30 protein-coding genes and 1 tRNA gene (2 of these 31 cut by a window edge) are annotated in these 57,671 nt (G+C 69.7%); 11 read left to right on the top strand and 20 right to left on the bottom strand.

Features of this window, described 5'->3' with window-relative positions; genetic code table 11:
- The 8 genes from RT2_RS13990 to RT2_RS13955 all read right to left on the bottom strand — a co-directional run.
- Positions 1 to 142, bottom strand: the 5' portion of a protein-coding gene (locus RT2_RS13990) for an NADH-quinone oxidoreductase subunit G (RefSeq protein ID WP_072845394.1). 2,261 nt of this gene lie to the left of the window's left edge; the window shows 142 of its 2,403 coding nt (coding positions 1-142); it begins with the start codon at positions 140 to 142; its stop codon lies beyond the left edge, outside the window.
- Positions 139 to 2,187, bottom strand: coding sequence for an NADH-quinone oxidoreductase subunit NuoF (gene nuoF / locus RT2_RS13985; RefSeq protein ID WP_072845393.1), 2,049 nt, complete (start codon positions 2,185 to 2,187; stop codon positions 139 to 141). The genes RT2_RS13990 and nuoF overlap by 4 nt, the downstream gene beginning before the upstream one ends.
- Positions 2,184 to 3,479: an NADH dehydrogenase (quinone) subunit D gene (gene nuoD, locus RT2_RS13980; RefSeq protein ID WP_072845392.1), complete on the bottom strand. Its 1,296-nt coding sequence runs from the start codon at positions 3,477 to 3,479 to the stop codon at positions 2,184 to 2,186. The genes nuoF and nuoD overlap by 4 nt, the downstream gene beginning before the upstream one ends.
- Positions 3,479 to 4,129, bottom strand: coding sequence for an NADH-quinone oxidoreductase subunit C (locus RT2_RS13975; RefSeq protein WP_072845391.1), 651 nt, complete (start codon positions 4,127 to 4,129; stop codon positions 3,479 to 3,481). The genes nuoD and RT2_RS13975 overlap by 1 nt, the downstream gene beginning before the upstream one ends.
- Positions 4,126 to 4,680 (bottom strand): NuoB/complex I 20 kDa subunit family protein, encoded by a 555-nt coding sequence (locus tag RT2_RS13970; protein WP_072845390.1) that lies wholly within the window; start codon positions 4,678 to 4,680, stop codon positions 4,126 to 4,128. The genes RT2_RS13975 and RT2_RS13970 overlap by 4 nt, the downstream gene beginning before the upstream one ends.
- A gap of 54 nt (positions 4,681 to 4,734) precedes the next feature.
- Positions 4,735 to 5,115 carry an NADH-quinone oxidoreductase subunit A gene (locus tag RT2_RS13965; RefSeq protein WP_072845389.1) on the bottom strand — a complete coding sequence of 127 codons (381 nt, stop codon included), beginning with the start codon at positions 5,113 to 5,115 and terminating at the stop codon, positions 4,735 to 4,737.
- A 148-nt stretch (positions 5,116 to 5,263) separates the two neighbouring features.
- Complete coding sequence (locus RT2_RS13960; RefSeq protein WP_072845388.1) at positions 5,264 to 5,677, bottom strand: Rv3143 family two-component system response regulator; 414 nt, start codon at positions 5,675 to 5,677, stop codon at positions 5,264 to 5,266.
- Between the two features lie 24 nt (positions 5,678 to 5,701).
- The gene (locus RT2_RS13955; RefSeq protein WP_072845387.1) at positions 5,702 to 7,393 is read right to left on the bottom strand and encodes a peptide chain release factor 3; all 1,692 of its coding nucleotides are present in this window, start codon (positions 7,391 to 7,393) and stop codon (positions 5,702 to 5,704) included.
- A 220-nt stretch (positions 7,394 to 7,613) separates the two neighbouring features.
- Here RT2_RS13955 and RT2_RS13950 point away from each other — a divergent pair, with 220 nt between their 5' ends.
- Positions 7,614 to 9,248, top strand: coding sequence for a fatty acyl-AMP ligase (locus RT2_RS13950; protein ID WP_072845386.1), 1,635 nt, complete (start codon positions 7,614 to 7,616; stop codon positions 9,246 to 9,248).
- A 38-nt stretch (positions 9,249 to 9,286) separates the two neighbouring features.
- On the opposite strand, the gene pth is transcribed toward RT2_RS13950, so the two are convergent.
- The 3 genes from pth to RT2_RS13935 form a co-directional block, all read right to left on the bottom strand.
- Entirely contained in the window at positions 9,287 to 9,877 is a 591-nt protein-coding gene (gene pth, locus RT2_RS13945) for an aminoacyl-tRNA hydrolase (RefSeq protein WP_072845385.1), read from the bottom strand.
- A gap of 121 nt (positions 9,878 to 9,998) precedes the next feature.
- Entirely contained in the window at positions 9,999 to 10,589 is a 591-nt protein-coding gene (locus RT2_RS13940) for a 50S ribosomal protein L25/general stress protein Ctc (protein ID WP_072845384.1), read from the bottom strand.
- A 227-nt stretch (positions 10,590 to 10,816) separates the two neighbouring features.
- Positions 10,817 to 11,986, bottom strand: a complete 1,170-nt coding sequence (locus tag RT2_RS13935) for an aminotransferase class V-fold PLP-dependent enzyme (RefSeq protein WP_072845383.1) — start codon at positions 11,984 to 11,986, stop codon at positions 10,817 to 10,819.
- A 149-nt stretch (positions 11,987 to 12,135) separates the two neighbouring features.
- Here RT2_RS13935 and egtA point away from each other — a divergent pair, with 149 nt between their 5' ends.
- Genes egtA through egtD form a run of 4 tightly spaced genes read left to right on the top strand, consistent with a single transcriptional unit; the run spans position 12,136 to position 16,433 of the window.
- Entirely contained in the window at positions 12,136 to 13,398 is a 1,263-nt protein-coding gene (gene egtA / locus RT2_RS13930) for an ergothioneine biosynthesis glutamate--cysteine ligase EgtA (protein ID WP_072845382.1), read from the top strand.
- The gene (gene egtB / locus RT2_RS13925; RefSeq protein WP_072845381.1) at positions 13,395 to 14,702 is read left to right on the top strand and encodes an ergothioneine biosynthesis protein EgtB; all 1,308 of its coding nucleotides are present in this window, start codon (positions 13,395 to 13,397) and stop codon (positions 14,700 to 14,702) included. Before egtA ends, egtB begins: the two co-directional genes overlap by 4 nt.
- A 4-nt stretch (positions 14,703 to 14,706) precedes the next feature.
- Positions 14,707 to 15,462, top strand: coding sequence for an ergothioneine biosynthesis protein EgtC (gene egtC, locus RT2_RS13920; RefSeq protein ID WP_072845380.1), 756 nt, complete (start codon positions 14,707 to 14,709; stop codon positions 15,460 to 15,462).
- Entirely contained in the window at positions 15,459 to 16,433 is a 975-nt protein-coding gene (gene egtD / locus RT2_RS13915) for an L-histidine N(alpha)-methyltransferase (RefSeq protein WP_072845379.1), read from the top strand. The genes egtC and egtD overlap by 4 nt, the downstream gene beginning before the upstream one ends.
- 69 nt (positions 16,434 to 16,502) lie before the next feature.
- Here the strand turns inward: egtD and RT2_RS26445 are convergent, their stop codons facing one another.
- The 3 genes from RT2_RS26445 to RT2_RS26440 form a co-directional block, all read right to left on the bottom strand.
- Positions 16,503 to 16,637, bottom strand: coding sequence for a hypothetical protein (locus RT2_RS26445; protein ID WP_255312537.1), 135 nt, complete (start codon positions 16,635 to 16,637; stop codon positions 16,503 to 16,505).
- A 565-nt stretch (positions 16,638 to 17,202) separates the two neighbouring features.
- On the bottom strand, positions 17,203 to 18,957 hold the full coding sequence (locus RT2_RS13910) for a cutinase family protein (protein WP_072845378.1): 1,755 nt from the start codon (positions 18,955 to 18,957) through the stop codon (positions 17,203 to 17,205).
- 213 nt (positions 18,958 to 19,170) lie between these two features.
- Positions 19,171 to 19,296, bottom strand: coding sequence for a hypothetical protein (locus tag RT2_RS26440; RefSeq protein WP_255312536.1), 126 nt, complete (start codon positions 19,294 to 19,296; stop codon positions 19,171 to 19,173).
- Positions 19,297 to 19,338: 42 nt separating this feature from the next.
- On the opposite strand from RT2_RS26440, the gene RT2_RS13905 reads away from it, so the two are divergent.
- From RT2_RS13905 to RT2_RS13895, 3 genes are all read left to right on the top strand, one after another.
- Positions 19,339 to 19,662 carry a hypothetical protein gene (locus tag RT2_RS13905; protein ID WP_072845377.1) on the top strand — a complete coding sequence of 108 codons (324 nt, stop codon included), beginning with the start codon at positions 19,339 to 19,341 and terminating at the stop codon, positions 19,660 to 19,662.
- A 723-nt stretch (positions 19,663 to 20,385) separates the two neighbouring features.
- The gene (locus RT2_RS13900) at positions 20,386 to 47,115 is read left to right on the top strand and encodes a non-ribosomal peptide synthase/polyketide synthase (protein ID WP_072845376.1); all 26,730 of its coding nucleotides are present in this window, start codon (positions 20,386 to 20,388) and stop codon (positions 47,113 to 47,115) included.
- A gap of 104 nt (positions 47,116 to 47,219) precedes the next feature.
- Positions 47,220 to 48,248: an alpha/beta hydrolase gene (locus RT2_RS13895; RefSeq protein WP_072845427.1), complete on the top strand. Its 1,029-nt coding sequence runs from the start codon at positions 47,220 to 47,222 to the stop codon at positions 48,246 to 48,248.
- Between the two features lie 28 nt (positions 48,249 to 48,276).
- Here RT2_RS13895 and RT2_RS13890 read toward each other — a convergent pair whose 3' ends face one another.
- From RT2_RS13890 to RT2_RS13865, 6 genes are all read right to left on the bottom strand, one after another.
- The gene (locus RT2_RS13890) at positions 48,277 to 48,786 is read right to left on the bottom strand and encodes a GNAT family N-acetyltransferase (protein WP_072845375.1); all 510 of its coding nucleotides are present in this window, start codon (positions 48,784 to 48,786) and stop codon (positions 48,277 to 48,279) included.
- A gap of 31 nt (positions 48,787 to 48,817) precedes the next feature.
- Positions 48,818 to 49,492: a hypothetical protein gene (locus tag RT2_RS13885; RefSeq protein WP_072845374.1), complete on the bottom strand. Its 675-nt coding sequence runs from the start codon at positions 49,490 to 49,492 to the stop codon at positions 48,818 to 48,820.
- Between the two features lie 165 nt (positions 49,493 to 49,657).
- On the bottom strand, positions 49,658 to 50,293 hold the full coding sequence (locus RT2_RS13880; protein ID WP_072845426.1) for a DUF2461 domain-containing protein: 636 nt from the start codon (positions 50,291 to 50,293) through the stop codon (positions 49,658 to 49,660).
- Between the two features lie 74 nt (positions 50,294 to 50,367).
- On the bottom strand, positions 50,368 to 51,348 hold the full coding sequence (locus tag RT2_RS13875) for a ribose-phosphate diphosphokinase (protein WP_072845373.1): 981 nt from the start codon (positions 51,346 to 51,348) through the stop codon (positions 50,368 to 50,370).
- Entirely contained in the window at positions 51,345 to 52,823 is a 1,479-nt protein-coding gene (glmU, locus tag RT2_RS13870; RefSeq protein WP_072845372.1) for a bifunctional UDP-N-acetylglucosamine diphosphorylase/glucosamine-1-phosphate N-acetyltransferase GlmU, read from the bottom strand. Before glmU ends, RT2_RS13875 begins: the two co-directional genes overlap by 4 nt.
- A gap of 31 nt (positions 52,824 to 52,854) precedes the next feature.
- Positions 52,855 to 52,925: transfer RNA gene (locus RT2_RS13865), tRNA-Gln, on the bottom strand.
- A gap of 132 nt (positions 52,926 to 53,057) precedes the next feature.
- On the opposite strand from RT2_RS13865, the gene RT2_RS13860 reads away from it, so the two are divergent.
- The 3 genes from RT2_RS13860 to mfd all read left to right on the top strand — a co-directional run.
- On the top strand, positions 53,058 to 53,696 hold the full coding sequence (locus RT2_RS13860) for a TetR/AcrR family transcriptional regulator (RefSeq protein ID WP_174556713.1): 639 nt from the start codon (positions 53,058 to 53,060) through the stop codon (positions 53,694 to 53,696).
- 166 nt (positions 53,697 to 53,862) lie between these two features.
- Complete coding sequence (locus RT2_RS13855) at positions 53,863 to 54,498, top strand: ScbR family autoregulator-binding transcription factor (protein WP_072845370.1); 636 nt, start codon at positions 53,863 to 53,865, stop codon at positions 54,496 to 54,498.
- Positions 54,499 to 54,702: 204 nt separating this feature from the next.
- Positions 54,703 to 57,671 carry the 5' portion of a transcription-repair coupling factor gene (mfd, locus tag RT2_RS13850; RefSeq protein ID WP_371851168.1) on the top strand. The gene runs 601 nt beyond the window's last position, so only the first 2,969 of its 3,570 coding nucleotides appear in the window; the start codon lies at positions 54,703 to 54,705; the stop codon falls past the right edge of the window.

Below are 57,671 nucleotides of genomic sequence, written 5' to 3'. Positions count from 1 at the left end.
GTATCTGCACGCCCAGCAGTTCGGCGGCCCGGATCACCAGGGTGCCCTTGGGGACGGCGATCTCGGTGCCGTCTACGGTGACGGTCACCAGGTCCGACGGCAGCGGCAGGCCGGTCGTGTCGTCTGGCGCATGCACGGTCATCGCTCACCTCCCCCGGGTCGACGAGGCCGCAGAATCGATGCGGCCGGGTCGAACGGGCAACCCGACTCGAAGTGGGCCAGGTACTCGTCGCGGAAGAGTGCGATCGAGGACGTGATCGGGCTGGTCGCGCCGTCGCCGAGCGCGCAGAACGCGCGGCCGAGGATGTTGTCGGAGATGTCGAGCAGCGTCTCCAGGTCCTCCTCGGTGCCGTCGCCCGCCTCGAGCCGTTGCAGGATCTGCACCAGCCAGTAGGTGCCCTCCCGGCAGGGCGTGCACTTGCCGCAGGACTCGTGGGCGTAGAACTCCGCCCAGCGCAGGACCGTGCGCACCACGCAGGTGGTCTCGTCGAAGATCTGCAGTGCCTTGGTGCCCAGCATCGACCCGGCCGCCGCCACGCCCTCGTAGTCGAGCGGGACGTCCAGGTGCGCGTCGGTGAAGATCGGCGTGGACGAGCCGCCCGGCGTCCAGAACTTCAGGCGGTGCCCGGCCCGGACCCCGCCCGCGTAGCCGAGCAGTTCGCGCAGCGTGATGCCCAGCGGCGCCTCGTACTGTCCCGGGCGGGTGACGTGGCCGGAGAGGGAGTAGAGGGTGAATCCCGGTGACTTCTCGCTGCCCATCGAGCGGAACCACTCGACACCGCCCAGCACGATCGACGGCACGCTCGCGATGGACTCGACGTTGTTGACGACGGTCGGGCAGGCGTAGAGACCCTCCACCGCCGGGAACGGCGGTCGCAGCCGGGGCTGGCCGCGTCGGCCCTCCAGCGAGTCGAGCAGCGCGGTCTCCTCGCCGCAGATGTACGCCCCGGCACCGGCGTGCACCACCAACTCGAGGTCGTACCCGCTGCCCAGGATGTCCGTGCCGAGGTATCCGGCGTCGTACGCCTCGGCGACCGCGGCCTGCAGTCGGCGCAGGACCGGGACCACCTCGCCGCGCAGGTAGATGAAGGCGTGGCCGGCCCCGATCGCGTACGCCGCGATGATCGCGCCCTCGACGAGGGCGTGCGGGGTGGCCATGATCAGCGGCATGTCCTTGCAGGTGCCCGGCTCGGACTCGTCGGCGTTTACGACCAGGTAGTGGGGCTTGTCGCCCTTGTCGCCGCTTTGCGGGATGAACGACCACTTGGTGCCGGTCGGGAACCCGGCGCCGCCGCGGCCTCGCAACCCGGAGTCCTGGACCGTCGTGACGACCTCCGCCGGCTGCATGCGCAGCGCCCGGGCCAGCGCCTGGTAGCCGTCGTGGCCGCGGTAGGTGTCGAGGGTCCACGACTGCGGGTCGTCCCAGTACCCGCTCAGGACGGGCGTCAACGGCGTGGCCCCGGCGGGCCGCTCCTCGCCGAGCTCGCGCGTCACGCGCAGGCCCGCGACGGTGGCGTCGCCGCCGCTGCCCGCGGCCTCCGAGGCCCCGGGCCGCTCGTCGGGGAAGCCGGCAAGGATGCGGGCGGTCTGCCGGAAGGTGCACAGCGGCGCACCGCGGCTCGGGGTCACCTGGTCGCCGGCCCGCAGACCGTCGACGACGGCCCGGGCGGAGTCCGGCGTCTGGTTGTCGAAGAACTCCCAGTTGACCATCACCACCGGGGCGTAGTCACACGCCGCGTTGCACTCGATGTGCTCGAGCGTGATCTTCCCGTCCGCGGTGGTGTCCCCGTTCGGCCCACCGAGCTCCAGGTGATCCTCGAGCGCGGACAGGATCTCGTCGCCACCCATGATCGCGCAGAGCGCGTTGGTGCAGACCCCGACGTGGTAGTCGCCGGTCGGGTTGCGGCGGTACATCGAGTAGAAGGTGGCGACCGCGGACACGGCGGCGCCGCTGAGCCCGAGTTGCGCCGCGCAGAAGCCGATCCCGGCCGGGGTGATGTACCCGTCCTCGGCCTGCACCAGGTGCAGTAGCGGGATCAGTGCGGACCGCGGGCCGGGGTACCGGCCGATGAGCTCCTTCGCGTCGACCTCGAGCCGGGCCAGGACGTCGGGCGGGTAGGAGTCCCGCCCGACCGGCGGCGGCGGCGGGGCACCGAACTCGACGAACACCGGTTCCCGAGCGGTCATCGGTCCACCCCTCCCATGACGGGGTCGATGCTGGCGACCGACGCGATGACGTCGGAGACCATGCCCCCCTCGCACATTGCGGCGACGGCCTGCAGATTCGTGAACGACGGGTCGCGGAAGTGCACCCGGTAGGGGCGGGTGCCGCCGTCGCTGACCACGTGCACGCCCAGCTCGCCGCGGGGCGACTCGACCGCGGTGTACACCTGTCCCGCCGGCACCCGGATGCCCTCGGTGACCAGTTTGAAGTGGTGGATCAGTCCCTCCATGGAGGTGTCCATGATGGTGCGCACGTGGTCCGCCGACTGGCCCAGACCGTCGGCCCCCAGCTCCAGGTCGGCCGGCCAGGCAATCTTCTTGTCCGCCAGCATGACCGGTCCGGGCTGCAGCCGGTCGAGGCACTGCTCGACGATCTTCAGCGACTCCTTCATCTCGCCGATCCGGATCAGGTACCGGCCGTAGCAGTCGTTCCCGGTGTCGGTGACGACGTCGAACTCGTAGTTCTCGTAGCCGCAGTACGGCTGTGCCCGGCGCAGGTCGTGGGGGAGCCCGGTGGCCCGCAGCACCGGGCCGGTGACGCCGAGCGCCATGCAGCCGGTGAGGTCGAGGTAGCCGATGCCCTGGTTGCGACCCTTCCAGATCGTGTTCTCGGTGAGGAGATTCTCCATGTCCCGCAACCGGTTCGGCATGATCTGCAACAGCTCGCGAACCTTGCGGTCCGAGCCGGCGGGCATGTCCTGGGCCAGGCCGCCGGGCCGGATGTAGGCGTGGTTCATCCGCAGGCCGGTGATCGCCTCGAACACGTCGAGTACCAGTTCACGCTCGCGGAAACCGAAGATCATCGCGGTGACCGCGCCCATCTCCATGCCCGCGGTCCCGAGCGCCACCAGGTGCGAGGAGATGCGGTTGAGTTCCATCAGCATCACGCGGACGACGGTGGCCCGCTCGGGGATCGTGTCGGTGACGTCGAGCAGCTTCTCCACCGCCAGGCAGTAGGCGGTCTCGTTGAAGAACGGGGAGAGGTAGTCCATCCGGGTGACGAAGGTGACGGCCTGCGTCCAGTTGCGGTACTCGAGGTTCTTCTCGATCCCGGTGTGCAGGTAGCCGATGCCGCAGCGCGCCTCGGTGACCGTCTCGCCCTCGAGTTCCAGGACGAGGCGGAGTACACCGTGCGTCGACGGGTGCTGCGGGCCCATGTTGACGACGATGCGTTCGTTGCCGGATTCGCGTGCGGCATCGACGATCTCGTCCCAGTCCTGCCCGCCGGAGGTATAGATCACTTCACTCGCAGGCATCAGCTGTACGCCCTCCGCTCGTCGGGCGGCGGTATCGTCGCGCCCTGGTACTCGACGGGGATCCCGCCGAGCGGGTAGTCCTTGCGCTGCGGGTGACCGGTCCAGTCGTCGGGCATCTCGATCCGGGTCAACGACGGGTGGCCGTCGAACACCATCCCGAAGAAGTCGTAGGTCTCCCGCTCGTGCCAGTCGTTGGTCGGGTACACCCCGTAGAGCGACGGCAGGTGCGGGTCGGCGTCGGGCACGGACACCTCGAGACGGAGGAGCCTGCCCAGGGTGATCGACCGCAGGGGGTAGACCGCGTGCAGTTCCCGGCCCACGTCCTTCGGGTAGTGCACTCCGTTGACCCCGAGGCACAGTTCGAACCGGAGGTCGGGTTCGTCGCGCAGTCGCTGCGCGACCTCGGGCAGGAACTCGCGGCGCACGTGCAGGGTCAGCTCGTCGCGGAAGACGACGACCTGCTCGACGGCCTGGTCGAACCCGACGCCGACCTCGGCGAGGGCCGCGGCCAGCGTGTCGACGACGTCGTCGAAGTACCCGCCGTACGGGCGAGAAGTGGCGCCGGGCAGCGTGACCGGCCGGACCAGGCGCCCGTACCCGGACGTGTCGCCGGTACCGCTCACCCCGAACATGCCCCGCTGGTCGGTCATCGCAGCAACCCCTTCACCGCGAACGTGGGCGTGGACGCCAGCGCGGCCTGCTCGGCCGCCCGTACCGCCTCGTCCCGGTTGACCCCGAGCGGCATCTGCTGGATCTTCTCGTGCAGCGTGATGATCGCGTTGAGCAGCGCCTCGGGTCGCGGCGGGCACCCGGGCAGGTAGATGTCGACGGGGACGATGTGGTCGACGCCCTGCAGGATCGCGTAGTTGTTGAACATGCCACCGGACGAGGCACACACGCCCATCGCGAGGACCCACTTCGGTTCCGCCATCTGGTCGTAGACCTGCCGCAGTACCGGGGCCATCTTCTGGCTGACCCGGCCGGCGACGATCAGCAGGTCGGCCTGGCGCGGTGAGGCGCGGAAGGCCTCCATGCCGAACCGGGCGATGTCGTAGCGGCCGGCCGCGGTGGCCATCATCTCGATCGCGCAGCAGGCGAGGCCGAAGGTCGCGGGCCACAGCGAGCCCTTCCGGGCGTACCCCGCCAGCGACTCGACAGTGGTCAGCAGGAATCCGCTCGGCAGCTTTTCCTCGAGACCCATCCTCGACCTCACTTTCTTCAAATCCCCTGTCAGAGAAGATCTGTCAGAGAAGACCTAATCCCAGCTGAGCCCGCCCCGCTTCCACTCGTAGGCGTAGGCGACCGAGACGTTGAAGATGAACAGCGCCATCGCGGCGAAGCCGAAGACCCCGAGCGCGTCGAAGTGGACGGCCCACGGGTAGAGGAAGACGATCTCGATGTCGAAGATGATGAACAACATCGCCGTCAGGTAGAACTTCACCGGGATGCGCTGGCCGCCGGCCCCGCGGCCGCCGCCGTCCGGCTGCTCCGGCGTCGGGTCGATGCCGCACTCGTAGGCGTCGAGCTTGGCGCGGTTGTCGCGGCGCGGGCCGACGACGGACGCGAGGACCACCGAGACGAGTGCGAAGGCGGCGGCGATCGTGCCCAGGACGAGGATCGGCAGGTAGACGTTCATGTCCGTCGAACTCCTCTCCGCGGGAGCCTGACCACCCGATTCACGTGTGATCGTGAGCTGTGACACACACGCTACCGCCGTCGCCGCGGGCAGGTCGGCTTCGATCGTCGACGGCGCGTCGAAGCCCGGTCGCCCGGGCTGCCGGTCGCTACGCGGGCAGGCGGGTGCGCAGCAGCGCGACCGCGGTCTCGGCCAGCCGCAGCGGGTCGATCGGGTGCGCGACCGTGGCCTCGGCCCGCGACCAGTTGGCCAGCCAGGCGTCGTCGGCTCGGCCGATCAGCACCAGGATCGGCGGGCACGGGTCGATCTCGTCCTTGAGCTGCTTGGCGATCCCCATGCCGCCGGCAGGCGTCGCCTCGCCGTCCAGGATCGCGAGATCGACGCCGCCCGCGTCGAGCCGCTCGATCACCACCGGTGCGGTCGCCACCTCGACGAACTCCAGCTCCGGCAGGTCGGGGTCCGGGCGGGTGCCCAGGGCCAGCACCACCGCCTCGCGGACGGTCTTGTCGTTGCTGTACACGAGGACGCGAAGCGAGCCGGGACTACGAGCGGAGTCGGTCACGGCCCGATGCTACGACGCGAAGTGTCAGTCGGCGGTCGCGACAAGCGGTTCCAGGGTGAGCTCCGGGTGCTCCTTCTGGATGTACTGCAGCCGCCACTTGTCGCTGACCAGTGCGAGCAGCGCGCCGTCGGAGCGGGTGAACACCTCGACACCGCGCTGACGGTTGAGCTCGACCTCGGACGCGGCGTCGGTGCGGCGGGCCAGCTGGTAGGGCAGGCCCTCCATCCGGGCCTCCACCGAGAACTCGGCCTTCATCCGCGCCGCGACCACCTCGAACTGCATCGGGCCGACGGCCGCCATGACGGGCGACGCGTCGCCGCGAAGGTCGTTGCGCAGGATCTGCACGACGCCCTCGGAGTCGAGCTGTTCGACGGCGCGGCGGAACTGCTTGTACTTGCTGGCGCTCTCCGCGCGCAGCACCGAGAAGTGCTCCGGGGCGAACGAGGGGATCGGCGGGAACTCCACCTTCTTGTCCGTGTACAGGGTGTGGCCGGGCGCCAGCGCCGTCGCGTTGACCAGTCCGACGACGTCGCCGGGGAAGGCGGACTCGACGGTGGAGCGTTCGCGGCCGAACACGGTCTGCGCGTACTTGGTGGTGAACGGCTTGCCGGTCTGCGCGTGGGTGACGACCATGCCGCGCTCGAAGACGCCGGAGACGATCCGCATGAACGCGAGGCGGTCGCGGTGCGCGGTGTCCATGCCCGCCTGCACCTTGAACACGACGGCGCTGAACGGGTCGGTGACCACCCGGTCCTGGCCCTTGAGATCGGTGCGCGGTCCCGGTGCCGGGGCGAGGGTGACCAGGGTGTCGAGGATCTGCCGGACCCCGAAGTTCAGCATCGCGGACGCGAAGATCACCGGGGAGGTCTGCCCGGCCAGGAACATCTCCTGGTCGTGGTCCTGTCCGCTGGCGGAGAGCAGTTCGCTCTCCTCGACGGCGGTCTCCCACTCGTCGCCGTCGCGCGCGGCCGCCGCGTCGGCGTCGAGGATCTCCTCGGGGGCGATCTTGGCGCCGCCCGCGGTGCGGGTGAAGCGGATGTACTCCTGCGCGGCGCCGTCCTCGCCGCGCCGCAGCAGCCCGCGGAAGTCCCCGGCGATGCCGACCGGCCAGTACAGCGGCGTCGGGGTGAGCCCGATCCGGTTGCTGATCTCGTCGAGCAGTTCGAGCGGCGACTGGCCCGGCCGGTCCCACTTGTTGATGACGGTGACCACCGGGATGCCGCGGTGGCGGCACACCTGGAACAGCTTGAGGGTCTGCGGCTCGAGGCCCTTCGCGGCGTCGATCAGCATCACGGCCGCGTCGACCGCGGTGAGCACGCGGTAGGTGTCCTCGGAGAAGTCGGAGTGGCCCGGGGTGTCGACCAGGTTGATGACGTTCGGTTCGTCGGCCGGGTCGGTCTCGGGGGACTTGTAGTTGAACTGCAGCGCGGTGGAGCTGACGGAGATGCCGCGGGCCTTCTCCATCTCCATCCAGTCGGAGACCGTGGACTTGCGCCCGGCCTTCCCATGCACCGCGCCGGCCTCGGAGATCATCTTCGCGTGCAGCGCGAGGGCCTCGGTGAGCGTCGACTTGCCGGCGTCGGGATGCGAGATGACCGCGAAGGTACGTCGCCGGGTGGCCTCCCCGGCCAGGGCCTTCGCCGACTTGGCGGTCGGCGCGGCCTCGGTGGTGCCGGGGGACGAGGTGGCGGGCTCCGACACGGGCTCGGTGGTCACCGGGGGTTCCTAACTGGAGACGGTTACAGACAAGAGACGTTTGCAGACAACAGACGGTCACGGCCCGAGCGACGGGCAGCTCGATACCTGGTGAAACGCCAGTACTCCAGCGTACCTGTGCCGCCGAGGAGGACGATCGGGAGATCCAGCGAACCAGCGGAGGCCGCGTTACGTGTAACACCACGAGCCGGATTCCGCTTATACATCTGGAGGGATTGCCATGAGCAAGTTCACCGAAGTGATGTATGCGACCGCGACGACCAGCACGCGCGGACTGGTCACGGGCGAGCCCGACGTTCCGCTACGGCAGACCTGGGGCGAGATCCACCGGCAGGCCCGCCGGATGGCGGGCGGGCTGGCCGCGGCGGGGATCGGGCACGGCGACACCATCGGAGTCCTGGCGGGGATGCCGGTGGACATCGCGCCGGTCTGTCAGGCCACCTGGATGCGGGGCGCGTCCCTGACGATGCTGCACCAGCCGACGCCCCGCACCGACCTGTCCGTCTGGACCCGCGACACCGAGACGGTGATCGGGATGATCACGGCGTCGGCGGTGATCGTGGGCGCGCCGTTCGAGGCGGCGGTGCCGCTGCTGGCGGAGCGCGGCGTCCGGGTGGTCACGATCGACCACCTGCGCGCGGGACCCGACACCGACCCGGTCGAGACCGCGGAGTCCGACGTCGTGGTCCAGCAGCTGACCTCCGGATCCACCGGCTCGCCCAAGGCGGTGCGGCTCACTCACGCCAACCTGAACGCGAACGCCTGCGCCATGCTCGACCGGCTCAAGATCAGTCCCGAGCAGGACGTGATGATCAGCTGGCTGCCGCTCTTCCACGACATGGGCATGATCGGGTTTCTCACCGTCCCCATGCTGTTCGGTGCGGAGGTCGTGTCCATCACCCCGCTCGACTTCCTGCACGCCCCGATCCTGTGGGCCGAGCTGATGGGGAAGTACCGCGGCGCCGTCACCGCCGCACCGAACTTCGCCTACTCCGTGCTCGCGCACCGGCTCGCGCTGGCCGAGGACGGTGCCGTCGACCTGTCGACGATGCGCTGCCTGCTCAACGGTGCCGAGCCCGTCGACCCCGACACGCTGATCGCGTTCGCGGAGGCGGGCGCCCGTTTCGGGCTGGACCCGATGGCGCTCGCGCCGACGTACGGGATGGCGGAGGTCACCCTCGCGGTCTCGCTGGCCGAGCCCGGACTGGGGATGGTGCTGGACCTGGTGGACCCGGACCTGCTCGAGGCGGGCGGCATGGCGGTGCCGTCGCGGCGCAGCAACGCCCGCCGCCTCCCGACGCTGGGGACTTTGGTGTCCGGGCTCGAGGGGCGTGTGGTGGGGGAGGACGGGCAGGAACTGCCGCCGCGCGGCGTCGGGATCATCGAACTGCGCGGCGCGTCCGTGACGTCGGGATACCTGACGGTGGACGGTCCGCAGCCCACCCAGGACGCCGACGGCTGGATCAGCACCGGCGACGTCGGCTACTTCACCGAGGATGGCCTGGTGGTGGTGTGCGGCCGCGTCAAGGACGTGATCATCATGGGTGGGCGGAACATCTACCCCACCGACATCGAGCGGGCCGCCGGCTCGGTGCGGGGGGTACGGCCCGGCAACGCCGTCGCGATCAGGCTCGACGCCGGGCAGAAGCGGGAGGGCTTCGCGGTCGCGGTCGAGACCAACGACATCGACCAGCCGGACGAGGTCCGGCGCATCGAGCACGAGGTCACGCACGCCGTCGTCGCCGAGGTGGGGGCGCGGCCGCGGACGGTCGCGGTGCTGGGGCCGGGGTCGATCCCGAAGACGTCGTCGGGGAAGCTGCGCCGGGCCAACTCGATCGCGCTGATCGGCGGCTGACTCCCGCCCTCCGGGGTTTGTCCTCTCCGGGGTTTGCCTCAGTGCAGCCGGTTCTGCGCGGCCTCGAGCCCGACGCGCAGCAGCAGCTCGACGGCGTCCGCCGCCTCCTCGCAGTTCAGGTCCAGCTCCTTGCGCTCGACCGAGGAGAACGGCTTGAGCACGTAGTCGGCCGGGTCCATCCGGCCCGGGGGGCGGCCGATCCCGACGCGCACCCGCAGGTAGTCCTTGGTGCCGATCGCCTGCGAGATCGAGCGCAGGCCGTTGTGCCCGCCTTCGCCGCCGCCGAGTTTGAGCCGCAGCGTCCCGAAGTCCAGGTCCAGTTCGTCGTGGACCACCACGATGTCCGCGGGATCGACGGAGAAGAACCGGGCCAGCGCCGCGACGGGTTTGCCGGAGAGGTTCATGTAGGAGCGGGGCTTGGCGAGGATGACCTGACGGCCGGCGACCCGCACGGTGACGGCGTCGGCGCCGCTCTTCTTGTGCAGGCTGAAGTTGGCGCGCTCGCGGGCGGCGAGCGCCTCGACGACCAGGAAGCCGATGTTGTGCCGGGTGCGTTCGTACTGGGGTCCGGGGTTGCCCAGCCCGACGACCAGGGCGGGGCCCTGGGGCTCGCTCGACGCGGTGTTCACGCTCAACGCTTCGGTTCTCTCGGTGGTAGGGGCAGGCCGCACACGGAAAGCGGCGCGCCACCCCTGTCGGGACGGCGCGCCGCTCACGTTAGCGCTGCACTGATGGGTGCGGGCCGATGACTCAGGCCTCGGTGGCCTCGGCCTCTTCCTCGGGCTCCTCGGCCGCCTGGGCGGTGACGACGTTGACGATCAGCAGGTCGGCGTCGTCGGCGAGGGTGGAGCCGGCGGGCAGCTCGATGCTGCCGGCCAGGATCTGGGTGCCGGCCTCGGCGCCCTCGATCGAGACCTCGATCTGGTCCGGGATGTTGAGGGCGTCGGCCTCGAGCTTGATGGTGTCGACGTCGGTGACGACCAGGGCGTCGGACTTGGCGGTGCCGACCAGGACGATCGCAACCTCGACGGAGACCTTCTCGCCCTTCTGCACGATGAGCAGGTCGGTGTGCTCGATGTAGCGGCGGATCGGGTGCACGACGACCGACTTGGTCAGCGCGAGCTGCTCGGTGCCGTCGATGTCCAGCGTGAGGATCGAGTTGGTGCCGTGGGCGCGCAGGACGCGGGCGAAGTCACGGGCGTTCAGCGAGAGGTGCTGCGGCTCGGTCTGGTGGCCGTACAGGACGGCGGGGACCAGGCCGTCACGACGGGCGCGGCGGGCGGCACCCTTGCCGAACTCGGTACGGACAGCGGCTTCGAGACGGTTGACTTCGTTAGACATGGAAATACAGCTCCTACAGCTCACATCAGATTTGCATCGCTTGGATGTTGGGCTCGACGGGGGGCGGACAACGCGCACGGCCCGGAGCAGTCCTGCTCGATTGGTAGCCGTAGCCGCGTCGATCACGGTAAGCCAACAATGTTGGTTCACCCTCGCCGAGACAACTTGGACAGAGTACCGGACAGCCCCCGGCCGACGCCACCCGGCGCCGATCCGGTTCGGTTCGACTACCGCCCGTCGACCGCCTCGACGAGCCGGTCGACGTCGTCGAAAGAGTTGAAGTAGTGCGGGGACGCGCGCACCACGGCGTCCAGGCCGCGCCGGCTCATGTCCAGGTATGTCGACCCGCGTCCGCTGACGGTCACGGTGATGTCCTTGGCCGCCAACGACTCCCGGACCCGAGTGGGGTCGACGCCGGCCACGGTGAACGAGACGATGCCGGTGCGGTCGACACCGAGATCGCGGACGGTGACGCCGGGGACGGCCGCGAGTTCGGTGCGCGTGTACTCGGCCAGAGCCGAGACCGACTGCTCGATCTCGTCGATGCCGAGGTCGAGCAGGTACCGGACCGCGGCGCCGAGCCCGAGCCGGCCCGCGACCGAGCACTCCCAGAACTCGAACCGCGACGCGTCGGGCGCGAGGCGGTAGCCGGACTCCTCCGTCCACTGCGCACCGTGCAGGTCCAGCGCGGCAGGTTCCATGGTCGCGGCCAGTTCGGGGCGCACGTAGAGGAACCCGGTGCCACGCGGCCCGCGCAGCCACTTGCGGCCCGTCCCGGACAGCGCGTCGACGCCGAGTGCGACCACGTCGACGGGGACCTGGCCGACGGACTGGCAGGCGTCGAGCAGCACCAGCGCGCCGACGGCGTGGGCCAGGTCCACCACCTCGCGGACCGGGTTGAGCAGGCCGCCGTTCGTCGGCGCGTGCACCAGCGACACCAGTCGCACCCGCTCGTCGAGCATCCGGGCCAGGGCGTCGAGGTCGACCTCCCCGGTCGGGGTGGACGGCACCACCTCGACGACGGCCCCGGTGCTGCGGGCCCGCTGCAGCGCGGCGATCGCATTGCTCGCGTACTCCACCTCCGAGACCAGGATCTTCTCGCCCGCGGCCAAGGGCACCGAGTAGAAGAAGTCGGCCCAGCCGCGCGTGGCACTCTCCGTCAGGGCGAGGTCGCCGGGCTGCGCGCCGAGCAGGGCGGCGAGTGCGGTCTTGACGTCGGCGAGGTCGTCGGCGCGCTCGGCGGCGGCGCGGTAGCCACCCACCTCCGCCTCGCGTCTCAGGTGCGTGATCACGGTCTCGGTGACCACCCGGGGTGGCAGCGAGGACCCGGCGCTGTCGAGAAACGCCTGGCCGAGGCAGCCGGGGGTGTCGGCGCGGACGCGGTGCAGATCGAGCATGTGCCCTCCCGCCGGTTCGGTGCGTTCTCCCGGACGGTACCGCGCGCGGGTGCGGCGTCGTCGATCTCGGTTTAGTGTCGGAGGGGTTCTCCAGTCTCGTGAAGCGAAGTTCCTGCCGTAGAAGTGCCGCCCGACGATCGGAGCGCATCATGGCAATGGCAGTCGACACCCGCCGGTTCACCACCCGGGCCGCGGCGGAGGCGTACGTCGGTGGTGTCTGTTTCAAACTGGGGCCGCCGCGGCTGGTCGGGGCGGAACTGGAGTGGCTTACCTCCCGCAGTCGGCCGTCCAACGGCCGACCGGACCCGGGCGACGTCGCCCGCGCGCTGGGGCCGCACGCTCCCACCTCGCTCGCCGCCGACTCGCCCGCCAGGCGGCTCTCCCGGGGCAGTGCGGTGACGATGGAGCCGGGCGGTCAGATCGAACTCTCCAGCGCGCCCTTTCCCTCGGCGGCCGAACTGTGCGCCGCACTCGCCCGAGACGCCCGGTCGCTGCAGGACCTGCTCGAGGACGAGGGCATCGCCATGTACGACGGTGCCGCGGACGTCTGGCGGGACGCGGAGCGGGTGCTGGCGATGCCGCGCTATCGCGCGATGCAGGAACGATTCGACACCGTCGGGCCCTTCGGCCGGCTGATGATGTGCAACACCGCGGCCACCCAGGTGAGCGTGGATGCGGGCGCCGACGCCGCCGAGGTCGAGGACCGCTGGACGGCGCTGTACGCGATCGGTCCGGCGCTGGTCGCCGCGTTTGCCTGTTCGCCGCGGCTGCGGGGCGTGCCGGCAGGCACCTGGGCCTCGCAGCGGATGCGGGCGTGGCTCGAACTGGACCCGAAGCGGACGGCACCGCCGCCGCTGGCCGACCCGATCACCGGCTACGCGCGCTGGGCGCTGGACGCGCCGCTGTTGTGTGTGGTCGGTGGGCGCCCCGGCTGCGAGAACGACTGGTCCGTGCCGCTCGGGGCGAGTTTCGCGGACTGGATGGCCGGCGCACTGGACGAGGAGGTCGGCAGAAGGCCCGGACCCGCGGACCTCGACTATCACCTGACGACGCTCTTCCCGCCGGTGCGGGCGGCCGGTCACCTCGAGGTGCGGTACCTCGACGCACAGCCCGGCGAGCTGTGGCGGGTGCCGATCGCCGCGGTGGCGGCCCTGCTCGGCGACCGGGAGACGGCCGCGGCGGCGTCGGCGCTGGCGGCGTCCACCGCGGGCCGCTGGCGGGACGCCGCCGAGTTCGGGTTGCGTGACGGTGAACTGCGCAGTGCCGCAGCCGAACTGCTGTTCCTCGCGGCGTCCCGGTCGTCGGCGTTCGAGGCCGACCTGGCCGCCGCGGCGCGTCGATGTTGCCACGGCCGGACACCGACCCAGGATCCCGTCCACGCGGGGTTCGACGCCGGGGGTCTCGGGCGATGAGCGAGACGGAGGCGTTGCGCGCCCGGCTGGCGGCGGCACTGACCCGGGCTCGTGACCGCAGCGTCGTGCTCACCGAGTGCGTCGACGAGCAGGACCTGACGGCGCAGCACTCCCCGCTGATGAGTCCGCTGGTGTGGGACCTCGCGCACATCGGCAATCAGGAGGAGTTGTGGCTGGTCCGGGATGTCGGCGGCCGTGAGCCGGTCCGCCGGGACATCGACGAGTTGTACGACGCGTTCCGCCATCCGCGCTCGACCCGACCCGCCCTGCCGCTGCTGGACCCGGCGCAGGCGCGCGGGTACGTGGCGCAGGTGCGAGAGAAGGTGTGGGACATCCTGGACGGGGCGTCCCTGCAGGGCCGGCCGCTCGAGCGGGACGGCTTCGCCTTCGCGATGATCGCCCAGCACGAGCAACAGCACGACGAGACCATGCTCGCGACCCATCAACTGCGCAGCGGTCCGGCGGTGCTGACGGCGGCGCCGCCGCCGCGCCCGGTCGCCGAGGTGCCGACGGAGGTACTGGTGCCGGCCGGCGAGTTCACCATGGGTACGTCCACCGACCCGTGGGCCCTCGACAACGAGCGGCCCGCGCACCGGGTTGTGTTGCCCGCGTTCGCGATCGACACGGCGCCGGTGACCAACGGCCGCTACCTCGAGTTCCTCGCCGACGGCGGCTACCGCCGGCGGGAGTTGTGGAGCGAGCGGGGTTGGGCGCATCGGCAGTCCGCGTCGCTCGAGGCGCCGCAGTTCTGGGAGTGCGACGGCGCCGGCAACTGGTGGCGGCGCGCGTTCGGCACGTTGGCGCCGCTCCCGGCGGACAGCCCGGTGGTGCACGTGAGCTACTTCGAGGCGCAGGCCTACGCCCGCTGGGCCGGCCGGCGGCTGCCCACCGAGGCGGAATGGGAGAAGGCCGCGCGCTGGGACCCCCGGACCGGTCGGTCGCGCCGATTCCCCTGGGGCGACGGCGAACCCGACGAGACTCATGCCAACCTGGGCCAGCGGCACCTCGAACCCGCCGGGGTGGGGGCGTACCCGGCAGGGCGGTCAGCACTCGGAGTGGAGCAGTTGATCGGTGACGTGTGGGAGTGGACGTCGTCGGACTTCCTGCCGTACCCGGGGTTCTCGGCGTTCCCGTACCGGGAGTACTCGGAGGTGTTCTTCGGCGGTGACTACAAGGTGCTGCGCGGAGGTTCGTTCGGTACCGACCCGGTGGCCTGTCGCGGCACCTTCCGCAACTGGGACCTTCCCGTCCGGCGGCAGATATTCGCCGGGTTCCGTTGTGCCCGAGACGTTCCGGGAGAGTAGATCCGTGTGTAGACACCTCGGTTACCTCGGCCCGCCGCGCGCCGTGGGTGGTCTGCTCACCGCCGGAGCGCACAGTCTGGCCACGCAGTCCTGGGCGCCGAGGGACATGCGGGGCGGCGGCACCATCAACGCGGACGGGTTCGGCGCGGCTTGGTGGGACGGGGCGGGCGGCGTGTGCGCCTACCGGAACGCGGCACCGATCTGGTCCGATCCGGCGGTCGAGGGGGTGCTGGCGCAGGTGCGTTCGAGTGGGGTGCTGGCGGCGGTGCGTTCGGCCACGGTCGGCATGCCGCTCGAGAGGGCGGCCTGCGCGCCGTTCACCGACGACAGGTGGGCATTCAGCCTCAACGGGTGCATCGACGGCTGGCCGGACTCGATGGCGGCGCTGGCGGAATGGCTACCCGCAGTGGAGTTGCTGCGGATGCCGGTGCTGACCGATTCGGCGCTGGTGTGGACGCTGGTACGCCGGCGCCTCGCGGCCGACGGGCCGGAGGGCGCGTTGCGGTCGGTGGTCGCGGACGTGTTGGCGGCGGCGCCGGCGTCGCGACTGAACCTGCTGCTCGGCGACGGGACAACGCTGTGGGCGACGACGGTCTACCACTCACTGTCGGTGCGGGTGGACGAGACGACGGCGCTGCTGGCATCGGAACCGATCGACGACGAACCGGGCTGGCGGGTGGTGCCGGACCGGCACCTGGTGCAGGCCAGACCCGGACAGCTGAGCATCACCACAGTACCCGACTGGGAGGAACAGCCATGAGCGAACCGACGGTGGAGGTTCACCTGTCACCGGAGCAGCTGCACCTGAGCCTGCGCGAGGACGCCCGCATCGGGCTGGCCGCCACGCCGAAGTGGTTGCCGCCCAAATGGTTCTACGATGCGCGCGGCAGCGAACTGTTCGAGGAGATCACTCGTCTGCCGGAGTACTTCCCCACCCGCACCGAGCGAGAACTGTTGCGGGCCAGTGCCACCCATGTCGCGGAGGCCACGTCCGCGCAGATCCTCGTCGAGCTGGGTTCCGGATCGTCGGACAAGACGAGGTTGCTGCTCGCTGCGCTCACCGCGCACGGCACGCTGGAGCGTTACGTGCCGCAGGACGTCTCCGAGGCGGCCCTGGTGTCGGCAACCCGGCAGCTGGCCGACGAGTTCCCCGAGCTGACGGTGCACGGGATCGTCAGCGACTTCACCGACACGCTGCACAACCTGCCCCGCGGGGGTCGGCGGATGATCGCGTTCCTGGGCGGCACCCTCGGGAACCTGGTTCCGGAGGAGCGGGAGGAGTTCCTCGCCTCGATCGCCGAGGTCCTCGACGAGGGGGAGCAACTTCTGCTGGGGGTGGGGTTGGTGACCGATCCGGCGGTACTGGTGCCGGCCTACGACGACGCGGCGGGGGTCACCGCCCGGTTCAACCTCAACCTGCTGTCGGTGCTCAACGAGCAGTTGGGCGCGGACTTCGACGTGTCGAAGTTCCGGCACGTGGCGTTGTGGGACGCGGCGCACGAGTGGATCGAGATGCGTCTGGAAGCGACGACGGCGATGACGGTGCGGCTGCCGGTCCTCGGCACGAAGGTGCGCTTCGCCGAGGGGGAGCAGATGCGGACGGAGATCTCCGCGAAGTTCCGGCCCGAGGGCATCTGCAAGGAGCTGGAGCGGGCGGGGTTCGGCAGCGACCGGGTGTGGACCGATCCGCAGGAGCGTTTCGCGCTGGTGCTCGCGGACCGGGTGGGCTGAGCAGGCTGAAACGCCGAAAACCGGATCCGTCAGCCGAGGCCGCGGGATCCGGTTTTCGGAAAGGCTGAATTACGCGGCGCTGAACGAGGTCAGTGCCAGACCCAGGCCGACCACGGCGCCAACACCGACGAGGGTGCCACCGAGTGCGGCGATGACCTTCTGGACGTCGCCGGCGGTCTTCAGGTCTTCGGCAGTTGAACCCATGATGGTGCTCCTAAGTGGTGAGGGGTAGGGGTGATGCGCATCTCAGCGCGTGACTATTTGTAGCGAAGGTCACGGTTTGATGCCAGGCCTGTCTCACTCAGTGGGAAATGAATATAAGGAATAGCCTCAATTCCGTCCGTAATCAGGCTTTTGTCCGCTTATGTGTCCGGTTTGCGTGGGGATTTGTGCGCCGGACGAATTCGCTGCTCGAGGTTTGATGCCGTCGTGTCCGGACCGTTACAGGGCCGACGAGGCTCGCTGTCGGGAGGGGGCGGCGGGGCCGGGAGCGCCGCGCTGTCGACGGCGGCGCTCGACGGCGGCGCCAGTATTGAACTCCCGACCTGGAACTCGACCGCACCATCCGCGAGGCCGGCGGCGACTACGTCGGAGCCGCCAGGATCGCCGGACGGATCAACCTGGACCCGGCGATGTTCCCGCCGCCGAGCCACCGCCCCCGCGGCCGGACGAGCTGCCGCCGTTTCGAAGTTCCACCGAGAACATCAACCCGAGATTCGTTGGACCCCCGGGATGGCGCAGGCGTCGAGGTAGGAGCCCCGGCGCGCTGTCATTTCGAGCCCGAAACCTTGGCGGGCGCACTCGCAGTCGTGGTGGGTGCCGGGATGCTCGGCGACGGTTCCGTCGTCTCCGACGAAACGTTCGCCGATGCCTCCCCGGACGACTCCGCCGATGCCTCCGGAGCGGACACCCCGGTCGCTGCTGCCGCTGAGTCCCCCGTCGTCGGTACGGGACTCTCAACTCCGGACGGGGCAGCCGCAGGCACCGACGCAGACGGGGTTGCCGTGGCACTGCTGCTCGTCGACTTTTCCGTCGACGACTCCGGGGTCGACTCCTCCTTGGCCGTCGCCGTCGCCGTCGCCGATGGCGACGCACTGGCGGTCGCCGAAGTGGTCGCCGCCGAGCCCGCCGACGACAGCTTCTCCACCGAGGCCAGCGCCTCGGCGTCGGGCTTGGTCGTCGTCACCACCGGCTGCCCACTCTGCGCCTGCTTGGCAAGCTCGGTCAGCCACGCGGCGGCGTACTCGGCGGACGTCAGCGGCTTGCCGTTGGCTGCGTTGGCATCGCGCCAGTAGTCGAAGTGATGGCCCTTCCCGTCCGGGCCGAGGGTGAGGTTGTACGGGTCGCTCATGACCACGGGAATGGTGTTCTGGTTCGTCACGATCAGCCCGACGATCTCGTTGAAGACCTTCTGTGGCAGGTAGGCGAGCGGCGACATGTCGTCCGTGGAGATCGCGACATCCTTTACCGGCGCCCTTGTCGCGGGCGTCTCGCCCGGCTTGTAGGTCGGGGCCGACACCTTCAGCAGCACGTCGAGGAACGTCTCGTCGCTCTGCATCCAGTCGGGCTGAGACCCGATCTCAGCGAACGCGTTCATCGCGATCTGGCCGAGGACGACGGCGACGTCCTGGCCGGTTGCCGGGGTGAGCCCCTGGCGCTCGAGCCCGTCGACGTTCAACTGCCGACCCACGTTGACAACCAGTTGCAGCAGCGAGATGTTCTGCGGCGCAGAGCAGGTGAGGTCGCCGTCAGAGCAGAACGATGCAACCTTGCCGGCCAGTGCGCCGAAATCGTCGCCCCCGGTATCCGGCAGGGCGCCCTGCCCCGGGATCGCGTTTGCGCCGTTCTGGTACTTCTTGTCGAACCCGTCCGGGTTGGTGAACGGGTTCTTGGAGCCGGGGAACGGGCCCTGCCCCGCCGCGCGACCCGCGTCGGCGAGGATGACGACACCGACGACGTTCGCGGGATTGGCGATCGAGTAGCCGCCGTCGGCATCGGCCAGCTGGTGCCCGACGTCCATCGCGACGCGCCGCGCGACGTCGGCTCCCTCGCTGTACCCCACCACCGCGAACCGGGTGTCCGGGCACGACTGCTGGATCTTTCGCATCACCGTTTCTGTGTTGGCCACACCTGCGGTGACGGCGTCCTCGTAGCTGTCCATGTTCGCGGGGTACGCGATGTAGACGGCGGCGTACGAGCCCTTGCCGACCGCACCGTTCGGCGCATTGACGACCTGATCGATCCAGTCGCTGCGGTAGTCACTCGACAGCATGGCCGGAAGCCGCTCGTCGTCGGGGCCGACCAGCATCTTCGTACCGTCGACAGGCGTGTCACCTCGGCCGGCCACCGAGATGGTCACCATGTCGTGGCACTCGGTGGTCGATGCCGTCAGTTCGGTGTCCACCGTGGTGGGTCCTGAGGACAGGGCCAGCGGCAGCGTGATCACCGCGGCGACTCCCACGATCGCGGGCGCGATCATTCCCGATGCGATGCGATGACGTGCGAAGAACCTGCGAAATGTCATGCCCACTCCCTGTGTCGACATCAGGACACACACGTCTCCTGCCCCGAACGGTGTGTCGCGTCATTGAGTGCATCGTCCCGTCGGGTCAGAGTGCTACACGGCGGCCGAAACAATTTCGGTGAGCGTGTCCTCGGCGCCTGGAAGGCGCGGTCGAGTAGATCGACTGTCGAGTAACTCGATCATCGAGATATGGGTCCCGGGGCGCTACCCGGACTACAACAGTGCCCAGGCGGTCGTGTCGGGGAGATCGCGCCGGGCCGGCGCATTGAACACCACGACCAGTTCCTCCTTGTCCGCCCGCGCCGGGTCGGTGGTGTCGGTGAACCCGCGATCCACCATCCTGCACCTGCCTTCTTTACGAGCTATAACCTTGCACACCTGATGTTCTCGGGCAGGATTCGCGACATCCCGCTCTACGAACTCGACGTAGGTGGTCTGCTGAGAAACGGTGGAAAGCAGGCGTTCCCGTACACCGAGTTCGTGCTGTCGATGTACAACCTTGGCTTTCTCGCAGATGCTTTACTCGCCAGGGTGTTTCGCGATTGTGGACTCGATTTCGACCGGTGGTATCCGCTGCACCGCCGACTGCTCGGGACGGCGCGATTCGCGGTCGCCAGCCGCCGCGACCGCGAGCGCCACCGCCGGACGTTGGATACGGTCCGCGAGCGGTTCGACATTCGATGCGGCCCCTTGGTCCAGGCGTGAGATCCGCGTCGGGTTTGACGCGGATCGCGGCGTGCGCCCGGATCCGTCCGTAGAACTCGACGGCACGCAGCAGCCAGGACTCACACTCGCGGACCTCCACCAGGTACACGTCGAGCTGGTCGACCACATGCAGGTCCCCGGGCCTGAGCAGTAGTCCGGCGCGTGATGTCGGAACCGTACGCAACCATGTCGGGACCGATGAGGATGCAGTGCCGACCAGCGACCTGCCGCTCCGCCAGTTGGCCACCTCGATGCTCGAACCCGGTGCGGCCTGCATCCTCGACACCGAAACCACCGGCCTGGACGGGTCGACCTCGGGACCTCGCCAGCAGGCTCGGCCCCCTCTCGCTGCTCGGTAATTCTCGTATGCACAACTCGTCCGGAAACCTGCTGTGACCTGTTTTGACGACATGTCCCGAGCGGTCGTTCGCTCGATTCGTTACTGGCCAACCTGGAGGTTGTGCGCCGGATGGCTGCTGCGGACCACGACCTCGATGCCCTGCACGCCGACGCAGTAGCGGGGTTGGGACGGGGCCCGGGCATCGGCGATATCTCGACGCCGTCCGCGCCACCGTGCGACCATAAAAGTCTTGTGTGCCCTGGTTCTGTTGAAGTAATGAGCAGGGAGACGGACAGACGCATCCGTCTCCCGCATTCACGAGTTCAGATCAGCACACGGCGGCACTGTCGCCGGCCGGATACGCCGTACGGCGAGGAACCGCCGTGAAACCGGACGACCGACGGCAACCGGCGTCGCAACTGTCGGACGCCGTGCGGTTCCCGCTGTCCGCGCCGCAGCGCGCGACCTGGTTCGCGCAGCAACTCCGACCCGAGGTGCCGATCTCGATAGCGCACTACGTGGAGTTGCGCGGCGAACTGGACGTCGACCTGTTGCGGCGGGAGATCGTCACGGTCGCCAGCGAGTTCCAGTCGCCGCTGCTCAGGGTGGTCGAGGTGGACGGCGAGCCGATGCAGTACGTCGATCACGCGACCGACATCCCGCTCCCCGTCGTCGACCTTCGTGGCGAGGACGACCCGGTCGCCGCGGCCCACGAGTGGATGCACCGGAGCTACCAGGTCCCGCTCGACCTCGGCGCGGATCGACTGGTCGAGACCTCCGTCCTGTGCGTGGGAGAGTCGCACTACCTCTGGTACAGCCGCATCCACCATGTCGCGCTCGACGGCTACGGCGCCATGACGATGGTCAACCGGATCGCGCACCGCTACTCGGCGTCGGTGGCCGGTCGCGAACCCGATCCGAGTCGGCCCGCCGCCCTGCACGAGCTCTGCGACCTCGACGCGCGCTACCGGAACTCCGGCCGATTCACGGGGGATCGGGCCTACTGGGCGGAGCGAGTGCAGGCCGTCGAGGGATCGACCCTGGCCGACGAGCCGGCGCCCGCACCCGCCAGAAGTGACCTCGAGAGCGCCGTGCTGTCCGGGTCGGCCGCCGGACTGCTCCTCGATTCCGGCAAGCAGGCAACCCCGGATGCCGCGGTCACGATCATCGCCGCTTTCGCCTGCTACCTCTCCCGTCTGACGGCGAAACCCGATGTTCTCGTGCAGGTTCCGCTGTCCGGCCGGACAACCGCCTTGCTGCGCAACTCCGGCGGCATGATGGTCAGCGTTGCACCACTGCCGATCTCAGTCGACGAAGGAGACACGGTCGCGGACCTCGTGGCGCGGGTCCGCCGTGAGCTGACGGGCGCATTGCGGCATCAGCGGTGCAGTCTCGACGACATCCGCCGCGACCTGAGCACGAACGACGGCGGCCGGCTCGACGGGCCCATGGTCAACGTCATGCTCTTCCGCCAGGAAGTTCAGCTGGGCCCACTGGTCGGCGAGTACCACATCGTCACGTCCGGTCCGGTGGACGACCTGCTGGTCAACGTGTACCCGAGCGGTGCGCCGGCCGAGGTCCTCGTCGACTTCCGGGCCAATCCCGGCCGGTACCGTGGTTCGGCGCTACACCGGCACCACCGGCAGTTCGTCGAACTGCTGGAAGAGTTCCTCGCCGCAGACCCGCAGGCGCGGCTCGAAACCATCCACGGGGCGAGCTACCGCGAAGGCGAGCGGCTACGGCTCGAAGCGCAGAACCGCGAGTACTGGCAGGCACGGCTCTCGGGCCTGCCCGAACTGCTGACCTTGCCGACCGACCGGGCCCGACCCGCCGCACAGTCACTGCAGGCAGACCGCGTCGAGCTCCCGATCGACGCGGGCCTCCATCGCCGAATCGCCGCGCTGGCACGCGAACACGACACCACCAGTTTCGCGGTTCTGCACACCGCGTTGGCGGTTCTGCTGAGCCGCCTCGGGAGCGTCTCCGACGTAGCGGTCGGAACGCCGGCCGCGGTGGGCGAGCGTCAGGACATCGTGGTGCTGCGCAGTCGCGTCGATCCGGACGTGTCCTTCGCCGACCTCCTCGGTCGGGTTCAGGAGATCGAGCAGGAGGCGTTCGAGCACAGCGACGTTCCCTTCGGCCAGTTGCCGCGGATACTCGGGATCGGTGATTCGCCAGCGTTTTCGCCGATCGTCCAGGTGCTGTTCGAGTGTCCCGACGGGCCGGCGACCGGGCTCGGCAGGTTCGATCTGCGGGTGGCCTCGGCCGAGCACTTCGACGCCGACGGCAGCCCGTCCGGCATCACCGCAACGCTCGGGTTCGCCGTCGACCTGTTCGACCCGGCAACGGTGACCCGGCTCGGGATGCGGCTGCGCCAGATCCTGGAGGCGGTGACGATCGACCCGGGTATCGACGTCGGCGACATCGACATCCTATCCGGCAGCGAACGCGCCACCCTCGTTCCGGTTCGTGGTCCGTCGGGCAGCCCGGAACGCACGCTGCCCGAGCTCTTCGCCGCCGCGGCACGAGCACATCCGGCGGGTGTCGCCCTCTCGAGTCGCGGTGTCGAGATGACGTATCGAGAACTGGACGAGCGCTCGAACCAGCTGGCGCGGGTGCTCCTCGAACGCGGCATCGGTCCGGAAGACTGTGTGGCGCTGGGCATGACCCGCTCCATCGAGTCGGTCCTGTCCATGCTGGCGGTGGCCAAGTCGGGCGCCGCGTTCGTGCCGGTGGATCCGAGGTATCCGTCCGGGCGGGTCGAGCACATGCTCGACGACTCCGGCGCCGTCGTCGGGGTCACGGTCGCCGCCGAGCGCACCCTGCTGCCGGACACCACCCCGTGGCTGGTGCTCGACGACGACGAAGTCCGGACCCGGTGCGAGACCGCGCCGGCGTCCGCGGTCACCGACGCCGAGCGGCCCCGGGCCCTCCGCATGGAGAATCCGGCCTACGTGATCTACACCTCCGGCTCCACCGGCCGGCCCAAGGGCGTGTCGGTCACCCACCGCGGCCTCGAGAGCCTTGCCGCCGAGCAGCGTTCACGGTTCGGGGCGACGTCGGCGTCACGGGTTCTGCACTTCTCGACGCCGAGCTTCGACGCGTCCGTCCTGGAGTATCTGCAGGCGTTCGGCGCCGGCGCGACGATGGTGATCGCTGCGCCCACGATCTACGGCGGCGAGGAGCTGTCCCGGCTCCTGCGCTCGGAGCGGGTGACCCACGGATTCATCACGACCGCGGCGCTCGGAACCGTCGACCCGGACGGCCTCACCGACTTTCAGGACGTGGTTCTCGGCGGCGAGGCCTGCCCGCCGGATCTGGTGAAGCGGTGGGCTGTGCCAAGTTTCCCGAGTACCCAAGTTCTCCCGAGTGCCCGAGAAGGGGGCCGCCGGTTGTACAACGCGTACGGGCCGACCGAGGCGACCGTCGCGTCGAACATCAGCGAACCGATGTCGCCGACCGGAGCCGTCACGTTGGGAGGTCCGCTTCGGGGATTCCACGAGGTCGTCCTGGACGCACGCCTGAGGCCGGTACCGGTCGGCGTCGCAGGCGAGCTCTATCTCTCGGGCCCCGCCGTGGCCCGTGGGTACCACTGCAAACCGGCGTTGACTGGCGAGCGGTTCGTGGCCGACCCCTTCGGCGGACCGGGCGACCGGATGTACCGAACCGGTGACGTGGTGCGGTGGCGAACCGACCGCTCACTGGAGTACCTGGGCCGCAGCGACTTCCAGGTGAAGGTGCGCGGCTTCCGGATCGAACCCGGCGAGATCGACACGGCCCTCCGCACTCACCCCGGCGTCCGGACCGCACTGACGGTGCCGCGAACGGCGCCGTCCGGCGAAACGGTGCTGGTGTCGTACGTGCTGCCGGCGACCGGGCAGGCGGTCGCGTCCGCCGAGTTGACGGACCATGTCTCGGGGCAGTTGCCGCCGCACCTGGTTCCGTCGGCGATCGTGGTGCTGGACGAGATGCCGATGACGCCCGCGGGGAAGGTCGACCGCGAGGCGTTGCCGGTGCCGGAGTTCCTCTCGACGGCGGCCGAGTTCCGTGCACCTGCCGGTCCGGTGGAGCAGGCCGTGGCGCGGGTCTTCGCCGACGTCCTCGGTGTGGAGCGGATCGGCCGGGGCGACGGCTTCTTCGACCTCGGAGGCAACTCCCTGGTCGCGACCCGTGTCATCGCACGTCTCAACGCCGCGCTCGGCACCGATCTCGGGGTGCGGACCCTGTTCGAGGCGCCGACCGTGGAGGCGCTGGCGGGATGGGTCGGTCGTACTGACGTGAGGCGCCCCGACCGCCCGAACCTGGTGGCGCAGCACCGCCCGGACCGGATTCCGCTTTCGCCTGCGCAGCAGCGTGTGTGGTTCCTCAACCAGTTCGACATCGCGTCGCCGGCATACAACATTCCGATGGCGCTGCGCGTGTCCGGGACGCTCGATGTCGAGGCGCTCCGGGCGGCGGTGGGGGACGTGATCGAACGGCACGAGTCGCTTCGCACCGTGTACCCGGCGTCGGAGGACGGTCCGCATCAGGTGATAGTGCCTTCGGCGCAGGTGGTTCCGGACCTGACGCCCAGCCTCCTCGGAGACGAGGACGCATTGCGGGCGGAGATCGCCGAGCTGGCGTCCCGAGGCTTCGACGTGAGCGCGGAGGCACCCGTGCGTGGCGCACTGCTGCGGACCGGGCCCGACGAGCACGTCCTCATGCTGGTCGTTCACCACATCTCGGCGGACGGAGCGTCGCTCGCACCGCTGGCCCGTGACCTGGCGGTCGCCTATGCCGCGCGGGCGGCGACGCAGACGCCGGACTGGCCCCCGCTCCCGGTGCAGTACGCCGACTACGGCCTGTGGCAGCGGGCGGTTCTCGGCAGTGACGACGATCCCGACAGCATGATGTCGGAGCAGTTGGCGTACTGGAAGACGGCGCTCTCCGGTCTCCCCGACGCCATCGCGCTGCCACTGGATCGACCGAGGCCCGCGGAGAGATCACTGCGGGGTGAGCGCGTTCGGTTCGCGCTGCCTGCGCGGTTGCATCGGGACCTGATCCTGCTGGCGCGGCGACACGACGCCACGATGTTCATGGTGATGCACGCAGCGCTGGCGGTGCTCGCGGCGCGGTTGAGCGGGTCCGCAGACATCGCACTCGGGACGCCGGTCGGAGGCCGGGGCGAAGAGGCGCTGGACGACTTGGTGGGGATGTTTGTCAACACGCTCGTGTTGCGGACCGACGTGGAGTTCGAAGCGTCGTTCGCCCAAGTGCTTTCCCGCGCCCGCGAGACGGACCTCGAGGCCTTCGATCATGCCGAGGTCCCCTTCGAGAGCGTGGTCGAGGCGCTCGCACCCAGCCGCTCGACCGCATACTCGCCGCTCTTCCAGGTCATGTTGGAGTTCCAGAACACGGCGACACCCCGGGTGGAGTTGCCGGGACTGACGGCGGAGGTCGTCGACGTCGAATCCGTTGTGGCCAAGTTCGACCTGCAGTTGACGCTCGCGGAGGGCTACGACGACACGGGGAGCGCAGCGGGCCTCTCGGCAGAGTTCACGTTCGCGTCGGATGTCTTCGACCGCGCGACCGTGGAGGGGTTTGCCGAGCGGTTTGTCCGGGTTCTGCGGGGTGTGGTCGAGGATCCGGGCGTGCGGGTCGGTGACGTGGACGTCCTCGTCCCCGGTGAGCGGGAGTTGGTGGTCGAGCGGTGGAACGCGACGGCCCGTGCGGTGCCGGCGGGAACGTTGGCGGGGTTGTTCGAGGCGCAGGTCGCGCGGACGCCGGATACGGGCGGGGTGTCGTTCGAGGGTGCGGTGTTGTCGTACGCGGAGTTCGGTGCCCGGGTCAATCGGCTGGCGCGGTACTTGATTTCGCTGGGTGTGGGCCCGGAGTCGTTGGTGGGGGTGGCGGCGGCGCGGTCGGTGGAGATGGTGGTGGGGATCCACGCGGTGATGGCGGCGGGTGGGGCGTACGTTCCGATCGACCCGGACCAGCCTGCCGAGCGGCTTGGGTACGTGATGGGTGTGGCTGATCCCGTCTTGGTGCTGGCGGGTGCTGGTGGTCGGGTGGCGGAGCCTGTGGGTGTGCCGGTTGTGGACTTGGATTCGCTTGACGTGTCCGGCTTCTCGGCTGACCCGGTGGGTGACGGGGAACGGTTGGCACCGTTGCGGCCGGGGAATGCGGCGTACGTGATCTTCACGTCGGGGTCGACGGGGATGCCGAAGGGTGTCGCGGTGACGCATGCGGCGGTCGTGAATCGGCTGTTGTGGATGCAGGGGGAGTACGGGCTCGGGTCCGACGACGTGGTGTTGCAGAAGACTCCGGTGACATTCGACGTGTCGGTGTGGGAGTTGTTCTGGCCGCTGCTGGTGGGGGCGCGGTTGGTGGTTGCTGCGCCGGACGTTCACCGCGATCCCGCCTGTCTCGAACGCGTGATTCGCGAGGAGTCGATCACCACAGTGCATTTCGTGCCGTCGATGCTCGATGTGCTTCTGGCGAGCGCGGACATAGGCGGGTGTGGATCGCTGCGGCGGGTGTTCGCCAGCGGTGAGGCGCTGTCGGCGGTGACGGCGGCGCGTCTGTTTCGAGTGAGTGGCGCCGAGTTGCACAACCTGTACGGGCCGACGGAGGCGGCTGTGGATGTGACGTTCCACGAGGTGACCGCGGCGGATGTGGTGGGTGTGCCGATCGGTGGGCCGGTGTGGAACACGCAGGTGTTCGTGTTGGACGGCCGGTTGTGTCCGGTACCGGTGGGTGTGGCGGGTGAGTTGTACCTGGGCGGTGTGCAGTTGGCGCGGGGGTATGTCGGCCGGTCTGATCTGACGGCGGATCGGTTTGTGGCGAACCCGTTCGGGGGCGGGACGCGGTTGTATCGGACCGGTGATCTGGTTCGGTGGTTGCCGGGTGGGGAGCTGGAGTTTCTGGGGCGTACGGATTTTCAGGTGAAGTTGCGGGGGCAGCGGATCGAGTTGGGGGAGATCGAGGCGGCGTTGTTGCGTCATCCGGGGGTGGCGCAGGCGGTGGTGGTGCTGCGCGGTGACGGGTCGCGCGGTGACCATCTCGCGGGGTATGTGGTGCCGGCGGCGGGGGTGCGGTTGGAGGTGCGGGCGGTTCTCGAGTCGGTGGCGGCTCGGTTGCCGGGGTACATGGTGCCTGCGGTGGTCACGGTGCTTGCTGGGTTGCCGGTGACGGTGAACGGGAAGCTCGACCGAAAGGCGCTCCCTGAACCAGACTTCGGTGCGTCCGCCGCGGGTTACGTGGCCCCCCGCAGCCCGATCGAAGAGATAGTGGCCTCGGTGTACGCCGACCTGCTGGGAATCGCCAGGGTGGGCGCGCACGACAACTTCTTCACGCTCGGCGGGAACTCCCTGATCGCCACGCGACTGGTGGTGCGGATCAACGCGGCCACCTCGGGCAATGGCGCCTCCTCGGGCGGAGCCTCGGGCAGTGATGCAGTCCTGGGCCGGATCGGTGTTCGCGACGTGTTCGACGCCCCCACTGTGGCCGGCCTGGCCGTACTGGCCCAGTCGCGCGACGGACCCATTGCCCGTCCACCGCTGAAGCCGAGGGACGGCGGCGCGGAAGTGCCGGTTTCGCCCGCCCAGCAGCGCATGTGGTTCGTCAACCAGTTCGACACCTCGTCATCGGCCTACAACGTCGCCTTCGCGTTGAGCCTCGAGGGTCGACTCGACGTGGATGCCCTGCAGGCGGCGGTCGCCGACGTCGTCGAACGACACGAGGCCGTGCGCACCGTATTCCCGCTCACCGACGACGGACCGCGTCAGGTGGTCCTGCCGGCGCCGAGCGCGGTGCCTGACCTCGCTCCGATCACCGTGTCGGGAGAGGCCGAACTCCGCGAGCGGGTACTGCGAGTGCTGTCGACAGGATTCGACGTGACCGAGCAGGTCCCGTTGCGCGCACGCCTGCTGCGCCTCGACGAGGACGTGCACACGCTCGCGGTGGTGGTGCATCACATCGCGGCCGACGGTCTCTCCATGGCCCCGTTGGCCCGGGACATCATGGCGGCGTACGAGGCGCGGGTGAGCGGGTCGCCGCCGGACTGGGCCCCGCTCGAGGTGCAGTACGGCGACTACACGTTGTGGCAACGGGAGTGGTTGGGCTCGGAGTCCGATGAGGCGTCGCGCATTTCGAGTCAGCTGGCCTACTGGAGCGCCACCCTGTCGGACCTTCCCGAAGTGCTCGAGCTTCCCACCGACCGCCCCCGCCCCGCCGCCCGATCACTTCGCGGCGGCCGCGTCGAGTTCGTGATCGGCCCCGACGTCCATGCCGGTGTGGTGTCGCTGTCGCGAGAACACAACGCCACGGTCTTCATGACCATGCATGCCGTGTTGGCGATCATGCTGGCCCGACTGAGCGGTTCGGACGACATCGCCGTCGGGACGCCGACCGCCGGCCGTGGCGAGCGCGAACTCGACGACCTGGTGGGCATGTTCGTCAACACGCTCGTTCTGCGCACCCGCGTCGACGGCGCCGCCACCTTCACCGAATTCCTCGGCAGTGTCCGGGAATCCGATCTGGGCGCCTTCACCAACGCGGAAGCCCCGTTCGAGCGGGTGGTGGAGGTCCTGAGTCCCAACCGGTCGACGGCGTACTCACCGCTCTTCCAGGTGATGTTGGAGTTCCAGGACATCGAGCGGCCCTCGCTGGAGTTGCCGGGCCTGCGGGTTCGGAGCCTCGACTTCGAGATCGACACCAACAACTTCGACCTGCAGTTGACGCTGGCCGAGAACGTGGATTCCGCCGGCAACCCGACCGGCATCACCGCGGGACTCGGCTATGCGACCGACCTCTTCGACGAGGACACGGCGATCGGGTTCGCGACGCGGCTGCAGCGCATCCTCGAGACGGTCGTCGCCCGCCCCGCCTGCCGGGTGGGAGACATCGAGATCCTGGGTGCCGGGGAGCGCGCCGCACTGACGCCGGTGGTGGGCCCCGCCCCGGTGGCGGCACGGACCCTGCCGGACCTGTTGGCCACCGCGGCCGCGCACGATCCGGATGCCGTGGCATTGGTCTTCGAAGGGCGGGAGGTGCGCTACCGCGACCTCGACGGCCGCTCGAACCAGTTGGCCCGCCTGCTGATCGAGTGCGGTGCCGGACCGGAAACCGTGGTCGCGCTGTGCCTACCGCGGTCGGTCGAATCCGTTGTGGCCGTGTGGGCGGTGGCCAAGTCGGGGGCCGCCTTCCTGCCGGTGGATCCGAGTCATCCGCCCGCCCGGATCGAGTACATGCTCACCGACTCCGGCGCGGTGCGGGGTGTGACGACCTCCGCGCGGCGTGCCGGACTTCCCGATGCGGCGGAGTGGCTGGTGCTCGACGACCCTGACTTCGAGGACCGACTCTCGAGCTACCCGGCGGCGGCGATCACCGACGACCACCGGGCCGCGTCACTTCAGATCGACAACCCGGCCTACCTGATCTACACCTCGGGTTCGACCGGCAGACCCAAGGGCGTGGTCACCACGCATCGCGGCCTGTCGAACTTCGTTGTGCAGGAGAGGGAGACGTTCGCGACGACTGCGCAGTCCCGGACGCTGCATCTTGCGTCACCGAGCTTCGACGCCGCCGTTCTCGAGCTGCTGCTGGCGATCGGCGCGGCGGCCACCCTTGTGATCGTGCCGCAGTCCGTGTACGGCGGTGACGAGTTGGCGCGACTGCTGGAATCCGAGCGGATCACCCACTGCTTCGTGACTCCGGCGGCGCTGGGGTCGGTCGATCCGGGGGGTCTCCCTGATCTGGACTGTGTGGTGACGGGCGGGGAGGCGTGTCCGCCTGAACTGGTAGCTCGGTGGAGTACCCGAGAAGGTGCCCGGAGAATGTTCAACGCCTACGGGCCCACCGAGGCGACGGTGGTGGCAAGTGTCAGTGCCGCACTGGTACCGGCGGCGCCGGTCACGATCGGCACACCGATACGCGGTTTCGAGGTCGTCGTGCTGGACCCGCGACTGCGGCCGGTGCCCGTCGGGGTGACGGGGGAGCTGTACCTCGCCGGCCCCGCCCTCGCGCGCGGCTACCACCGACGGTTCCCGCTGACCGCGCGGCGATTCGTCGCCGGTCCCTTCGGCCCGCCGGGCAGTCGGATGTATCGCACCGGCGACCGGGTGCGCTGGACGTCCGACGGGCAGTTGGAGTACCTCGGGCGCACCGACTCCCAGGTGAAGATCCGCGGCTTCCGAATCGAACTCGGCGAGGTCGAGTCCGCTCTGCTCGCCCATCACGACGTGGCCCAGGCCGTCACCGTGGTGTGGAACGTCGATGGCGGCGGCGATCGACTGATCGGCTACCTGGTGCCCGAACCAGGTGTGACGCTCGATTCGAGAGCCGTCCTCGACTTCGTCAGAGGCCGGTTGGCGTCGTACATGGTGCCGGCGGCGCTGGTGGCACTCGAATCACTGCCCCTGACCGTTCACGGAAAGCTGGACCGCGCAGCGCTTCCGGCGCCCGACTTCTCGGCGCCCGCGAGTCGACCGCCGAGGTCCGAGACGGAGGACCTGCTCGCCGGACTGTTCCGGGAGGTGCTCGGACTGGACTCGGTGGGGGTGGACGACTCGTTCTTCGCCCTCGGCGGCGACAGCATCATGTCGATCCAGTTGGTGGCCCGCGCCAAGGCTGCCGGTGTGATCCTCTCTCCCCGAGACGTGTTCGAACGAAGAACCGTCGCCGGCCTTGCCGAGTCGGCACGATTCGACCGTCTCGACGCAGTGGTGCTCGACGAGTTGCCGGGCGGTGGGGTCGGCGAGGTGCCGCTGACGCCGGTCGCGCGGTGGATGCTCGGGCGCAGTGGTGGGCGACTCGACAGGTTCGCGCAGGCATTGCTGTTGGCGTCGCCCGCCGGTCTCACCCGCGAGGTGCTCGTTCGAGCCGTCGCGGCGGTCCTCGGCCGGCACGACATGCTCCGCGCACGACTGGTTGTCGAAGGCATGGAAGTGCTGCCGGCAGGCGCGGCGGCGGCGGAAGAGCTGGTCCGTCGGGTGCCGGTCGAGACGGTGGACGGCGACGGCTTCACCACCCTCACGGCCGCGGAACTCGACGCCGCGGCCGACCGCCTGGATCCGACCGCCGCGGCCGTGCTGCGGGTGGTCTGGTTCGACGTCCCGAACCAGGCGGGGCGCCTGCTCGTGGTGGCACATCACCTCGTGGTGGACGCTGTCTCGTGGCGCATTCTCGTCGCGGATCTGGCGTCGGCCTGCAGCCAACTCCAGGCCGGCCTGACTCCCACCCTGCCCGCGGTCGGAACCTCGATGCGGCGGTGGTCGCACGGTTTACGCGACGCCGCGGCCAAACGGACGCACGAACTCGAACTGTGGGAGCGGATCCTCGAGGGACCGGATCCGCTGATCGGTTCACGCCCACTCGATCCCGCGCGCGACGTCGACGCGACCGTCAGCTCCCTCACCGTCGACGTGCCGTCGAGCGTGACGGAAGCACTGCTCACCGCGCTGCCGCACGCCTTTCACGGCGGTGTGGGAGACGGGCTGCTTGCCGCGCTGGCGCTGGCACTGATCACCTGGCGCCGGGAACACGGCGTGGACCTGCCTCAGGCCCTGATCAACCTCGAGGGGCACGGCCGCGAGGAACACGTCGTCGCCGGTGCCGACCTGTCCCGCACCGTCGGCTGGTTCACCACCGTGTATCCGGCGAGTCTGGACCTCACCGGGATCGACGTCGACGACGCCATGACCGGCGGCCCGGAGGCGGGCCGGGCGGTCAAGGCCGTCAAGGAACAGCTGCTCGCGATACCGGACCACGGGATCGGCTTCGGAATGCTCCGCTTCCTCGACAGCGAGGTGGCGGAGTCCCTCGGACGATTCCGTTCTCCACAAGTCAGTTTCAACTATCTCGGGCGCGTAAGCACCACCGGCGACGCGGGAGACTGGCGGCCCGTTGCGGGCACCGGTCAGCTCCGTGGCTCCCAGGATCCCGACCTGCCGGTCGCGTCCGTTGTCGACATCAACGCCTTCGTCGACGACAGCGCCGAGGGCCCTCGTCTGACGGCGGTGTTCGCGTTCCCGCGTGGGGTGCTGCCCGAGGCCGACGTCGCGGCGTTCGCCGAGCTGTGGCGCCGGGCCCTGGGCGGACTCGCCACCCGCGCACGTCGGCCCGGTGCGGGCGGGCTGACACCGTCCGATGTGCCGCTGGTGTCGGTGAGCCAGGGGCAGATCGAGCGGTGGGAGACGAATTTCCCGGCGCTGCGGGACATCTGGTCGCTGTCGCCGCTGCAGGAGGGTTTGCTGTTCCATGCATCGTTGGTCGCCAGCTCGGTGGACGTGTACACCGCGCAACTGTGCATCGGCCTCGAGGGGACGGTAGATCCCGGGCGCCTGCGGGCCGCCGCGGCCGGCCTGGTCGCCCGTCACCCGAACCTGCGGACCGCGTTCGTCTACGACGCCGACGGGGTGCCCGCTCAGCTGGTCGTCGACGAGGTGGTGGTGCCGTGGCGGGAGGTGGATCTCACCGGCCGCGGGTCCGCCACCGAGTCAGACCTCGAACGAGCACTCGACGAGGACCGCGGCGCCCCGTTCGACCTCGCCGTACCTCCGCTGCTGCGGCTGACGCTCTTCCGTACCGCACCGCGGCGATGGGTACTGGCGCTGACCAATCACCACATCGTCCTGGACGGCTGGTCGATGCCGGTGCTGGTCCGAGAACTCCTGGAACGCTACGTCGCCGGCGGTACCCCGGTCGGTCTGGCGGAGACCGGGTACCGCACCTACCTGGGCTGGCTGGCGACGCGGAACCACGACGAGGCGGCCCGCGCCTGGGGCAGTGCGCTCGACGGCCTCGCGGAGCCGACGCTGCTGGCGCCGCAGACGTCCGCGGGGTCCAACGGCATGCCCGAGGAGATCGACATCGAGCTGCCCGCCGAGGTGCTCGACGCGCTCGCCGCGGTGGTCCGTCGCGGGGGGATCACCGTCAACACTGTGGTTCAGGTGGCGTGGGGGATGCTGTTGTCCCGGTTGCTCTCCCGTGACGACGTCGTCTTCGGCGCCACCGTCTCCGGCCGTCCGCCGCAGCTGTCCGGTGTGGAGAACATGTTGGGGCTTTTCATCAACACGGTGCCGGTGCGCGTGCGGGTGGACCCGGACGAGGTTGTCGCGGAGTTGCTCACCCGGGTGCAGGCGGAGCAGGCGTCCCTGCTCGACCATCATCACCTCGGGCTTGGTGACATCCAGTCGCGGGTGGGCCTGGGTAACCTGTTCGACACGCTGTCGGTGTTCGAGTCGTATCCGGTCGACACGTCGGGTCTCGGCGAAGACACCGACATCGCGGGCTTGCGGGTGACGGACTTCGAGGCCCGTGACGCCACGCACTACCCCGTCACCCTGCTGTCGATCCTGGAACCGACGCTGCGGCTGAGTCTGCGCTATCAGCCAGGAGCATTCGACCGGGCAACGGCGGAAGGATTCACGGAGCGGTTTGTCCGGGTTCTGCGGGGTGTGGTCGAGGATCCGGACACCCCGGTCGGTGCGGTCGACTACTTCGTGCCTGGTGAGCGGGAGTTGGTGGTCGAGCGGTGGAACGCGACGGAGCGTGCGGTGCCGGCCGCGACCCTGCCGGGGTTGTTCGAGGTGCAGGTGGGGCGGACTCCGGACGCGGTGGCGGTGTCGTTCGAGGGTGAGTCGCTGACCTACGGCGAGTTCTCCTCGCGGGTGAACCGGCTGGCGCGGCAGCTGATCTCGATGGGTGTGGGTCCGGAGTCGTTGGTGGCGCTGGCGATGCGCCGGTCGCCGGACCTGCTGGTCGGCATCTACGCGGTGCAGGCCGCCGGCGGCGCGTACGTGCCGGTGGACTTGGACGAGCCGGTGGAGCGGGTCGGGCACGTGCTCGAGACCGCCGCGCCGGTGTGCGTGCTGAGTACCGCGCGGGACGAGTTCGGCGGCGGCGGAGCGCGGCCGGTGCTGCTGGTCGACGCGCTGGACCTCTCGGACGTGTCCGACGGGCCGATCGTGGACGCCGAGCGGCGTGCTCCGCTGGTGCCGTCGAACACGGCGTACGTGATCTTCACGTCGGGGTCGACGGGGATGCCGAAGGGTGTCGCGGTGACGCATGCGGCGGTCGTGAATCGGCTGTTGTGGATGCAGGATCGGCATCCGTTGGACTCGGTCGATGTGGTGTTGCAGAAGACTCCGGTGACGTTCGACGTGTCGGTGTGGGAGTTGTTCTGGCCGTTGCAGGTGGGTGCGCGTCTGGTGGTTGCGGTGCCGGACGGGCACCGCGATCCGGCGTATCTGGCGCAGGTGGTTGTCGAGCAGTCGGTGACGACGATGCACTTCGTGCCGTCGATGCTGGCGGTGTTCGTGGCGGAGCCGTCGGCGGTGGAATGCGCGACGTTGCGGCGGGTGTTCGCGTCGGGTGAGGCGTTGCCGGCGGAGACTGCGGCTCGGTTGCGGGAGATCCTGCCGGCGGTGCGGTTGCACAACCTGTACGGGCCGACGGAGGCCGCGGTGGACGTGACGTTCCACGAGGTGACCGCGGCGGATGTGGTGGGTGTGCCGATCGGTGGGCCGGTGTGGAACACGCAGGTGTTCGTGTTGGACGGCCGCTTGTGTCCGGTGCCGGTGGGTGTGGCGGGTGAGTTGTACCTGGGCGGTGTGCAGTTGGCGCGGGGGTATGTCGGCCGGTCTGATCTGACGGCGGATCGGTTTGTGGCGAACCCGTTCGGGGGAGGGACGCGGTTGTATCGGACCGGTGATCTGGTTCGGTGGTTGCCGGGTGGGGAGCTGGAGTATCTGGGGCGTACGGATTTTCAGGTGAAGTTGCGGGGGCAGCGGATCGAGTTGGGGGAGATCGAGGCGGCGTTGTTGCGTCATCCGGGGGTGGCGCAGGCGGTGGTGGTGCTGCGCGGTGACGGGTCGCGCGGTGACCATCTCGCGGGGTATGTGGTGCCGGCGGCGGGGGTGCGGTTGGAGGTGCGGGCGGTTCTCGAGTCGGTGGCGGCTCGGTTGCCGGGGTACATGGTGCCTGCGGTGGTCACGGTGCTTGCTGGGTTGCCGGTGACGGTGAGCGGGAAGCTCGACCGAAAGGCCCTGCCTGAAACGGAATTCACCGCCACCGCGTACCGCGCCCCGTCCACGCCCGCCGAGCAGGCGGTCGCCAGGGCCTTCGCCGGCGTCACTGGCGCCGAACGCGTCGGTGCGGACGACAGCTTCTTCGAGCTGGGCGGCGACTCGCTCAGCGCCGCCCGGGCGGTGGCACGCATCAACAGTGCACTCGACACGAATCTGGGTGTGGCCGCGTTCTTCGACGCGCCGGTGGTGTCCGACCTGGCCGCCGCGATCGAGTCGACCACGACGACGAGTTCCACCGCGCCGGTGCTCACCGCCGGGCCCCTCATTTCAAGGTCGCGGCCCGATTGGATTCCACTCTCGCTCGCGCAGCAGCGCATGTGGTTCGTCAACCAGTTCGACACCTCCTCGCCGGCGTACAACGTCCCGGTTGCCCTGCAGTTGGACGGGGCGGTGGACGTCGAGGCGTTGCAAGCGGCGCTCGGTGACGTCGCGGAGCGGCACGAGGCGCTGCGAACCGTGTTTCCCGGCTCCGCCGCCGGACCCCGACAGGTGATCCTCGACCCGGCCGTCGGCGGCCCCGAGCTACGCCCGGTACCCGTTGCGGAACACGAACTTCGAGACACGCTCACCGATTTCTTCGGAACGGGATTCGACGTCACCGACGAGCTTCCGATCCGGGTCAGGTTGCTCAGGCTCGACCATGATCGGCACGTCCTGGCCATCGTCGTGCACCACATCGCGGCCGACGGCTTCTCGATGACACCGCTGGCACGGGACGTGATGGTGGCCTACACGGCGCGAACCCAGCAGCGGGCGCCCGACTGGGCGCCGCTCCCCGTGCAGTACGCCGACTACAGCCTCTGGCAGCGGGAGGCACTGGGCACCGAGCTTCTGAACACACGGGTGCAGCCCGATTCGGTGATGTCCGGTCAGCTGGACTACTGGACCCGGACGCTGTCGGGCGTCCCCGCGGTGCTGGCGCTGCCGTTGGACCGGCCGCGGCCGGTGCAGCGGTCCTTCGACGGCGAGGTTGTCGCGTTCGAGATCTCACCATCCGTGCATCATGCACTGACCGACCTTGCACGCCAGAGTCATTCGACGGTGTTCATGGTGGTGCACGCGGCGTTTGCGGTGCTGCTGGCCAGGTTGTCGGGATCGGACGACGTGGTGGTGGGGACGCCGATCGCGGGCCGCGGCCACGCCGAACTCGACGACATGGTGGGGATGTTCGTCAACACGCTGGTGCTGCGCACCCCGGTGGCGGCGGGATCGTCGTTCGCCGGCCTGCTCTCCGAGGTGCGGTCGGCGGACCTCGGTGCGTTCGAGCACTCGCAAATGCCCTTCGAGCGGCTGGTGGACGAACTCGCACCTGACCGGTCCACCGCGCACACCCCGCTGTTCCAGGTGATGCTCGAATTCCAGAACGCCACCCGTACGCGCCTCGAACTGGCAGGGCTGACCGCCCGGTCGCTCGATGTCGACCTGGCGGTGGCGAAGTTCGACCTGCAGCTGAGCCTCGCGGAGCGGGTCGACGAGGACGGGGCGCCGGCGGGGATCGGTGCCGGCTTCCGTTACGCCACAGATGTGTTCGACCGGCGGTCGGTCGAGGCCTTCGCGGAGCGCTTCACGCGGGTGGTCGAGGCCGTGGCCGCGGACCCGACCGTGCCCGTGGGCGACATCGACGTCCTGCGTGCGGACGAACGCGAGTTCCTGCTTCGCTCGGCCCACCGACCCGGAACCGACGTCGCCGCGGAGTCGTTGGCGGACCTGTTCGACCGGTCGGTGGCATCGGCCGGCGACGCCGTCGCGGTGCGCTGCGATGGTGCATCAGAGACCTACCGGGAACTCGACCGGAGGGCGAACCGGCTCGCGAGACTGCTGGTGGCACAGGGGGTGGGCCCGGAAACGCTGGTGGCCGTGGGCATGACTCGGTCGATCGACTTGGTGGTGGCGCTGCTGGCGGTGGTGAAGTCGGGTGCCGGTTACCTCCCGGTGGACGTGGGCTCACCGGCGGAGCGGCTGACCTACCTGTTCGGCGATGCCCGGCCGAGGTGTGTGCTCACCACGACCGCGGACGCTCAGGCGGTCGGCATCGGTGAGGTCCCGGTGGTGGTCGTGGACGATCCGGAGACCTTGACTGCGCTGCGGCGCTTCTCGCCTCTGCCCGTGACCGACGCGGACCGGACGCGTCCGCTGCGGCCGGACTCGGTGGCGTACGTCATCTACACCTCCGGTTCGACCGGGCGGCCGAAGGGCGTGGCGGTCACGCATCGCAACGTGGTCGCGTTGCTGGCGAACACGCAGTCGCTGTTCGGGTTCGGGCCGGCCGACGTGTGGACGATGTTTCATTCCGCCGCCTTCGACTTCTCGGTGTGGGAGATGTGGGGCGCGCTCGCACACGGCGGCCGGCTGGTGCTGGTGGACTACTTCACCGCGCGCACGCCCGAGAGGTTCCTCGAGCTCCTGCGTGACGAACACGTCACGGTCGTCAATCAGACCCCCACCGCCTTCTACCAGTTGGCGGAGGCGGATCGTCTCGCCGACGGTCCCGGACTGTGCCTGCGCTGCGTGATCCTCGGCGGGGAGGCTCTCGACTTCGGGCAGCTGGCACGCTGGCACGCGCGCCGGGGCTACTCGGCGCCGGCGCTGGTCAACATGTACGGCATCACGGAGACGACGGTGCATGTCAGCCATCTGCCGATCGACCCGGACCGTGGCAGCGCGGAGTCCGCATCGGTGATCGGCCGGGGGCTGCCCGGACTGCGGGTCCACGTGCTGGACGGACGACTGCATCCGGTGCCGCCCGGCGTGGTCGGGGAGATGTACGTCTCCGGGGCGCAGCTCTCGCGCGGGTACCTGGGGCGGCCCGGCCTCACGTCCACGCGATTCGTCGCGGACCCCCTCACCCCAGGCTCGCGGATGTACCGGACCGGGGACCTGGGCCGGTGGAACGGGAACGGACAGCTGGAGTACCTCGGCCGCAACGACCTCCAGGTGCAGGTGAAGGGATACCGAATCGAAGTGGGGGAGGTGGAGGCGGCCCTGCTCGCGTGCGAGGGGGTGGCGCAGGCGGCGGTGACGGTGCGTGCGGATCCGGTGCTGGGGGATCGACTGGTGGGGTACGTGGTACCGCAGACCGGCGTCGCGACCGACCCCACCGTGCTCATTGATGCGGTCGCGCAGCGGCTGGCGCCGCACATGGTTCCGGCCGCGGTGATGGTTCTCGACACGATGCCGCTGACGGTGAACGGCAAACTCGACCGGAAAGCGCTGCCCGACCCGGACTTCGGGCAGCGGGCGACCGCGGGCCGCAGCCCGGTCGGCGAGCGGGAACGTATCCTCGCCGACCTGGTCGCGGAGGTCCTCGGCCTCGACTCGGTCGGCGTCGACGACTCGTTCTTCGCCATCGGTGGCGATTCGATCATGTCCATCCAGTTGGTCACCCGTGCGAAGGCGGCCGGGATCCTGATCTCGCCCCGCGACGTGTTCGAGCGCAAGACCGTTGCGGGACTGGCCGAGGTGGCCGAGTCGGGTGAGGAGAGCATCGTCCTCGACGAACTGCCCGGCGGCGGCGTCGGGGAGATACCGCTGACACCGATCGCGACGTGGATGCTCGGCCGCGGTGGGGACTTCCGCCGCTATGCGCAGTCCGCACTGTTCGCCGTTCCCGCGGCGTTGGAGGAAGCCACCCTGGCGCGGGCGGTGCAGGCCGTGCTGGACCGGCACGACCTACTCCGGGCGCGGCTGCGGCGCACCGCCGGTGCCGATTGGGGCTGGTCGATGGAGGCGCGAGCCGAAGGGTCGGTGCGGGCGGCCACGGTGCTCCGCCGCGCCCGGACGGACGATGTCGGCGCCGAACTCGACGCCGCGCTCGACCGTCTCGACCCGGAGTCGGGCGTGATGATGCAGGCGGTGTGGCTCGACGCGGGCGACGGTCCGGGCCGGCTGCTGATCACCGTTCATCATCTGGCGATCGACGGTGTGTCCTGGCGGATCCTGATGCCGGACCTCGCCACGGCGTACGCACAACTGCGGGCCGGCACGCCGCCGACGCTGGAGCCGCCGGGGACCTCGATGCGCCGGTGGGCGTACGCCCTCACCGACGCCGCACGCGAATCCCAGCGCTCCGCCGAAATCGAACTGTGGCAACGGATGCTGGACACGCCGGATCCGGCACTGGGGTCGCGCCCGGTGGCGGCGTCGGACACCGCTGCCACCGCGGCGGACGTCGAGGTGCGAGTTCCCGCCGCGCTGACCGAGACGATTCTGACGACCGTGCCGCGGGCATTCCACGCGGGCGTGGGGGACGGGCTGTTGACGGCGCTGGCCATGGCCCTGATCCGGTGGCGGCGGCGCCGCGGGGTCGACCTCGCCGAGGCGCTGGTGAGTCTCGAGGGGCACGGCCGCGAAGAACAGGTGGCCCCGGGGGCGGATCTCGCCCGGACCGTCGGATGGTTCACCACCATCTTCCCGGTTCGACTCGAGCTGAGCGGTGTGGACCTCGACGACGCGTTCGCCGGGGGACCGTCAGCGGGGGACGCGATGAAGGCGGTCAAGGAGCAGCTTCTCGCCGTTCCCGACCACGGCATCGGTTTCGGGCTGCTCCGGTACCTGAACAGCGGAAGCGCCCAGGCGCTTTCGCAGCGGCTGCTGCCCCAGGTCAGCTTCAACTACCTCGGCAGGCTGGCCCGGAATGCCGCCGCGTCCGAGGAGGGGTGGTCGCCGATCGAGGAACCCGGACTGCGCGGGGCATCGAAGGCCGCGATGCCCGTCGCGGCCGTCGTCGACGTCAACGCGCTGACCGTCGACACCGATGACGGGTCCCGGCTGAAATCCACGTGGACGTACCCGCCGGGTGTCCTGCAACGGGAAGACGTGGAGGAGCTCGCGCAGCTGTGGATGCAGGCGCTCGCCGGGCTCGGCGCCCACGCCGAGTCGGGCGGCGGCGGGTTCACGCCGTCGGACTTCGATCTCGTCGACCTTCGCCAGGATGCGCTCGAGGCACTGGAGAGCCGCTGCCGCGACCTGACCGATGTGTGGCCGCTCTCGCCCCTGCAGGCCGGCATGCTCTTTCACGCCGAGCTGGCCGACGAGTCCGTCGACGCCTACCTGGTGCAGGTGAGCCTCGACCTCGTCGGCGTGGTGGACCCGCCTCGCCTGCGGCGCGCCGCCGACGCCCTGCTGGACCGGCACGCGAACCTGCGGGTCGCCTTCCTACGCGACCCCGGCGGCAACGCGGTTCAAGTTGTCCGGCAACGGGTGCGGGCGCCCTGGACCGAGCTCGACCTGACCGCCCTCGACGACAGTGCGGCGGAGTCGGAGTTCCAGCGCCTGCTGGCGCAGGACCGGGTCCGCCCGTTCGACATGGCGAGCGCCCCGCTGATCCGGTTCATGCTGATCGCGACCGCGCCGAACCGGTACCGGCTGGTGTCGACCAACCATCACATCGTGCTCGACGGCTGGTCGATGCCACTGCTGGTCAAGGAGTTGCTGACGCTCTACGCCACCGACGCCGACCCGTCTGCGCTGCCAAGGGTGCGCGGGTACCGCGACTACCTGGCGTGGCTGAGGAACCGCGATGACGGCGCTGCCACGCAGGCGTGGGCTCTGGCCCTCGCCGGGGTGGAGGGTCCGACGTTGCTCACCCCGGCGGACCGAGGCCGGCGGCTGTCCACGATCACCCAGGAGTGGGTGTTCGACCTGGACGAGGAGCGCACCACCCGCCTGCGCGTGCTCGCACGGTCTCGCGGACTGACCGTAAACACCCTCGTGCAGGTGTCGTGGGGGATCGTGCTCGCCGCGTTGACCGGTCGCGACGACGTGGTGTTCGGTGCCATCGTCTCGGGACGTCCGCCCGAGCTGGCCGGCATCGAGACGATGATCGGACTGTTCATCAACACCCTGCCCGTCCGGATCAGGCTGCGCCCCGGCGAGACGGTGGGCGCCCTGCTCGAACGCGTGCAGACCGAGCAGACCGCGTTGTTGGATCACCACTACACCGGCCTGGCCGAGATCTCGAGCTCCGCGGGGCCGGAGGTCGGATTCGACACGTTGACCGTGTTCGAGTCGTATCCCGTTGACCGCGAAGGGCTGTCGACCGACACCGACATCGCCGGGATGCGTGTCGACGGGGTGCAGGCGCGCGACGCCGCCCACTACCCGCTCAGTCTGGTAGCGTCCGTCGACTCTCGACTGCGTCTGAAATTCGAGTACCTGCCCGACATCTTCGACGTCGACACCGTCGACGGCATCGCCGGGCGCGTGCTGCGGGTGCTCGACGCCTGTGCCCGCCCGGACCGGCCGCTGGCCGCGCTGTCGCTGCTGACGGACCGAGAACGCGCCGACCTCGTTCCGGTCCGCGGCGGTCCCGGCGGGTCGACCCGCACCCTGCCGCAGATACTCGTCGAGGCGGCGGCGCTCGACCCGGACGCGACCGCGCTGTCCTACCTCGACGAGGACGTGAGCTACGGCGACCTGGACGAGCGGTCGAATGGTCTTGCCCGCGCACTCCTCGCGCGTGGTGTGGGCCCGGAGACCTTCGTCGCCATCGGGATACCGCGGTCCGTCGACTCGGTGCGCGCGGTGTGGGCGGTGGCCAAGACGGGGGCGGCCTTCGTCCCGATCGACCCGAACTACCCCGACGAGCGGGTCGTCCACATGCTCCTCGACTCCGGGGCGAGAATCGGCGTGACCACGGCCGAGCACCGGGACCGGCTACCGGATGCCGCACGTTGGCTGGTCCTCGACGATCCCGACTTCGTGAGCGAATGCGCTCGGCATTCCGCCGGGCCGGTGACCGATGCCGATCGAACCGGTCCGGTCCTGCTGGATACCGCAGCGTACGTCGTCTACACCTCGGGTTCGACGGGCCGGCCCAAGGGTGTGGTGGTGACCCACCGCGGACTCGACAACTTCGCCCGGGACCAACTCGAACGATTCGGGGCCACTCGGCGGTCTCGCACCCTGCACTTCTCCACGCCGAGTTTCGACGGGTCGGTGTTCGAGTACCTGCAGGCCTTCGGCGCCGGCGCGACGATGGTGATCGCGCCGCCCACCGTGTTCGGCGGCGAGGACCTCGCGCGGCTGCTGGCCGACCGGGAGGTCACCCACGCCTTCATCACCACCGCGGCGCTGGCATCGGTCGATCCTGTTGGGCTCGAACATCTCTCGGAGGTGGTGTTCGGCGGTGAGGCGTGCCCACCCGAACTCGTGGCCCGCTGGGCCGCGCCCGGTGCAGGGGAGCGCCGGTTGTACAACGCCTACGGGCCGACCGAGACGACGGTGATTTCCAACATCAGCGAACCGATGGTCGCGGGCGCGCCGATCACGGTCGGCCGGCCCATCCGCGGTGTGCGGGAACTGGTGCTCGACACCAGACTTCAGCCGGTCCCCGTGGGGGTTCCGGGCGAGTTGTACCTCGCCGGGGTGGGCCTGGCCCGCGGCTACCACCGCAGGCCGGCACTGACCGCCGAACGGTTCGTGGCCGATCCCTCCAGCCCCGGGACGAGGATGTACCGCACCGGCGACATCGTGCGGTGGACGGCGGAGGGGAGCGTCGAGTACGTGGGCCGCAGCGACTTCCAGGTGAAGGTTCGCGGGTTCCGCGTCGAACTCGGCGAGATCGACGCCACGCTCATGTCGGAGCCGAACGTCGGGTTTGCCGCCACACTCGCGGACCGCGGCGCGGCGGGCGACACCCTGCTGGCGTCCTACGTGGTACCGACGTCGGGCCGGTCCCTCGACACCGCCGAACTCGCCCGACGACTGGCGGACCGGTTGCCGTCGCAAATGGTGCCCGCCTCGATCACGGTGCTCGACCACATTCCCCTGACGGCGGTCGGCAAGCTGGACCGCACGGCACTGCCGAAACCCGACCTCCTTTCCCGGACAGGGCAGTACCGGCCGCCGAGCGGTCCGGTCGAGGAGGCCGTGGCAGACGTCTTCGCGGAGGTGCTGGGCCTCGCTCGGGTCGGTGTCGACGCCGGGTTCTTCGACCTCGGCGGCAATTCCCTGAGCGCCACCAGGGTGATGGCGCGACTGCGGGCGTCGCTGGGCACCGGCTGCGGGGTGCGCGACCTGTTCGAGGCGCCCACGGTCGCATCGTTGGCCGCCCGGATCGGGCACGGCGGTGCGCGCACGTCCGAACGTCCGGTGCTCGCGGCCCGTACCCGGCCCGAGGACATTCCGCTGTCGTTCGCGCAGCAGCGGATGTGGTTCGTCAACCAGTTCGACACCGCCTCGGCCGCATACAACATCCCGATCGTGGTGCGACTCGGCGGTGAACTCGATGTGCGGGCGTTGAACTCGGCGCTCGCCGATGTCGTCGCCCGGCACGAGTCGTTGCGCACGGTGTTCCCGGTCCGCGGGGACTGGCCGGTCCAGCAGATACTGCCGGCCGAGGCTGCCGCGCCCGCCCTGGTCCCCGTCCCCGTCTCCGGCGAGCGCGGGTTGCGGTCGGAGCTGGCCCGGCTGGTCTCGGCCGGTTTCGATGTCACAGCGGGGATTCCGCTGCGGGCCGGACTGTTCTCACTCGACCCCGCCGAGCACGTCCTCGCCGTCGTGGTTCATCACATCGCGGCAGACGGGTTCTCGATGGTGCCGCTGGTGCGTGACGTGATGACGGCCTACGCTGCCCGCGTCCGCGGCGGCGAGCCCGAGTGGGCGTCGCTGCCGGTGCAGTACGCCGACTACTCCCTGTGGCAGCGGGAGCTGCTGGGTTCGGCCGACGACCCCCAGTCGTTGCTCTCCGGTCAACTCGACTACTGGACGACCGCGCTGGCGGAGATACCGGATCTCCTCGAACTCCCCACCGACCGAGACCGTCCCGCCCAGCAGACCTTCCGCGGTGCGCGCATCCACTTCACTGTCGACCGGGACCTGCACCGACGCATCAGGGAGCTGTCGAGAAACCTTCGCTGCACCGAGTTCATGACCGCGCATGCCGCCCTGGCGCTACTGCTCAGTCGGCTCGGCGGCACCCCGGACGTGGCCGTCGGCACCCCGATCGCCGGCCGGGGCGAGCCCGTCCTCGATGATCTGGTCGGCATGTTCGTGGGCACCCTCGCCCTGCGCACGCAGGTGGACGCCGCCGGGTCGTTCACCGCCCTGGCGGCGCACTGCCGCGAGGTCGACCTCGGGGCCTTCGCGCACGCAGAGGTCCCCTTCGAACGGGTGGTGGAGGCGATCGGGCCGGCTCGTTCGACGGCGTACTCGCCGATTGTCCAGGTGTCACTGGAATTTCAGAACAACGAGCGACCGGTCCTGGCCCTGCCGGGGCTCGAGGTCCACGCGGTCGACCCCGAACTCGACGTGGTCAAGGTCGATCTCGAATTCATCCTGGCGGAGGAGTTCGACGCCGGCGGTGCGCCGGCCGGGATGACCGGCGCCATCGACTACGCCACCGACCTCTTCGACGCCGACACCGTCGAAGGGTTCGCCGACCGGTTCGTGCGGATTCTCGACGCGGTGACCGAGAACCCTGACCGGCCGGTCGGGGACCTCCCACTCCTCGGCGAGATGGAGCTTCGCGAGATGGTGCCGGCACACGGGGCGCCGGAGGTGTGCCCGCAGCGCTTGCCTGACCTACTGACGGCGGCCGCCGCGCTGGACCCGAATGCGGTGGCCCTGTCCTACGAAGACCGGCGGATCAGCTACCGCGAGCTCGACGAGTGGTCCAACCGGCTGGCGCGGGTCCTGCGCGACCGCGGGGCGGGTCCGGAGACCTTCGTGGCGCTGGGAATGACCCGGTCGATCGAGGACGTGGTCGCGATCTGGGCGGTGACCAAGGCCGGGGCGGCCTTCGTGCCCGTCGATCCGGCCTACCCCCATGATCGCATCGACTACATGCTCACCGACTGCCGGGCCGCACTCGGGCTAACTGTGAGTGGCAGCCGGAGCAACCTGCCCGACACCGTGGAGTGGCTGGTGCTCGACGACGAGGACTTCGCCGAGCGGGTGGCGGTGATGCCGTCGGCGCCGGTCACCGACGAGGACCGGACGACTCCGCTTTACCTCGCGCACCCGGCGTATCTCATCTACACATCCGGCTCGACGGGACGGCCGAAGGGGGTGACCGTCACGCACCGGGGCCTGGCCAACTTCACCGCGGAAACTCGTGAACGCTTCCAGGTCGCCCACGACTCCCGGGTGTCGCAGCTGGCCTCCCCGAGTTTCGATGCGTCGGTGTTCGAGCTGATGATGGCGTTCAGCGCGTCGGCCCGGGTCGTCATCGTGCCGCCCACGGTCTACGGCGGCAGTGAGCTGGCGGATCTGCTTCGTCGCGAACAGGTGACCCACACGACCATCACGCCGACCGCGCTGGCGGCGCTGGGTGACGACGGGCTCGACGCCTTGCGTGTCCTCGACCTGGTGGGTGAGGCCTCCCCGCCGGAGGTGGTCGCGCAGTGGGCGCCCGGCCGGAGCCTGCACAGCGGGTACGGGCCCACGGAGACCACCGTCCAGGCGAGTGTCAGTGCACCCATGCGTCCCGGCGAGGATGTGAACATCGGTTCGCCCGCACTGGGATTCGGGTTCCTGGTCCTCGACGAGCGACTGCAGCCCGTCCCGGTGGGGGTGCCCGGCGAGTTGTACATCACCGGGCCGGGCATGGCTCGCGGGTACCACAACCGGGCGGCGCTCACCGCGGATCGCTTCGTGTCCTGCCCCTTCGGCGAGCCGGGCGGCCGGATGTACCGGACGGGTGACGTGGTGCGGTGGCATGCCAACCACACGCTCGAGTACATCGGCCGCAGCGACTTCCAGGTGAAGGTGCGTGGCTTCCGCATCGAACTCGGGGAGATCGACGCGGTGCTCACCCGCCATCCGGCGGTCGACTTCGCCGCCACCGTGGGGTACACCGGCCCGTCCGGCCACACCGTGCTCGCCTCGTACGTGCGGACCGTCGGCGGGCGGGAGGTGGAGCCCGCGGAACTGCGCACCTACGCGGCGGAGCGACTGCCCGCGCACATGGTGCCGTCCGCGGTGACGGTTCTCGACCGGATTCCGATGACCCCGGTGGGCAAGCTCGACCGGAAGGCATTGCCCGCGCCCGAGTTCGGATCCACGGCCGCCGAGTTCCGGACCCCGGTCACGGAGGCCGAGCACATCGTCGTCGACGTCTTCGCGGACGTGCTCGGGCTGGATCGGGTGGGCACCGCCGACAGCTTCTTCGACCTCGGTGGGACCTCCCTGGTCGCCACCAGGATCGTCGGCGCGCTGCAGGCCCGGCTGGACCGGCGGGTCCCGCTGCAATGGCTGTTCCTCGACCCCACCCCGGCAGGCCTGGCCAGACGCCTCGACACCCCGTCGCGGAGTGTCGAGGCGGAAGCGGCACTGGCCGTGGTGATTCCGCTGCGCACGCAGGGGAGCGGGCCGCCGTTGTTCTGCGTGCATCCGGGGATCGGGCTGTCCTGGGGTTACGCCGGGCTGATGCGGTACCTGCCGCCGGACCGGCCCGCGTACGGACTGCAGTTGCCCACGATCAGTGGTGACGGTGAGTACCGGTCGATCGAACAACTCGCCCGCCGCTACGTCGAGGAGATCCGGGGCATCGCGCCCACCGGCCCGTACCACCTGCTCGGCTGGTCGCTCGGCGGGGTCATCGCGCACGCCGTGGCCGTCGAACTGCAGAGCGCCGGCGAAGAAGTCGCCACCCTGGCCGTGATGGACAGTTACCCCGACGACGGCGAGGACCCGCCGCCGCGCCGGCTGGAGGTACGGGACCTCCTGCGCGGGCTGGGGCTCGAGCCCGACACCGGCGGCGAGCTGACCTACGAACGGGCCGCGCACCTGATCGACGAGTCGTTCGGGGCCGAGACCGGAGTGCGGGGGCGAGACCTCGAGCGGATCGCCGCGGGATACGAGAACTCGACGCGGCTCGCACACCACTTCGTCCCCAGGGTGTACGAGGGGGACCTGCTCGTCTTCCCGGCCACGCGTGACGGGGACGGCGCGACCCGGGCGCGGTCGGCAAACGAGTGGCGCCCGCTCGTGACCGGCCGGATCGACGAGCAACCCGTGGACTGCGGGCACAACGAGATGATCGAACCGCAGGCACTGGCGATCATCGGGCCCGCGCTGGCCCGCGCACTCTCGGCGGGTACGTGAACTTTGCTCGTGGGGGTGGTGTTTTCCGGTTACCCTCAGAGGGATTGTTCTTCAGCATCACCGAACCGCCGTCGGGCATCGCAGTCAAAGTGCGAGGAGCGACCATGAACGCGATCGGACACTGCCGGACCTTCCTCGTCGTTGCCGTCATCGCCGCGTCGAGCCTCTTCGGGGGGGTGGCGTCGGCGGACGCGTGGCGAACCCTCCCAGCCGAGAAACCTGCATCGGCAGACGGATCCGTCCTCGACCACGTCGAAGAGGTCGGCGACCGTCAGCTGAACATGTACGTCTACTCGGCAGCGATGGAGAAGGTGGTCCTGCTCGAGGTGATCCGCCCCGCGGATCCCAGCGTGCCCCGTCCGACGCTGTACCTGCTCAACGGTGCCGGTGGGGGCGAGGACACGGCAACCTGGCAGGCCAAGACCGATGTGGTCGGCTTCTTCGCCGACAAGAACGTCAACGTCGTCACCCCGGTCGGCGGCGCCTACAGCTACTACACCGACTGGGAGAAGCCCGATCCCGTCCTCGGCCTCAACAAGTGGACCACCTTCTTCACCGAGGAACTTCCCCCGATCGTCGACGCCACGCTCGAGACGACCGGGGTCAACGCCATCGCAGGACTGTCGATGTCGGGGACTTCCGTCCTGAGCCTGGCCCAGGCCGCCCCCAAGTTGTATCGCACGGTCGGCGCCTTCAGCGGGTGCGCCGAGACCAGCACCGCGCCCGGCCGCGACTACGTCAACTTCGTCGTCGGCTTCCGCGGCGGAGACGTCGAAAACATGTGGGGACCGCCCGACAGTCCGGACTGGGTGGCCAACGACCCCGTCGTCAACGCCGAGAAGCTGCGCGGTATGAACCTGTACATCACCAACGGCACCGGGATGCCCGGCCCCCACGAGACCCTCGACGCACCGGGGGTCAACGGAGACCCGGGCGTCCTGGCCAACCAGGTGATCGTGGGCGGAGTCATCGAGGCGGGCACCAACGAGTGCACGCATCGGCTGGCCGACAGGTTGAATGCGCTGGGAATCCCGGCCACCTACGACTTCCGGCCCACCGGCACCCACTCGTGGGGCTACTGGCAGGACGACCTGCACAACTCCTGGCCCATGATCGCCGACTCCCTCAACTGATTCGCAGCTGGTCGGGACCGGCCGACTGCTACTCCGGCGGCGTCTCGACGGGCAGCGTCAGCTGCATGATCGTCAGGTCCAGCCAGCGGCCGAACTTGACGCCGACCTCCGGCATCTGCGCGACGACGCGGAAGCCGAACCGTTCGTGCAGTGCGATGGATGTGGTGTTGGTCGACTCGATGTTCGCCACCACGGCGTGCACCCGGCCGGCGCGGGCGCGCTCGATCAGCTCCGCCATCAGCGCCTTCGCGATGCCCTTGCGGTGGTGGTCGACGTGCACGTACACCGAGTTCTCCACGGTGTGCCGGTAGCCGCTCTTGGTACGCCACGCCCCGTACGACGCGTACCCGGCCACCTTGTCGCGGTCGACCGCGACCAGCACGGGGAACCCGGACGCCTGTCGCCCCTCGAGCCACGCGCGCCGGTCCTCGACGTCCACCGTCTCCTCGTCCCACACGGCCGTGGAGTTGCGCACGGCCTCGTTGTGGATCTCGAGGATGCCCGGCAGGTCGTCGTGGCCGGCGTCGCGGATCAGCATGGGGCGTAGGTCATCTCAGTTGCCTGTCAACTCAGTTGCTCAGGCCGCGGCGGGTCTTCTCCAGCGCGGCCAGCATGCGCAGGATCGAGGTCTTCTGGTTGCCGAGGTCGGCAAGGCGGGCCCGGGCGGCGAGCCCCTGGCCGGTCTCCGCGACCGTGATCTGCTCGTCGACCGAGGAGAGCTGGTCCAGCAGTCCGGTGACGCGAGCCTCGAGGGTGGCCAGGTCCACCGTCGTGGTCGCCGACGCAGCCGGCGTCTTGGTGGCCCCGGAGGTCGACGCAGACGCGCCGGCGGCGGTGGACCGGGGTGCGGCCGCACGGCGGGCCGGTGCGGCCGTCTCGGCGACCACAGCGGCCGCACGCGGACGCAGGGCCTTGCGCACGAGTGCCGGGTCCGGCGGGTTCTGCAGGCGGGTGCCGTTCAACGCGGCGCGCGCGTCGCGAGCGGTGACGCGCCACTCGCGCTCCTCCTCGTCGTCGGACTGCAGCGTGCCGCCGAGCGGGCGCAGACCGTACATCCCGAGGAAGCGTCGCGCGCCTTCGATGATCTCCTCGTTCGTGCGGCAGGTGCCGCAGCGAGGCTCGTTGCGGTAGGTCTCCACCGAGTCGTCGTCACCGCACCAGACGCAGGCGCCGGGAACCCAACGTCGGGCCGCCTGCATCGTCGTGGTTCCGGCCGGGACATCGAGAGTCTGCGCGTCAATCACAGCGCATGACAATAGGGCAGAGCGCGACGGCGCACGACACCGGATCGTTACGAACCTGCATTTCTCCGTTCCAGCGTGATCAATCTCATGGTCACCGCCCCGGCGGCGAGGCCTCATAGCGCACAAACGGTTGTCGCGCAAGAAGATTCCGGGCGGTCTGTACCGCTACGACGGATCGCCGAGCACGTCCGACGACCACTCCACGAGCGGCGTCAGCGCCGCCCAGGCGGCGGCCACCTCGGCGGCCGCGCGGGCGGTGGCGAGCCACTCCGGGGCGCCGAACGCGCGGCCCGCGGTGAGGGAGCGGTGACGCAGCAGATCGATCCGCGGATGGTCGGCGGCGAAGCCCCGCGGCCGCGTCTTGAGCCGGTCCCCGCCGATCTCGAATCCCGCGGTGCGGAGGTCGGCGGTGATGCGCTCGAGTTGCCCGCCACGCAGCGCCCCGTCGACCGCGGCGCGGTACCGGGCGACCCGGTCGGGGGTGTGCTGGTAGAAGCCGCCCGCGACGAAGAGCCCGGAGGCGTCGACCTGGACGTAGTAGCCGAGGCCGGAGCGGACGTCGACGAAGCCGCCCTGATGGGTCTTGTAGGGGGTCTTGTCTTTCGAGAACCGGACGTCGCGGTACGGCCGGAAGACCTTGCCGGCCCCGAACTGCGGCTCGAGTTCGGCGAGCAGTTCGGTCATCGGCGCGCGGACGCACTCGTCGTAGACCGCCTTGTGCGCGGTCCACCAACTCTTGCTGTTGTCCGCCTCGAGATCCTCGTAGAAGTCGAGTGCCGCGACGGGAAATCCTGTGAACACCACAGGGAAAGGCTAACGCTCGTGCGCGTTTGACGGGTCCGTAGACACGTCAAACGCGCACGAGCGCGAAGCGACTAGGCGATGCCGTTGAAGAGCGAGGTCACCGAGCCGTTCTCGAAGACCTCCTTGATGGTGCGCGCGAGCAGCGGGGCGATCGAGAGGACGGTCAGCGTCGGGAAACGCTTCTCCTCGGGGATCGGCAGCGTGTTGGTCGCGATGACCTCCTTGGCGCCGCACGACGCGAGCCGCTCGGCGGCCGGGTGGGAGAAGATCCCGTGCGTGGTGGCGATGATGACGTCGCCCGCGCCGGCGTCCTTGAGCACCTTCACCGCGCCGGCGATGGTGCCACCGGTGTCGATCATGTCGTCGATCAGCACGCAGGTGCGGCCGCTGACGTCACCGACGACCCGGTTCGACTTGACCTGGTTGGGTACCAGCGGGTCGCGGGTCTTGTGCACGAACGCCAGCGGCGCGCCGTCGAGGGCGTCGGCCCACTTCTCGGCGACCTTGACCCGGCCCGCGTCCGGGGAGACCACGCAGATGTTCTCGGTGCCGTAGTTCTCACGCACGTACTCGGCGAGCTGGCCCTGCGCGTGCATGTGGTCGACGGGGCCGTCGAAGAAGCCCTGGATCTGGTCGGTGTGCAGGTCGACGGTGATGATCCGGTCCGCGCCCGCGGTCTTGAGCAGGTCCGCGATCAGGCGGGCCGAGATGGGCTCACGGCCGCGGTGCTTCTTGTCCTGCCGGGCGTACGGGTAGAACGGCAGCACCGCGGTGATGCGCTTGGCGGATCCACGCTTGAGGGCGTCGATCATGATGAGCTGCTCCATCACCCACTGGTTCAGCGGCGCGGGGTGGCTCTGCAGGACGAAGGCGTCGCTGCCGCGCACCGATTCCTCGAACCGGACGAAGATCTCGCCGTTCGCAAAGTCCGTGGCCGTCTGCGGGGTGATCTGGATGTCGAGTTCCTTGGCCACCTGCTCGGCCAGTTCCGGGTGGGCGCGACCGGAGAAGAGCATGAGGTTCTTCTGGTTGTCGATCCAATTCGCGGTCACTGCTCTTCGCCGTCCTTGTTCGTGTTCTCGATGTGTTGCTGCTGTGCCCGCGAGGCCGCCTCGGCCGCCGCAGTGCCGGGTCGGTTCCGCTCGACCCAGCCTTCAATATTGCGCTGCTTGCCTCCGGAGACGGCGAGCGCCCCCGGCGGAACGTCGAACCGCAGCACCGTTCCGGCTCCGGTGTAAGCACCGTCACCCACCTGCACCGGAGCGACGAACATGGTGTCCGACCCCGTCCGCACGTGCGACCCCACCACGGTACGGCTCTTGCCGACCCCGTCGTAGTTGACGAACACGCTCGACGCCCCGATGTTGCTGTGGTCGCCGATGGTCGCGTCGCCCACGTAGGTCAGGTGCGGCACCTTCGAGTGCGCACCCACCTCCGAGTTCTTCACCTCGACGAAGGCCCCGAGCTTGCCGGCGGCGCCGAGCACCGTGCCGGGACGCAGGTAGGTGTAGGGCCCGACGGTCGCGCCCGCACCGATCGTGGACCGGTCGGCGTGCGTGCGGACGACGGTGGCGCCTTCTCCGACGGTGACGTCGGTGAGCGTGCTGTCCGGGCCGACGACCGCGTCCTCGTCGATGGTGGTGCGTCCGCGTAGCTGGACGCCGGGTTCGAGGGTGACGTCGCGGCCGATGGTCACGCCGACGTCGACCCAGGTCGTGGCGGGGTCGATCACGGTCACGCCGGCTCGCATGTGGGTCTCGAGAATGCGGCGGTTCATCTCCCGACCCAAGGCCGCCAACTGCACCCGGTCGTTGGCGCCTGCGACCTTCACCGGATCTGCGAGCAGGGCTGAGTAGACGTCGCGACCGGTCTCGCGGGCGATCTTCAGCACGTCGGTGAGGTACAGCTCTCGCTGCGCATTGTGGGTGTTGAGTCGGCCGAGTGCGTGCCGCAGCACCGCGGCATCGAAGGCGTAGACACCCGAATTGACCTCGGTGATCATGACCTGCCGCGGCGTTGCGTCGGCATGCTCGACGATCTCCATGACATCGCCGTCCGAATTCCGGACGATGCGGCCGTAGCCGTTCGCGTCGTCAGGAACGAAGGTCAGCACGGTCACCGCGGCAGGCGTCGGCGCCGACAGGTGCTCGTCGAGCAGTCCGTGCAGGGTGTGGCCGTCGAGCAGGGGCACGTCCGCGGAGGTGACGACCACGGTGCCGGCGAAGTCTGCCGGCAGGGCGCTCAGGCCGCACGCGACCGCGTGGCCGGTGCCGTTCTGCTCTTCCTGGACTGCCGTGGCGATCTCGAGGTCCAGTTCCTTCGCGACCTCGGCGACCGCGGCGCCGACGGCCTCGCGGGCGTGACCGACCACGGTGACCAGGTGGGCCGGCTCGAGTTCGGCCGCTGCGTGCAGGGAGTGGGCGAGCATCGTGCGACCGCCCAGGGTGTGCAGCACCTTGGGGGTCTTGGACCGCATTCGCGTCCCCGCTCCCGCAGCGAGGACTACTACGGCGGTCTCGACCGGCATGAATCTCCCTCGAAAAGTCGTCGTTCTCGCGCTCCGCCGCCAGGACTCGAACCTGAACTATCTGAACCAAAATCAGAGGTGCTGCCATTACACTACGGCGGATCATTGCGACAGCGGAGCGCTATCAACCCTGGGCCGACGCGCCCGCTGTGCGCCCACGATCTTCGCATGCGCGCGCCGAATCGGTCGAACCGCATCGCCGAAAATACCCGACCGGCCGATAGGCTGGCCGACATGTCCCGACCACCGCAGGCCACTCCCGACCGACCGGCCCGGACCCGGATGACCGGCACCCAGCGCCGGCAGCAGCTGATCGAGATCGGCCGCAGCGTGTTCGCCGAACGGGGGTACGAGGCGGCGTCGATCGAGGAGATCTCTACCCGTGCCAACGTCTCCAAGCCGGTCGTCTACGAGCACTTCGGCGGCAAGGAGGGGCTGTACGCGGTGGTGGTGGACCGGGAGATGTCCACGCTGCTGGAGATGATCACCTCCTCGCTGACCCAGAACCGCTCCCGGGTCCGGGTCGAACGGGTCGCGCTGGCCCTGCTGACCTACGTCGAGGAACGGACCGACGGTTTCCGGATCCTGGTCCGTGACTCGCCGGTCGCGGCCAAGGAGGGCACCTACTCGAGCCTGCTCAACGAGGCGGTCAGCCAGGTCGGGCACATCCTGGCGGGCGACTTCTCGCGGCGCGGGTTCGACGCGGCGCTGGCCCCGCTGTACGCGCAGGCGCTGGTCGGGATGGTCGCCACCACCGCGACCTGGTGGCTCGACGAGCGCTCCCCGTCGAAGGAGGTAGTCGCCGCGCACCTGGTGAACCTGTGCTGGAACGGCCTGACCAACCTGGAGGAGAACCCGCAGCTCGGGGAGTAGCCGGTGGTCCGGTGGGTTCCTGACGTCGATGGTGCAGACAATCCAGGCGCCGTACTGCCGAGTCCGTCCCTAGCTCGACTCGCAGTCGCAATCGGGGGAAGTTCACCAGTCAGGTGTTACGTTTCGACCACATTCGACAGGTAGTCGGTCACCAGAGGCGGGGTGGATGGTCAGGCAGGAACGGGCCGAGGCGACCCGGAACGCGGTCCTGCTCGCGGCGGCCGAGGTGTTCGCGCGGTTGGGATACGCGCCGGCGAATCTGAGCGAGATCATCGCCGCGTCGGGTGTCACGAAGGGCTCGCTGTACTTCCACTTCGCGTCCAAAGAAGATCTGGCTCGCGGCGTGATCGACGAGGGCAGCCGACGGCTCGACGCGGCCTGCGCGCCGCTGGCCGACATGCGAGATCCCGCGCTGGAGGTCATGATCGGCCTGTCCTACCTGGTCACGGACGTGGCAGCCGCGGATCCCGTCGTCGCCGCGATGTTCCGTCTGCACCACGAGATCGGCGATCACCGCGGGACGGGCGACAACGTCGTCGCGACGTGGCAGAAGTACCAGGTGGCGCTGGCCGCTCGTGCCGTCGCGGAGGGCGACATCGTGCCCGACGCCGATGCGGAGGCGATCGGGATCTTCACCTTCGAGACGCTGTTCGGCGCACGCGTGGTGGCGCACGCGACCGGGACGCTCGATCAGCTCCCGGCCCGGATGGAACGCGCCTGGTACTACATGCTCCCGGCGTTGGTGGGGGAGGAGAAGGTTCCCTACTTCCGGCAGTTCGCGGCGCGACGTTCCCGTCGCTGACCGGGCAGCGCGGGCTGTCGGTACCCGGGCCTAGAATCCACTGTGGTCGTCCGCGCGGCGTCCGAAACCCGTTCGGCAAGCTCAGGAGCATCGACGTTGCCTTCCCGTACTCCGCACGACCCGAGCCCGGCAGTCACGGATCCGTCGCCCTACCCGTTGGCGGGGGTGTTCGCCACGGCTGTCGCGGACGTCGCGTTCGACGGGGTGCGCGCGGCGCTGGGCCGCACCGACCTCGCCGTCGTCGCACCCGCGCCGGCCCGGCCGTTCGTCGCTGCCGCGATCGCCGAGCACGCGCAGCTGTTGCTGGTCACCGCGGCCGGACGCGAGGCCGACGACCTCACCGCCGAGCTGCAGGAGGTGTTCGGCGCCGCTGTTGCGCAGTTCCCGTCCTGGGAGACCCTGCCGCACGAACGGCTGTCCCCGGGCGCGGACACCGTCGGACGACGGATGCAGGTGCTGCGCCGGCTGGCTCGTCCTGACGACGCCGACTACGGCCCGCCCCTGCGGGTGGTGGTGACCACCGTGCGGTCGCTGGTGCAGCCGATGGCGCCGGGCCTCGGCGAGATCGAACCGGTCACCCTGCGCGTCGGTACCGAGACGCCGTTCGACGGGTTGATCCAGCGGCTGGTGGAGATGGCCTACACGCGGGTCGACATGGTCGGCAAGCGCGGCGAGTTCGCGGTCCGCGGCGGCATCCTGGATGTGTTTGCTCCCACCGCCGATCATCCTGTGCGGGTGGAGTTCTGGGGCGACGAGGTGACCGAGCTGCGGGCCTTCTCGGTGGCCGACCAGCGCTCGTTGCCGGAGCTCGAGGTGGCCGCGTTGATCGCGCCGCCGTGTCGTGAGCTGCTGCTCACCGAACTGGTCCGGGACCGGGCCGCGGCGTTGTCCGCCGACAACCAGGCAGACGCCGCGCTGGTCGAGATGCTCGACAAGCTGTCCGCCGGCATCCCCGTGGAGGGCATGGAGGCGCTGCTGCCGGTGCTGCAGGGCGGCGAGCTGGTACTGCTCACCGACGTGCTGCCCGAGGGCACCCACGTGTTGCTCTGCGATCCCGAGAAGATCCGAACCCGCGCAACCGATCTGGTGCGGACCGGCCAGGAGTTCCTGGAGGCGTCCTGGACCGCGGCCTCGATCGGCGCGGCGGCCCCGCTGGACACCTCCACCCTGGACACGTCGAGCGTGGGCGGCGCCGGCATCGACCTGGCGGCGTCGGCCTACCGCTCGCTGCGGCACGTGCGGGAGAGCGTCGAGGCACGGGGCCGTCCGTGGTGGACGGTGAGCCCGCTGGCGTCCGGCAACGCCGACGAATTGGTGCTCGACGTCAAACAGGCGCCCGAGGTCCGCGGCTCCGACGACCTGCTCGCCGAGTTGTTCGTCTCGCTGCGTGCTCATGTGAGCACCGGTGGGCGGGCCGCGATCGTGGTCGCCGGCGCCGGTACCGCGCTGCGCGTGCGCGAGCGCCTGGCCGAGGCGGAGGTGCCGGTGGCGGCCCTCGAACCGGGCGCGGCGCCCGCCCGCGGCCAGGTGAGTGTGCTGTGCGGCAGCCTGCACGACGGCCTGGTGCTCGCCGGCTCCGACGACGTCCCGGGCCTGGTGCTGATCTCCGAGTCGGACCTGACCGGCAACCGGGTGGCGGCGGTGGGCGACGGCAGGCGACTGCCCGCCAAGCGGCGCAACCAGGTCGATCCGCTCGCGCTCTCCGCGGGCGACATGGTGGTGCACGACCAGCACGGCATCGGCCGCTTCGTCGAGATGGTCGAGCGCACCGTCGGCGGGGCCCGGCGCGAGTACCTCGTCATCGAGTACGCGGCCAGCAAGCGGGGCCATCCCGGCGACCGGCTGTTCGTGCCGATGGAGTCCCTCGACCAGCTCTCCCGTTACGTCGGCGGCGAGCTGCCCGCGCTCTCGAAGCTCGGCGGGTCTGACTGGACCAATACGAAACACAAGGCGCGCAAGGCAGTTCGGGAGATCGCGGGTGAGCTGGTGCAGCTGTACGCGGCCCGGCAGGCCGCGCCCGGTCATGCGTTCGGCCCGGACACGCCGTGGCAGCGCGAGATGGAGGACGCGTTCGCGTTCACCGAGACCCAGGATCAGCTGACGGTGATCAGCGAGGTCAAGTCGGACATGGAGAAGCCGGTCCCGATGGACCGCGTCGTCATCGGTGACGTCGGCTACGGCAAGACCGAGATCGCGGTGCGCGCCGCGTTCAAGGCCGTGCAGGACGGCAAACAGGTGGCCGTGCTCGTCCCGACCACCCTGCTCGCGCAGCAGCACCTGCAGACCTTCACCGAGCGGATGGCGTCGTTCCCGGTCAAGGTGCGCGGGCTGTCCCGGTTCACCGATGCGGGGGACTCGAAGGAGATCATCGCGGGCATGGCCGACGGCGAGGTCGACGTCGTGGTCGGTACCCACCGGCTGCTGCAGACCGCCATCCGCTGGAAGGACCTCGGTCTGGTGATCGTCGACGAGGAGCAGCGATTCGGCGTCGAGCACAAGGAACACATCAAGGCGCTGCGCACGCACGTCGACGTGCTGACGATGTCGGCCACGCCGATTCCACGGACGCTCGAGATGAGCATGGCCGGGATCCGCGAGATGTCGACAATCCTCACCCCGCCGGAGGAGCGGCACCCGATCCTCACCTACGTGGGCGCCTACGCCGACAAGCAGGTGGCGGCGGCCATTCGTCGCGAACTGCTGCGGGACGGCCAGGTGTTCTATGTGCACAACCGGGTCAGCTCGATCGACAAGGCGGCCAAGCGGCTTCGGGAGCTCGTGCCCGAGGCGCGGGTGGTCGTCGCGCACGGTCAGATGAACGAGGAGACCCTCGAGAGGACCGTGCAGGGCTTCTGGGAGCGCGAGTTCGACGTGCTGGTGTGCACGACGATCATCGAGACCGGGTTGGACATTTCCAACGCGAACACCCTGATAGTCGAGCGGGCCGACTCGTTGGGCCTGTCGCAGCTGCACCAGCTGCGCGGGCGGGTCGGCCGCAGCCGCGAGCGCGGCTACGCGTACTTCCTGTACCCACCGGAGAAGCCGCTCACCGAGACCGCCTACGACCGGCTCGCGACCATCTCGCAGAATTCCGACCTCGGCGCCGGCATGGCCGTCGCCATGAAGGACCTCGAGATCCGCGGCGCCGGAAACGTGTTGGGTGCCGAGCAGTC

Source organism: Rhodococcus tukisamuensis NBRC 100609, from assembly GCF_001894985.1.
Taxonomy (GTDB): Bacteria; Actinomycetota; Actinomycetes; order Mycobacteriales; family Mycobacteriaceae; genus Rhodococcus_G; species Rhodococcus_G tukisamuensis.
Note: the sequence above shows the minus strand (reverse complement) of the source record. Positions and strands in the feature narration are given on the sequence as shown.

What these genes read in the sequence shown, in the direction of transcription:
- nuoF (WP_072845393.1), bottom strand. Translation starts at nt 2,187, where the DNA reads ATGACCGCTCGGGAACCGGTGTTCGTCGAGTTCGGTGCCCCGCCGCCG.
- nuoD (WP_072845392.1), bottom strand. Translation starts at nt 3,479, where the DNA reads ATGCCTGCGAGTGAAGTGATCTATACCTCCGGCGGGCAGGACTGGGAC.
- RT2_RS13975 (WP_072845391.1), bottom strand. Translation starts at nt 4,129, where the DNA reads ATGACCGACCAGCGGGGCATGTTCGGGGTGAGCGGTACCGGCGACACG.
- RT2_RS13970 (WP_072845390.1), bottom strand. Translation starts at nt 4,680, where the DNA reads ATGGGTCTCGAGGAAAAGCTGCCGAGCGGATTCCTGCTGACCACTGTC.
- RT2_RS13965 (WP_072845389.1), bottom strand. Translation starts at nt 5,115, where the DNA reads ATGAACGTCTACCTGCCGATCCTCGTCCTGGGCACGATCGCCGCCGCC.
- RT2_RS13950 (WP_072845386.1), top strand. Translation starts at nt 7,614, where the DNA reads ATGAGCAAGTTCACCGAAGTGATGTATGCGACCGCGACGACCAGCACG.
- RT2_RS13940 (WP_072845384.1), bottom strand. Translation starts at nt 10,589, where the DNA reads ATGTCTAACGAAGTCAACCGTCTCGAAGCCGCTGTCCGTACCGAGTTC.
- RT2_RS13935 (WP_072845383.1), bottom strand. Translation starts at nt 11,986, where the DNA reads ATGCTCGATCTGCACCGCGTCCGCGCCGACACCCCCGGCTGCCTCGGC.
- egtA (WP_072845382.1), top strand. Translation starts at nt 12,136, where the DNA reads ATGGCAATGGCAGTCGACACCCGCCGGTTCACCACCCGGGCCGCGGCG.
- egtB (WP_072845381.1), top strand. Translation starts at nt 13,395, where the DNA reads ATGAGCGAGACGGAGGCGTTGCGCGCCCGGCTGGCGGCGGCACTGACC.
- egtD (WP_072845379.1), top strand. Translation starts at nt 15,459, where the DNA reads ATGAGCGAACCGACGGTGGAGGTTCACCTGTCACCGGAGCAGCTGCAC.
- RT2_RS26445 (WP_255312537.1), bottom strand. Translation starts at nt 16,637, where the DNA reads ATGGGTTCAACTGCCGAAGACCTGAAGACCGCCGGCGACGTCCAGAAG.
- RT2_RS13910 (WP_072845378.1), bottom strand. Translation starts at nt 18,957, where the DNA reads ATGACATTTCGCAGGTTCTTCGCACGTCATCGCATCGCATCGGGAATG.
- RT2_RS26440 (WP_255312536.1), bottom strand. Translation starts at nt 19,296, where the DNA reads ATGGTGGATCGCGGGTTCACCGACACCACCGACCCGGCGCGGGCGGAC.
- RT2_RS13905 (WP_072845377.1), top strand. Translation starts at nt 19,339, where the DNA reads ATGTTCTCGGGCAGGATTCGCGACATCCCGCTCTACGAACTCGACGTA.
- RT2_RS13895 (WP_072845427.1), top strand. Translation starts at nt 47,220, where the DNA reads ATGAACGCGATCGGACACTGCCGGACCTTCCTCGTCGTTGCCGTCATC.
- RT2_RS13890 (WP_072845375.1), bottom strand. Translation starts at nt 48,786, where the DNA reads ATGCTGATCCGCGACGCCGGCCACGACGACCTGCCGGGCATCCTCGAG.
- glmU (WP_072845372.1), bottom strand. Translation starts at nt 52,823, where the DNA reads ATGCCGGTCGAGACCGCCGTAGTAGTCCTCGCTGCGGGAGCGGGGACG.
- RT2_RS13860 (WP_174556713.1), top strand. Translation starts at nt 53,058, where the DNA reads ATGTCCCGACCACCGCAGGCCACTCCCGACCGACCGGCCCGGACCCGG.
- RT2_RS13855 (WP_072845370.1), top strand. Translation starts at nt 53,863, where the DNA reads ATGGTCAGGCAGGAACGGGCCGAGGCGACCCGGAACGCGGTCCTGCTC.